Origin of the sequence: Streptomyces olivochromogenes (genome assembly GCF_021538895.1) — a bacterium.
In the GTDB taxonomy this organism is placed as follows: domain Bacteria; phylum Actinomycetota; class Actinomycetes; order Streptomycetales; family Streptomycetaceae; genus Streptomyces; species Streptomyces olivochromogenes_A.
In genome coordinates this window covers 114,134-169,286 of sequence record NZ_JADDRL010000005.1, presented here as the reverse complement: position 1 = coordinate 169,286, position 55,153 = coordinate 114,134, and the positions used below count along the sequence as shown (strand labels likewise).

Genomic DNA, 55,153 nt, shown 5'->3' with positions numbered 1-55,153 from the left:
TGGTGGGGCCGGCGCCCGTGGTGGGCCCGGCGCGGTCGGCGCCGGGCGTCGCGACTGTGGCATCGGTGCGGGGTGCGCCGGTATGGGGTGCGCCGGTGCGGGGCGATGGCGTGGACGAGCCGCCCGTTGACGACGCCGGTGATGCGGACGGGACGCCCGGCATCGACGCCGGTGTCGCGGACGGGCCGTCGCTGTCGGGCTGGCGGGAGCGCGCCGGGCTCGCCCTGCGGGAGCGGATGCCGCTGTGGTTGCAGGAGAGGTGCGGGCTGGAGCGGCGGGGCGTGGTCGCGCTCGCGGTACTGCTCGTCGTCGCCGCGGTGTTCGCCGTGCAGCACTTCTGGGCCGGCCGCACGCAGTCGGTGAGCGCGCCCCAGGTGGTGAAGGCGGAGGCTCCGCTGCGGACCGGCGAGGAGGCGGGGGCGGTCGAGGGCACGGGCGAGACCGCGGCGAACGCACAGGCCGGGCGGGCCGGTTCCGGAGGGTCCGGCGTGGGTGGGCCGGGTGCCGCCGGGACGGAGATCGTGGTGGACGTCAGCGGCAAGGTCCGCGACCCCGGGATCCACCGCCTGCCCGCCGGTTCACGGGTCGAGGACGCGCTACGGGCGGCGGGCGGGGTGCGGCCCGGCACGGGCACCGAGGGCCTCAACCGCGCCCGCTTCCTCACGGACGGCGAACAGATCGTCGTCGGCGGACCGGCATCGGCCGCGGGAGCAGGCCCGGGCAGCGGGACCGGCACCGCCGCGGCCGGCTCCACGGTGGGCGCCGGAGGCCCCTCGGCCCCGATCTCCCTCAACACGGCGACCCCGGACCAGCTCGACACCCTCCCCGGCGTCGGCCCCGTGCTCGCCCAGCACATCGTCGACTACCGCACCCGGCACGGCGGCTTCCGCTCGGTCGACGAACTGCGCCAGGTCAACGGCATCGGCGCCCGCCGCTTCGCCGACCTGCGGAACCTGGTGCGGCCATGAGCCACGAGTCCGACGACGACCCGGGTACGCGCACCAGTCGCCGATCGCCCGCGCATACGGCTCACTCGCCTCCCGCGCGTATCGCCCGCCGCCCGCCCTCGCGCACCGCTTCCCGCTCCGCCGTGCACGCCGCCTCCGGGAACCGGCTCGGGGCCGCCCATCCCCGCCAGGAGGGACCCACGGACCTGCGCCTGGTCCCGCCCGCGCTGGCGACCTGGGCGACGGCGGCGCTGACCCTGGACGCGTCGCCGACCTGGATCGCCGGCATCGCGGCCACCTGCCTGATCACCTCCGGCATCCTGCTGACCGCATGGCGACGTCAAGCACGCAGCGACGCCCCGACCGTCCGACCCCATGCCCCGCCCACCCGCTTCCCCCTCCCACACGCCGCGACGGCCGCCCTGCTCCTCTGTGTCGCCGCGGCCGCCGTCTCCGCAGGACTGCACGGGGCGGACCTGCGTCGGGGACCCGTGCCCGAGCTGGCCCGGCGGTATGCCGACGTGACCGCCGAGATCGAGCTCGGCTCGGATCCGTGGCTCAGCCGGCCACGGGTCATGGGCGATCACGCCGCCCCGGTCGCCGTCCTGATCCATGCCGAGGTACGGCGGGTCGAGGAGGCGGACGGCACGGCCGCGGCGACGCGGTCACCGGTGCTGATGGTCGTCGACGGGGACGTCCCGGCGCCGGAAGTGGAAGGACACGCGAGGCTCCCCGGTGCCCAGCAGTCGGCACGCTCGGCGTGGCTCGGGCTGTTGCCCACCACCCGGCTGAGGGTCAGCGCGCGGCTCGCGCCCGTGATGGCGGGGGCGGACCGGACCGCGGCGGTGCTGCGGGTGACCGCCGACGAGGTGCCGCGGGTCGTGGGGCAGCCGAGTGGACCCCAGCGGCTGGCCGGGCGGCTGCGGGCCGGACTGCGCACGGCGACCGACGGGCTCCCGGCGGACGCGCGGGCGCTGCTGCCCGGGCTGGTCGTCGGGGACACCTCGCGGATCACGCCGGAGCTGGACGAGGCCTTCAAGGAGACGGACCTGGCGCACACGCTCGCCGTCTCCGGCAGCAACCTCACCGTCCTGCTGGCCCTGCTGATCGGCCCGCCCGGCCTGGCCCAGCGCGTCGAACGCCGCGGCCTCGCCCCCCGCCTGGGCATCTCCCTGCGGGCCACCGCCCTGCTCGCGGGGGCGCTCACGCTCGGCTTCGTCATCGTCTGCCGACCGGACCCGAGCGTGCTGCGGGCCGCGGCCTGCGGAGCCGTGGCGCTGCTCGCCCTGGCGACCGGACGCCGCAGATCGCTGATCCCGGCACTGGCGACGGCCGTCCTGCTGCTGGTGCTGTACGACCCGTGGCTGGCCCGCAGTTACGGGTTCCTGCTCTCGGTGCTGGCCACCGGCGCGCTGCTCGTGCTGGCGCCGGGATGGAGCGCGGCGCTGCGGCGGCGCTCAGTGCCCGAGCGGGCGGCCGAGGCACTGGCGGCCGCCGCCGCGGCGCAGGCCGTGTGCGCGCCGGTCGTGGCGGTGCTCTCGGCGCGGGTGAGCCTGGTGGCGGTGCCCTGCAACCTGCTCGCCGAGCTGGCGGTCGCCCCGGCCACGGTGCTGGGATTCGCGGCGCTGGCGACGGCGCCGGTGGCGATGCCCGTGTCCAAGGCCCTGGCCTGGTGCGCGGGTTGGCCGGCCGGCTGGATCGCCGGGGTGGCCCGGAGCGGGGCCGCGCTGCCCGGCGGGAGAGTGGACTGGCCCGGCAGCTGGACGGGGGCGCTGCTGCTCGCGGCGGTCACCGTGGTCCTGGTGTTCGTCGGGCGAAGGTTGGGGCGGCACCCGTGGTGGTGTGCCGCCTGCGGGGCGCTGCTGGCGCTCGCGGTCCTGCGGCCGGCGCCGCTGACCCGGGTGCTCACCGGCTGGCCGCCGCCGGGCTGGCGGTTCGCGATGTGCGACGTGGGACAGGGCGACGCGACGGTGCTCGCGGCGGGCGAGGGCAGTGGGGTCGTCGTGGACGCCGGACCCGATCCGGCGCTGGTCGACCACTGTCTGCGGGAGCTCGGCATCACACGGATCCCGCTCGTCGTCCTCACCCACTTCCACGCCGACCACGTCGCGGGACTGCCCGGTGTGCTGCGCGGGCGCTCGGTGGCCGCCATCGAGACGACGGACTTCGAGGAGCCCGGCGAGCAGGCCGAGTTCGTGAGGAAGGAGGCGGCCGCACGGCACATCCCGCTCACCCACGCCGTCGCCGGTGAGGAGCGGCGCACCGGACCGCTGTCCTGGCGGGTGCTGTGGCCCCCGCCGAGCCCGACGGCGCCCGCACCGGACGGCCCCAACGACGCGAGCGTCGCGCTGCTCGTGCGCTCCGCCGGGCTGCGGCTGCTGCTCCTCGGGGACCTGGAACCCCCGTCCCAGCAGGCGCTGTTGAGATCACCCGCGGCGGCCGGGCTGGGCCGGGTGGACGTGCTCAAGGTCGCCCACCACGGCTCGGCCTACCAGGACCCGGACCTGATACGCCTGGTCGCTCCGCGGGTGGCGCTCATCTCCTGCGGCGCGGACAACCCGTACGGCCACCCGGCACCCGCGACCGTGGCCGCGCTGCGGGCCGAAGGGGCGGTGGTGCTGCGCACCGACCGGGACGGGGCGCTCGCGGTCGCCGGGTCGGGAGGGGTGCGCGCAGAGGTGCGGGTGGCGCGAGACTGAAGGCATGAATTCCGCACAGGTTGACGCCTATCTCCACCGTCTGGGGGTCGCGCATCCGGCGTGGCCCACCGTAGAGGTCCTGCGCGAGTTGCATCTGCGGCATCTGCGGACCGTGCCCTTCGAGAATCTGTCGATCCACCTGGGAGAGGAGATCGTGCTGGAGGAGAAGCGCCTGCTGGACAAGGTGGTGGTCGGCCGGCGGGGCGGGTTCTGCTACGAACTGAACGGCGCCTTCGGGGCGTTGCTCGCCGCGCTGGGCTTCGACGTCGACCTGCTCGCGGGGCGGGTGTACGGGGACGAGGGGCGGCTCGGGATCCCGTACGACCATCTCGCGCTGCGGGTGCGGACGGTGGACGGGGGCGAGTGGCTCGCCGACGTCGGGTTCGGTGCGCACAGTCACTATCCGCTGGCCTTCGAGGAGCGCGGGGAGCAGCGGGATCCCGGCGGGACGTTCCGCATCGTCGAGTCCGGACCGGACGCGGCCGGGGCGCTCGGCGGGGGCGGCTCGGCCGGGGCCGGGGACCTGGACGTCCTGCGCGACGGCAAGCGCGAGTACCGCCTGGAGACGCGGCCGCGGGTGCTCGGCGACTTCACGGCCGGGGCCTGGTGGCACAGCACCTCGTCGGCCTCGCACTTCACGCGGTCGCTGGTGTGCTCCCGGGTGACGGAGGACGGAGGGCGGATCACGTTGAGCGGGCGGGCGTTGACCGTGACGGCGCCCGACGGGACGAAGGAGGTGCGTGAGCTGGAGACGGACGAGGAGGTGCTCGGGGTGTACCGGGAGCGGTTCGGGGTGGAGCTGGGCCGCGTGCCGACGGTGCGCGGCCGGAACGGCGCCGACTGAGCAGACCGAGCCGACTGAATCGCCCCCGCGCCCACCGCTTCGGGACCCCCGGCGGGGGTGCCGGAGAATGGCCCCGTGAGCGATGTGAGACATGTGCTGGTGCTGCCCGACCGCGATGCCGCGGAAGAGGCGGCGGCGGCGCTCGGGGAGCGGTTCGGGGTCGCCGAGGAGCCGCGGCTCGTGCGCGACGCCCTGGCCGGTGAGGACGACGCCGAGGACGCGCAGTGGCTGGTCGTCCTGCGTGACGTGGAGGGCCGGCTTGACCCGGAGGAACTGGACTCGTTCGCGGGGGGAGTGGGACGGGTGGCGTGAGGAGCCGTAGTGCTCCACCGCGGACGGGTGGTGCTCCACCGCGAACCCCGGACGCCCCACCACGGACCCGTTGTCAGTGCCCCGTGCGATGCTTGTCGCGATGGCCAGGAAGACTGCGAATGACGACCCTCTCGCCCCGGTGACGCTCGCCGTGGGCCAGGAGGACCTCCTGCTCGACCGTGCCGTGCGGGAGGTGGTGGCCGCCGCCAGGGCCGCCGACGCCGACACGGACGTACGTGACCTGACTCCGGACCAGTTGCAGCCCGGCACGCTCGCCGAGCTCACCAGTCCGTCGCTCTTCGCGGAGCGCAAGGTCGTGGTCGTACGCAACGCACAGGATCTGTCGGCCGACACGATCAAGGACGTGAAGGGGTATCTCGGGGCGCCCGCCGAGGAGATCACCCTGGTGCTGCTGCACGCGGGTGGGGCCAAGGGCAAGGGGCTGCTCGACGCCGCGCGCAAGGCGGGCGCGCGGGAGGTGGCCTGCCCGAAGATGACCAAGCCGGCGGATCGGCTCGCCTTCGTGCGCGGCGAGTTCCGCACCGCCGGGCGGTCGGCCACCCCCGAGGCCTGCCAGGCCCTGGTGGACGCCATCGGGAGCGATCTGCGGGAGCTGGCGTCGGCCGTGACCCAGCTCGTCGCCGACGTGGAGGGGACGATCGACGAGGCCGTCGTCGGGCGGTACTACACCGGGCGCGCCGAGGCCTCCAGCTTCACGGTCGCCGACCGCGCGGTCGAGGGGCGTACGGCGGAGGCGCTGGAGGCGCTGCGGTGGTCGCTGGCCACCGGGGTCGCGCCGGTGATGATCACCAGCGCGCTGGCGCAGGGCGTCCGGGCGATCGGGAAGCTGTCGTCCGCGCGCGGCGGCCGCCCGGCCGATCTGGCCCGGGAGCTCGGCATGCCGCCGTGGAAGATCGACCGGGTGCGCCAGCAGATGCGGGGGTGGACGCCGGACGGTGTCGCCGTGGCCCTGCGCGCCGTGGCCGAGGCCGACGCGGGCGTGAAGGGCGGCGGCGACGACCCCGAGTACGCCCTGGAGAAGGCCGTGGTGACGATCGCCCGGGCAGCCAGATCCCGGGGCCGGATGTAGCCCGCGCCGCCGGACCTCATGGATGCCCGTCCCCGGGGCCTTCGCACATGCCGAAGACCCCGGCACCGGCCCTGGGGAAGGGCGTGGTGCCGGGGTCTTCGGTTCAGCTTTCGGATCCGCGCCCGCGTGGCGAACGCAGGCCGCGCGCGGACCCTGGGGTGCCGGACGGGAGCGGATGAGAGAGGGCCCGCTCGATTCCCTCCGGCGTCAAATCAAGTGTCAGCCCTTGAGGGACGCGACCTTGGTGGCAAGCGCCGACTTCTTGTTGGCGGCCTGGTTCTTGTGGATGACGCCCTTCGAGACGGCCTTGTCGAGCTGACGCGCGGCAGCGCGCTGGTACTCGGTGGCCTTCTCGGCGTCACCCGCGGCAGCGGCCTCGCGGGCCTTGCGGATCGCCGTCTTCAGAGAGGACTTGACGGCCTTGTTGCGCAGCCGGGCCTTCTCGTTGGTCTTGATCCGCTTGATCTGGGACTTGATGTTCGCCACGAATGAGCCTTTTCAGGTTCTGGCACGGGGCCGCGCGGGTCCCGTACCGGTGATTTCTTAAGAGGAGTGCCTCGCGCTGAGAGGGCATGAGGCACAGCCACCCAGGTTACCAGGGGCTCGTCCGGTGGCCCAAACCGGTCCCCGGTCCCCACCCGTGGGACCATGGAGGCAACGTATCGATCCGACCCGAGGCATAAGGCGCCTCAAGAGACAGGACCCTGCGTGCCCGCGACCCCTAACAATGTGCCCGAGCCGAGCCGTACCGCCCCGGCCCTGATCCGCAATTTCTGCATCATCGCGCACATCGACCACGGCAAGTCCACGCTCGCCGACCGGATGCTCCAACTGACCGGCGTGGTCGAGCAGCGGCAGATGCGTGCTCAGTACCTCGACCGTATGGACATCGAGCGCGAGCGCGGCATCACGATCAAGTCCCAGGCGGTGCGTCTGCCCTGGGCCCCGACCGAGGGCCCCGACCAGGGCACGACCCACATCCTCAACATGATCGACACCCCGGGGCACGTCGACTTCACGTACGAGGTCTCGCGGTCGCTCGCCGCCTGCGAGGGGACCATCCTCCTGGTCGACGCCGCCCAGGGCATCGAGGCGCAGACCCTCGCCAACCTCTACCTGGCGATGGAGAACGACCTCACGATCATCCCCGTACTGAACAAGATCGACCTGCCGGCCGCGCAGCCCGAGAAGTTCGCCGAGGAGCTGGCCAACCTGGTCGGCTGCGACCCGGCGGACGTCCTCAAGGTCTCCGCCAAGACCGGCCTCGGCGTCGACGCGCTGCTGAACAAGGCCGTCAAGGAGATCCCGCCGCCGGTCGGTGTCGCCGACGCGCCCGCCCGCGCGATGATCTTCGACTCCGTGTACGACTCGTACCGCGGTGTGGTGACGTACGTCCGTGTCATCGACGGCCAGCTCAACAAGCGTGAGCGCATCCGGATGATGTCCACCGGCGCCACCCACGAGCTCCTGGAGATCGGCACCAACTCGCCGGAGATGCTGCCCGCCGACGGCCTCGGCGTCGGCGAGGTCGGCTACCTGATCACCGGTGTGAAGGACGTCCGCCAGTCCAAGGTCGGTGACACCGTCACCAGCCAGGCCAAGGGCGCCACCGAGGCGCTCGGCGGCTACAAGGACCCGAAGCCCATGGTCTTCTCGGGTCTGTATCCGCTGGACGGCTCCGACTACCCGGAGCTGCGCGAGGCCCTCGACAAGCTGCAGCTCAACGACGCCGCGCTGGTCTACGAGCCGGAGACCTCCGCGGCCCTCGGCTTCGGCTTCCGCGTCGGCTTCCTCGGCCTGCTGCACCTCGACGTGATCCGGGAGCGCCTGGAGCGCGAGTTCGGGCTCGACCTGATCGCCACCGCCCCCAACGTGGTCTACCGCGTGAACATGGAGGACGGCAGCGAGCACATCGTCACCAACCCGAGTGAATTCCCCGAAGGCAAGATCGGCGAGGTGTACGAGCCGGTCGTGCGGGCCACGATCCTGGCGCCGACCGAGTTCATCGGCTCGATCATGGAGCTGTGCCAGACCAGGCGCGGCACCCTCCTCGGCATGGACTACCTCTCCGAGGACCGGGTCGAGATCCGCTACACCCTCCCGCTCGCCGAGATCGTCTTCGACTTCTTCGACCAGCTGAAGTCGAAGACGCGTGGTTACGCGTCGCTGGACTACGAGCCCACCGGTGAGCAGACCTCCAGCCTGGTCAAGGTCGACATCCTGCTGCACGGCGACAAGGTGGACGCCTTCTCGGCGATCACCCACAAGGACGCCGCGTACGCGTACGGGGTGCGGCTCGTCGCCAAGCTGCGCGAGCTCATCCCGCGGCAGGCCTTCGAGGTGCCCATCCAGGCCGCCATCGGCTCGCGGGTGATCGCCCGCGAGACCATCCGCGCCATCCGCAAGGACGTCCTCGCCAAGTGCTACGGCGGTGACATCTCCCGTAAGCGGAAGCTGCTGGAGAAGCAGAAGGAAGGCAAGAAGCGGATGAAGATGGTGGGTTCGGTGGAGGTTCCGCAGGAGGCCTTCATCGCGGTCCTGTCCAGCGATGAGAGCGCGGGGTCCGGCAAGGGCAAGAAGTAACCAGGCATTACCCCGAGTAAGCGCGGGGTGGACCGGCAAACCGGGTGCAACGGGGGCTCGTCGTGCGAAAGTGCGGCGGGCCCCTACGCGTGCGTAGCGTCGCTCTCTGTAGGAAGTGACAGGCCGCCGCCCCTTACGAACCGGCCGGTCGGGCTCTACCCTGATCTCTGCTCGATAGTTACTCGCGAGTTAAACAACAGATTCGCACCACCACCGTGAGTGAACCCAGTCGCACTGAGCCAGCCGCATCGTCGCGGGCGCCGGAGGATGTCGTGACCGACACACAGACCCTGATCGAGAATCGTCCGCCGTCCGTGGCGACCTTGTTCCTGGACCGCGTCGCGGCCACGCCGGACGCCGAGGCCTACCGCTACCCGGTGCCGCCGGCCTCCGGCCAGGGCCCGGACGAGTGGAAGTCCCTGAGCTGGGGCCAGGCGGCCGAGCGGGTCTACGCGATCGCGGCGGGACTCATCGAGCTGGGCGTGCAGCCCGAGCAGCGCGTCGCGCTCGCCTCCTCGACCCGGGTCGAGTGGATCCTCGCGGACCTCGGCATCCTGTGCGCGGGCGCGGCCACGACCACTGTCTACCCGCAGACCAACGCCGACGAGTCGGCGTTCATCCTCTCCGACTCCGAGAGCCGGGTGCTGATCGCCGAGGACGCGGCCCAGCTCGCCAAGGCGGTCGAGAAGCGCGCCGAGCTGCCCGAGCTGACCCATGTGGTCGTCATCGACCCGGCCGGCGTCGAGACCGGCGACTGGGTGCTCACCCTCGCCGAGCTGGAGCAGCGCGGCGCCGCGTACCTGGAGAAGAACCCCGAGCTGATCAAGGACCGGGTCGGGGCGATCACCAAGGACCAGCTCGCCACCCTCATCTACACCTCCGGCACCACCGGCCGGCCCAAGGGCGTCCGCCTCCCGCAGGACAACTGGTCGTACATGGCCAAGGCCATCGCCGCGACCGGCCTGGTCGGCGCGGACGACGTGCAGTACCTCTGGCTGCCGCTGGCCCACGTCTTCGGCAAGGTGCTCACCTCCGGCCAGATCGAGGTCGGGCACGTCACCGCGGTCGACGGCCGCGTCGACAAGATCATCGAGAATCTGCCGGTGGTGCAGCCGACCTACATGGCGGCCGTCCCGCGCATCTTCGAGAAGGTCTACAACGGCGTCGCCGCCAAGGCCCGGGCCGGCGGAGGGGCCAAGTTCAAGATCTTCCAGTGGGCTTCCGAGGTCGCCCGCGAGTACGCCAAGGTCAGCCAGGACAGCTTCCGCCGCACCGGCACGGCCACCGTGCCCTTCGGCCTCGGCGCCAAGCACAAGGTCGCCGACGCCCTCGTCTACTCCAAGCTGCGCGAGGCCTTCGGCGGCCGGCTGCGCGCCTGTGTCTCCGGCTCCGCGGCCCTCGCGCCGGAGATCGGCTTCTTCTTCGCCGGCGCCGGCGTGCACATCCTGGAGGGCTACGGCCTCACCGAGTCCTCCGCGGCCTCCTTCGTCAACCCGGGCGAGGCCTACCGCACCGGCACGGTCGGCAAGCCGGTGCCCGGCTGCGAGGTGCGCATCGCGGAGGACGGCGAGATCCTGCTGCGCGGCCCCGGCATCATGCAGGGCTACCACGGGCTGCCCGAGAAGACCGCCGAGGTCCTGGAGGCCGACGGCTGGTTCCACACCGGCGACATCGGCGAGCTGTCCCCCGACGGCTACCTGCGCATCACCGACCGCAAGAAGGACCTGATCAAGACCTCCGGCGGCAAGTACATCGCGCCGGCCGAGGTCGAGGGCCAGTTCAAGGCCGTGTGCCCGTACGTCTCCAACATCCTGGTGCACGGCGCCGACCGGAACTTCTGCACCGCCCTCATCGCCCTCGACGAGATCGCCATCCTCGACTGGGCCAAGGAGAACGGCCTGGCGGACAAGTCGTACGCCGAGGTCGTCGCCGCCCCCGCCACGGTCGAGCTGATCGGCGGCTACGTCCAGCAGCTCAACGAGGGCCTCCAGCGCTGGCAGACCATCAAGAAGTTCCGCCTCCTCCCGCGCGACCTCGACGTCGAACACGGCGAGATCACCCCCAGCCTGAAGCTGAAGCGCCCGGTGGTGGAACGCGAGTACAAGCACCTGATCGACGAGATGTACGCGGGCACCCGCGAGGCGTAACCCCCACGGGACACCCCGCACGGGCCCCCGCCCACCGACGGCCCCGGAAGGCCACGAGCGCCTTCCGGGGCCGTCGTATGTCCACGCTGTGGATGCACATACCGAAATGAACTGAAGAGCCACGAGTGTCAGACGTCCCCCATAGGATGCACACAATCTCTTCATATGCGCTGCGCAAGTTCAGCTTCGGTTCCGCCAGTTCCGCGAGGTGCTCGTGCCCTTCACCGCTGCGACGCCCGACGATGTCGTCCGTCACATGTTCCGTTACCTCTCGGAGGTGGGCGAGAGCCGCACCAGGCCGGTACGCACGCACGACGATGCCAGGCACCAGATGTGGTTCGCCGACCTGCCCGACCGGTTCAGCACGTTCCTCACCGAAGTGGTGCCCGGGGACACCCCGTTGTGGCTGCGCGCCGACCGCCCGGTCCGCCACGACCCGCCGGCTCCGCCCCTGCCCCTCGCCCACTGGCTGGACCCCGGGCAGATACGAGACTCCACGCCCGAGACCGCACCCGCACTGCTCCCCCGGGCCGATCTTCCCGCCGACGAAGTCACGGCAGGCGGCAGTTCGCACACCGGACACGTCACGGTCGACCTTGGGGACTCCCCACAACGGGACGCGGTGCACGGCCAGTACCGCGCCTGGTCGCGCGAATGGGAGAAGTGGGCGAGCCACGACCGGGTCCACAAGCCGGTCGTCCGGGCCTACGACAGGCTCTACCGGCTGTGTGTGGACGCGTCCGAACTGGGCGAGAGCTTCGAACTGGTCGTCGGATTCGGCTATCTGACGTGGTCGGCAGGTGACGAGCCGATCCGCCGTCACCTCGTCACCTGCCGGGCCGTCATCGCCATCGATCCGGACACCGGGGCGATCACCGTCGGGCCGGACCCCGAGCACGGCAGCCCCGTGCTGGAGGAGTCCATGCTCGACGCCGGGCAGAAGGCGCGTGCCGACATCCGCGCCCTGGTGCGCCAGGAGTTGGAGGCGGCCGGCGACACCACCGACCCGACGCTTGCCGACCAACTGCACAGGGCGCTGACCACCTGGACCATCGCCGCCCACGAGGCCGGCCGCTACGACCCCGCACCGTCCCGGCGCCGTGCGGCCCCGGACCCCGCCGTGCCCGTGGTCGGCTTCGCGCCGGTCCTGCTCCTCAGGGAACGCACCCGTCGCAGCATGCTCGAAGCACTGCGCGGTGTCGCCCTGAGCATCGAGCAGGGGGCCGAACCGACCTCTCTGCTGCGCGCGATCGCAGGCGCGGGCGGCGACCGGCCGCTGGGGGACCCCGACCTCGACCCCGCCACCGGCCTCGACGGCGGGCGGAGCCCGGGGCAGACCCCGGAGCTGTACTTCGCGCTGCCGTCCAACGACGAACAGCGCACCATCGCCGAGCGGTTGCGCGACCGGGATCTCGTGGTGGTGCAGGGACCGCCCGGCACCGGCAAGACCCACACGATCGCCAACCTGGTCACCGACCTCCTCGCGCACGGCAACCGGGTGCTGATCACCAGTCACACGGCCCGCGCCCTGAAGGTCCTGAAGGACAAACTCCCCGCCACCGTCCGCGAACTGTGCGTCAGCCGGACCGACGACGGAACCGGACAGCAGGAGCTGGAACAGTCGGTCAAGGCCATCCTCGACCGGCAGGGCGACTACTCCGCGCGTGACTACCGCCGGCGCATCCAGGAGCACGAAGAGCGTCTGAGATCGGCCCGTTCCGACCAGGCCCTCGCCCTGAAGGCCCTGCGCGCGCTGCGCGAACAGGAGACCTACCATCACGCGGCCGAGATCGGCGACTACGAGGGCACTCTGACCCGGGTCGCCCAACGGCTGGCCGAGGAACGGCCGCGGTTCGAGTGGATCGGCCCCGTCCCCTCCGACACGCCCACGCTCGACGCGGACGCCCTCACCGGCCTGCGCCGGGCCGCGCTCGCCTTCACCGACCGGCACCGGGCCCTCGCCGCGACGGTCACGGCTGCGCTCCCCGAGGCGAGCCGTCTGCCCACGGGCCCCGAATTCGCCGAGGCGGTCGGGACGATCAAGGCCGCCGAGAGTGACCTGACCCTGCTCAGGCAGGACGGCTCCGTATCACGTCTCGACGACGCGGTGTCCGCCCTCGGTGTCGAGCAACAGGATCGACTGGCCGCCGTACTGGACCACTTCACCGCCGCCACCGCGGCGGCCGCCGCCCTGTCGGCCGGCTGGGCGGCGGACCTGCGCGCCGAGGTGCTCGCCGGGCAGGACGTCGGCGCACGCAGCCGCCGCGAGCGCACCGAGGCCGCCCTGACCGCGATCGACGAGGCGGCGAGGGCCCTCGGGGCCACCCTGGTCAGCGGACTGGAGTCGTACGACGTGCCGACGGCGCTCGGCCTGGCCACCGCTCTGCGGGACGGTCTCGCGTCCGGTGAGAAGCTGCGTGGCGCACTCGGCCTGAAGACCAGACTGCGCAAGGCGGTCGGGGACTTCCCCGAGGCGGTACGGGTCGACGGCCGGGCCGTGGAGACCGAGGCCGCGGCGGCCGCCGTGGTGCATCGCGTCACCCTGGAGCGGCACCTCCAGGACATCGAGCGGGAGTGGGGCGAGGGCGCCGAGTCCTGGCAGGCCACCAGCCGCCGCATCGCTGGGCTGCGCCAGGACAGTGCCACGCTCACCACCCTGAACAACCTCGCCGACCTGCGCCGGGAAGTCGTCGGCGTGGCCGCTGCCGCCCCCGGGCTGGCGGGGGTCGGCTGGGGCGACGGCGACCAGGCGAGCACCGTACGGAGCGTTCTGCGGGCCCGAGCCGCGCGCCGGGCCGCCGACCCCGCCCGCACCCTGATCGAGGACGCCGTGGGCGTGCTGCGCGCCGAGGCGCACCGGCGGGGCGCCTCGGCGGCCGTGGAGCGAGCGCGTGCCGCGGCCGAGGCCCGCGACACCGCCGCGTACGACGCCGCGGTCGGCGAGGTGGACGATCTGCGGGAGGCGCTCGCGCGCAAGAAGGCATGCGACGACGCCTACCGGCCGGTCGCCGCCGAACTCCCCGACGTCGCCGACGCGTTGGAGTCGACACCCCAGGACTCCGGCTGGGACGGCCGGCTGCCCGAACTGCCGGCCGCCTGGGCGTGGTCGGTCTGGCACGCCCGGATGAAGGAGCTGACCGACCCCGGGGCGGAGACGCGACAGCTGAGGCTGCTCGCCGAGGCCGACGCGGAGATCCGCATCAGCCTGGAGCGGCTGGCGGCCGACAAGGCCTGGTTCGGCTGTCTGTCCCGGCTCACGGACGACCAGGCCGTGGCTCTCACCTCGTACCAGCAGAACGTCCGCAGGCTCGGCAAGGGCACCGGGAAGTACGCGGCCCGATACCGTCGGCAGGCGCGTGAGAGCCTGCAGGCCAGCCAGGAGGCGGTACCCGCCTGGATCATGCCGCTGCACCAGGTCACCGAGACCGTGCCGATGGACCGGGCCGGACGCTTCGACGTCGTGATCATCGACGAGGCGAGCCAGTCCGGACCCGAGGCGCTGCTGCTCGCCTGGCTCGGCGCGAAGGTGATCGTGGTCGGCGACGATCAGCAGGTCAGCCCGGCCCAGGTGGGCGTGGACCACGACGAGCAGTTCGCCCTGCAACGAAAGCTGCTCGCCGAGCTGCCCGCCGCCCGACGCAACCTGTTCACACCGACCGCCAGCCTCTTCGACATCGCCTCCGGTCTCGCCGGCGGCCGCGGCAGGCTGATGCTCCAGGAACACTTCCGGTGCATGCCGGAGATCATCGGCTTCTCCAACGAGCTGTGCTACGGCGGTCGGCTGCAGCCCCTGCGGCAGTACGGCGCCGACCGGCTTCCCCCGCTGCGATCGGTCCACGTGGCCGACGGCTACATCGAGGGCAGCGGGCAGAAGCAGGTCAACCGGCCCGAGGCGGAGCGCCTCGTCGACGAGGTCGTCCGCTGCGTCGGGGACCCCGCGTACGCCGGACGCACCATGGGCGTGATCACCCTGCTCGGCGCGGGCCAGAAGTTCCTCATCGAGGATCTGCTGGCCGACCGCATTCCGCTCGACGAGCGGCAGCGGCGGCGGCTGCGCGTGGGCAATGCGGAGGAGTTTCAGGGCGACGAGCGCGACGTCGTCTTCATCGGCCTCGTCACCTCCCTCACCGGCCCGGACGGACCGCGCCGCATCGGCTCCTACAACAGCTCGCTGTACCGGCAGCACATCAACGTGGCCGCGTCCCGTGCCCGCGACCAGGTGTGGCTCTTCCACAGCGTGACCCTCACGGAGCTGGGCGAGAGCGATCTGCGGCGTGCCTATCTGGACTGGTTCTCCCGGCCCGCCGAGGAGCAGGACGGCGCCGGGCTCGGCGAGGTGCGGCCGGACGTGCCGCACGAGGCCTTCGACAGCCTCTTCGAGCAGCGGGTCTATCTCGCGCTGCGCGGCAGGGGCTACCGGGTGCGGCCGCAGTATCCGGCCGGTCGCTACCGCATCGACCTGGTCGTCGAAGGCGGCACGAAGCGGCTCGCCGTGGAGTGCGACGGCGACGCGTTCCACACGGAGGAGAACGCGGACGCGGACGCGGCGCGCCAGCGCGAACTGGAGCGGGTGGGCTGGACGTTCGTCCGGATCCGGGGCAGCCGCTTCTTCCTCGACCCGGAACGCGCACTCGAACCCCTGTGGGCGGAACTGGAGCGCCTCGGCATCGAAACGGCGTCACAGCTGTCGACGCGCGGCGTCGCGTCGGGCGCGCCGCAGGCCACCGACCCGAGTACCCCGGGCACACCGCCTCCGGCCGACGCCCCCACCTCGCGGACGGCGCCTCCGGTAAAGCCCCGTGCTCCGCGTCCGGCACCTCAGGCGGACACCAGCGTCCCGCCCGCAGCCCCTCCGGTGGACATGCCTGTCCCGCGTACGGCAGTCACGACGCACATCGGCGCTCTCGGATCGCGGCCCGAGGCGGACGGAGTCCGATCGCCCGGAAGGCGGGAGGGACGGCAGGGGCCCACGGTCGTGGCCGGTTCGCCGGCGCCGTTCGTGTCCGTGACACGGCTGCACCGTGACGAGGTCAACGCGGCTCAGCACGCATTCAGCATGCGCGGAACGGTGCCGGGTCGGGCGCGGTTCCTCAAGGGGGCGGGCGTCCCCGGATTCCCGGGCGTGGACGCCGTGGACGTGCTGCGTGAGGGACGGGTCGTCGTGCGGGTCGGGCATGCGGAGGTGCAGGCGATGATCCGGTCCGCGATCGGACGCGTCGACGTTCCGGTACTGGGCGACGACGGCCAGGTGGGCCTGGCTCGGCACCACACGCCCGTATCCTCCGGACCCGACGGCCTGACGACGGAGTTGCTGCGGCTGCAGACGGTGACGGACCGGATCCCGTTGAAGACGCTCCCCGCCCTCCCGAAGCAGCCCGTCCGGACCTCCGAACCGGTCGCCACCGGCGCGACGGGCACCCCCCGGCCCAGCGGCCCCGCATCCGCCGCCCGTCTGCGCGTCGACCGCATCAGCCTCGCCGCCCATCGACGGCTCCAGCGTGAGCTCCAGCGCGTACAGGACGCCCTGGACCAGCCGCTGCCCGAGGTCGTGGCCGTCGACTCGTCCTCGCGCAAGGCGCAGCTCGCCGACCAGGACAAGAGGCGTGCGGCACTGATGGAGCGCAGAAGCTACCTGCGCGACCTGTTCGACCAGGTCATCCCCGACGCCTCCCTGTCGGGCGGGTCGATGGTCGTGCCGGGGTGTCTCGTCGGGGTCGAGGACCCGGATGAATCCGGGATCACGACGTACGAGATCGCGATGCTCCCCGGCGACGAGGCGGAGCGCCTGAGCCCCGACTCCGCGCTCGGCAAGGCGCTGATGTGGCGGGAGGCCGGAGACGAGGTGAGCTGGCGGACCGAGCGGGGCACCACCTTGCGGGTGATCGTCAGGTACATCGAGGACTGAGCCCCGTCCGGCGGGCGGTCGGCGGGGTGCTACCGCCCCACCCCCCGCCGCCGCACCGACTCCACCAGTTGTTGGAGTTCCTGTAGTTGGCGGCGGGCCTCCGGGAGGTCCGGGGTGTCGGGGGTCAGGGTTTTTTCCAGGGTGGCCAGGCGGGTGGTTATCTGGTCGGTGTGGGACTGTTCCTGGGCCAGGACGCGTTCCAGTTGGTGGTTCTTGCGGTGCAGGTCCAGGAAGACGGTGACCTTGGCGCGCAGGACCCAGGGGTCGAACGGCTTGGTCAGGTAGTCGGCGGCGCCCGTGGCGTAGCCGCGGAACGCGTAGCCCGAGTCCTCCGCGCCGGTCAGGAAGATGATCGGGACGTCCTTGGTCTGGTCGAGGCGCTTGATGTTGGCGGCCGTCTCGAAGCCGTCCATGCCCGGCATGCGGATGTCGAGGAGGACCACGGCGAAGCGCCGCCGGAGCAGGGCCTTCATCGCCTCCTCGCCCGAACGGGCCCGCACGAGCGGCTCGTTGAGCGAGGCCAGGACGGCCTCCAGCGCGATCAGGTTGTCCTCCATGTCGTCGACCAGGAGGATGCCGGCGCACTCGTCGGTCGGTGCCTCAGGGCTCATGGTGACGATGCCTCACTCGGTCTCTGCCTCTTCGGCCGGTTCCGCGACCGTGGCGCTCTCGGGATCCAGCAGCCCGCACACCACGGTCAGCAGCCGGTCGACGTCCACCGGTTTGGGTACGTAGTCGTTCGCGCCGCGCGCGATGGACTTGTCCCGGTCGCCGGGCATCGCCTTCGCGGTGAGCGCGACGATCGGCAGCCCGGTCCAGCGCGGGGTGCGGCGGATGGCGGAGATGGTCTCGTAGCCGTCCATCTCCGGCATCATGATGTCCATCAGAACCAGTTCGACGTCCGGGTTGCGTTCGAGGGTCTCGATGCCCTCCCGGCCGTTCTCCGCGTAGAGCACGGGCATGCCGACGCGGCCCAGGACATGGGTGAGCGCGAAGACGTTGCGGATGTCGTCGTCGACGATCAGCACCCGCCGCCCGGGCAGCACCTGGCCCGCGCGGCCCGACTGCCACGCCTCCAGCTTCGTGGGCACGGGCCAGGCCTCTTCCGGTTCGTGGGCCGACGGGAAGGGCTCGGTGGCCGGCTGTTCGGGGATCGCGAAGGTCGTACGGTCCGCCGGCACCGGTCCGGTCGCCGCGTGGCCGGGGCTGGCCACCGGGACGTACAGCGTGAAGGTGGAGCCCTTGCCGGGCTCGCTCTCCGCGACGATCCGGCCGCCCAGCAGGCCCGCGATCTCCCGGCTGATGGACAGGCCGAGGCCGGTGCCGCCGTACTTGCGGTTGGTCGTGCCGTCGGCCTGCTGGAACGCCTCGAAGATGACCGGGAGTTTGTCGGCGGCGATCCCGATGCCCGTGTCGGACACCGCGAACGCGACCACCTCGTCGCTGTCGCGGACGTAGTGGTGCTCGGGGTCCTTCAGCCGGCTCACCCGCAGTTCCACCCGGCCGGTCGCGGTGAACTTGGTCGCGTTGGAGAGGAGGTTGCGCAGGATCTGCTGGAGGCGCTGCTCGTCCGAGTACATCTCGCGCGGGACGTCCTCGCCGACCGTCACCTCGAAGAAGAGCCCCCGGTCCAGGGTGAGCGGGCGGAAGGTCGCGTGGACGTAGTCCAGCAGTTTGATCAGCGGCAGCCGCTTGGGGCGTACGTCCATCCGGCCCGCCTCGATCTTCGACAGGTCCAGGATGTCGTTGATCAGCTGGAGCAGATCGGATCCCGACCGGTGGATCGTCGTCGCGAACTGCACCTCCTGCTCGGACAGCCGGCCGTCCGGGTTGTCGGAGAGCAGCCTGGCCAGGATGAGCAGCGAGTTCAGCGGCGTCCGCAGCTCGTGCGACATGTTCGCCAGGAACTCCGACTTGTACTGCGACGAGGTCGCCAGCAGCGCCGCCTTCTCCTCCAGTTCGGCGTTGGAGTGCTGCAACTCGGCCTGCTGCTTCTGGAGTTCGTCCGAGCGCTCCTGGAGCTGCATCGCCAGCCGCTGGGACTCGCCGAGCAGCGACTCGGTACGGGAGTTGGCGATGATCGTGTTGATGGCGACGCCGATGGTGTTCACGAACTGGTCGAAGAACGCGAGGTGCACATCGGAGAAGCGGGAGAAGGAGGCCAGCTCGATCACACCGAGGAGCGTGTCCTCGAAGAGGATCGGGATGATGACGATGGTCGTGGGGGCGGCCTCCCCGAGCCCACTGTTGATCTTGATGTAGTCCGGCGGCGCCTCCTCCACCAGGATCCGCTTCTTCTCCCGGGCCGCCTGGCGGACCAGCCCGTGCACCGGCAGCCCGCCCGTCTCCACGGTCGCGCCCTGCGCCGCGCCGTAGCCCGCGATGAAGGCCAGCCCCTTCGCCGGGACCGTGGTGGGCAGCGAGGAGCCGTCCTCGTCCTGCTCGGCCAGGAAGAACGCGCCGTACTGGGCGTTCACCAGCGGGGTCAGTTCGCGCAGGATCAGGTCGGCGACCTCCATGAGGTCCCGGTGGCCCTGCATCAGCGCCGCCAGGCGGGCCAGGTTGGACTCCAGCCAGTCCTTCGCCCGGGTGGTCTCGCGCAGGTTGGACACCATCAGGTTGATGTTGTCCTTCAGCTCGGCGACCTCGCCGCGAGCCTCCACCGTGATGGAGCGGGACATGTCGCCCTGGGCCACCGAGGAGGCCACCTCGGCGATGGCGCGGACCTGGGTGGTCAGGTTCAGGGCGAGTTCGTTCACGTTCGTCGTCAGGCGCTTCCAGGTGCCGTACACGCCCTCCACCCGTGCCTGGCCGCCCAGTTGGCCCTCGGTGCCGACCTCGCGGGCCACCCGGGTCACCTCGTCGGCGAAGGAGGACAGCGTGTCCACCATCGTGTTGATGGTGGTCTTCAGCTCCAGGATCTCGCCGCGCGCGTCCACGTCGATCTTCTTCGACAGGTCGCCCTGCGCCACCGCCGTCGCCACTTGGGCGATGTTCCGCACCTGCGAAGTGAGGTTGTCCGCCATGTAGTTGACGTTGTCGGTCAGGTCCCGCCAGACCCCGGAGACCCCCTGAACCTGGGCCCGGCCGCCCAGCCGCCCGTCGGTGCCGACCTCGCGGGCCACCCGGGTCACCTCGTCGGCGAAGGCGCGCAGCTGCTCCACCATCGTGTTGACGGTGTCCTTGAGCTCCAGGATCTCGCCGCGGGCGTCGACCGTGATCTTCTTCGACAGGTCCCCGTTCGCCACGGCGGTCGTCACCTGCGCGATGTTGCGGACCTGGGAGGTCAGGTTCAACGCCATGAAGTTCACGTTGTCGGTGAGGTCCATCCACACCCCCGACACGCCCCGCACCTGCGCCTGACCGCCCAGGTTGCCCTCGGTGCCGACCTCGCGGGCCACCCGGGTGACCTCGTCGGCGAAGGCGGAGAGCTGGTCGACCATGGTGTTGATGGTCGACTTCAGTTCCAGGATCTCGCCCTTCGCCTCCACCGTGATCTTCTTGCCGAGGTCGCCCTGGGCGACGGCGGTCGACACCAGGGCGATGTTCCGCACCTGTGAAGTCAGGTTGTCCGCCATGAAGTTGACGTTGTCGGTGAGGTCTTTCCACACGCCGCTGACGCCCCGCACCTGGGCACGTCCGCCGAGGTTGCCCTCGGTGCCGACCTCGCGGGCCACCCGGGTGACCTCGTCGGCGAAGGCGGAGAGCTGGTCGACCATGGTGTTGACGGTCGACTTCAGCTCCAGGATCTCGCCCCGCGCGTCGACCGTGATCTTCTGACTGAGGTCGCCGTTGGCCACCGCGGTCGTCACCTGGGCGATGTTGCGGACCTGTGAAGTCAGGTTCGACGCCATGAAGTTGACGTTGTCGGTGAGGTCCTTCCAGACGCCCGACACGCCCCGCACCTGGGCGCGACCGCCCAGCTGCCCCTCGGTGCCGACCTCGCGGGCCACCCGGGTGACCTCATCGGCGAAGGCGGACAGCTGGTCCACCATCGTGTTGACGGTGAGCTTCAGCTCCAGCAGCTCACCGGTCGCCTCGACGGTGACCGTGCGCGTCAGGTCGCCGCGGGCCACCGCCGTGGTCACCAGGGCGATGTCGCGGACCTGCGCGGTCAGCCGGGCGGCCATCGTGTTGACCGCCTCGGTCACATCCCGCCAACTGCCCGACAGCCGCTGCACCTTGGCCCGCCCGCCGAGCCGCCCCTCGGTGCCGACCTCCCGGGCCACCCGGGTGACCTCACCGGTGAACAGGGACAACTGGTCGACCATCTTGTTCACGGCCCGGCCCAGCCGCCGCAGATCACCGCGCAACTGGCGGCTGCCGTCGTGCAGATCGACGCGTTGGGTCAGGTCGCCGCCGGCCACCGCGTCCAGCACGCGCGTGGCGTTGGCGGCCGGGGCCACCAGCGCGTCCAGTATCTGGTTGACGTCGCCGACCCGGGACGTCCAGGCGCCCTGCCCCGGGCTGGCCGACAGCCGCTCGTCGAGCCGGCCGTGCCGCACCAGGTCCCGCTTCACGCGCTGCACTTCCGTGTTGAAGTGCGTGCTGCGGTCGATGATCTGGTTGAAGAGCGCGGCGAGTTCGGCGACGATGCCGTGCCCCGACTCCGGCACCTTGGTGAAGTCGCCGTCCCGGGCCGCGGTCATCGCGGCGAGCAGAGGGCGCAGTTCGGATGCTCGTACTTGTTCAAGATTCTGTCCGACTTCGAGCACACGTGTTGCACTGTTCTCACTCATGGCGGCCCACTTCGGTAACTCGGTGCTTATGGGCGCAGCCAGTCTGTCACTCTGTCCGCATCGATCGAGGCGTATTCGTGCGAACTGCTCGGGGAGCTGGCAATGGGGGCGATACCCACGCAACGGGAGACCATTTCCCGGGGCCGTGATGCGCCCGCGCAGTGCGGCGCGGGGGAGCGTACTGAGGTGCGCGCGACCCTGCACGGAAGCCCCCTCGCGCCGGGATCCGCCCGCGCGCTGGTCCGCGAGGCGTTCACCGGGTGGACGGACCTCGGCCGCGCGTACTCCCCCCGGCTCGCCGACGACACCATGGTCGCCGTCAGCGAACTCGTCACCAACGCGGTCGTGCACGCGGGCACCGACATCGAGCTGACCTGCCGGCTGGAGGAGGACACCGGGGCGGTCGTCGTCGAGGTCGCCGACCACCACCCCTCACGGGCACCCCGCGACCACGGCGCCGACGCGGCGCACGAGACCGCGGAGTACGGCCGCGGCCTGCGCCTCGTCGCCACCCTCGCCGAGTCCTGGGGCGTCACCTACCGCAGCGGCGCCAAGACCGTGTGGGCGCGCCTGACCGCCGACAGGGGCACGAACGGCGTCGCGCCGGGCGCGGACTCGCTGCGGGTCGCCGAACTCCTCGCCCCCGATCCGCAGCGCGCCGAGCGCGACCGGGACTGGCTGGGCCGGGGCGCGCTCTCCTTCCTCGCCGAGGCCTCCGACCTGCTCGCCGGACAGCTCGACGAGAGCCTGGTCGCCGCGCTCACCGGCCAGCTGATCGTGCCGCGGCTCGCCGACTGGTGCGCGGTGTGGCTGGAGGACGAGTCGACCGGGCGCTGGGGCGCACCCCGCTGGAGCGGAGCCGGAGCCGGGGGCAGCGCCGGGTGGGGCGACGGTGCCGGAGCGGTCGGGCCACGGCTGGCCCGGGTCTGGCACGCCAGCGAGAACCGCATCGAGGAACTGCGCCGGACCCTGGAGAAGGACCCGCCCCGGCCCCTGGACGGCGGGTTACGGTCCGGACCCGAGCCCTACCCCTGGCCCGGCGAGGCGCTCGGCCCGCAGGGCAGCGCCGGCACGGCACTCGCGTACCGGCTGATCGCGGGCGGCCGCCCGCTGGGCACGCTGGTCATCGGGCGGTGCGGGCTGCTGCGCTTCCCCGACGAGATCACCGGGCTCGTCGAGGACCTCGGCCGCCGGGTGGCCCTGGCCATCGGCGCGGCCCGCCAGTACGCGCGCCAGGCCACCATCAGCGCCGTCCTGCAGCGCGGGCTGCTGCCCGGCGCGGTCGCCGAGATCCCGGGGCTGAGCAGCGCGCTCGTCTACGAGCCCTGCGACAAGGGCGGCCCGAGCGGCGACTTCTACGACCTCTTCCCGGCGGGCGACGGCCGCTGGTGCTTCGCCGTCGGCGACGTGCAGGGCAAGGGCCCCGAGGCCGCCGTGGTGATCGGCCTGGCCCGGCCCTGGCTGCGGCTGCTGGCCCGCGAGGGCTACCGGGTCGCCGACGTCCTCGACCGCCTCAACCAGCTCCTCCTCGACGACGCCACGGAGGCCGCGGACGCGGCGGCCCGCGCGCTGGTGGCCGCAGGCGGCCGTCCCGTGGCCCCCGGCGACGGCCCGCAGACCCGTTTCCTCTCCCTCCTCTACGGCGAGCTGGCCCCCTTCGACGGCGGCGTCCGTTGCACCCTCGCCTCCGCCGGACACCCGCTCCCGCTGCTCCTCGGGCCCGACGGCGAGGTCAGCACGGCCGCGCAGCCGCAGACGCTCCTCGGCGTCGTCGAGGACGCCACGTACACCAGCGAGACGATCGAGCTGCGGCCCGGCGACAGCCTGCTGTGCGTCACCGACGGTGTCACCGAGCGCCGCGACGGCATCCGCCAGTTCGACGACGGCGACGGGCTCGCGCAGGCGCTCGCCGGCTGCGTGGGACTGAGCGCCGAGCTGATCGCGGAACGGATCCGGCGGCTGGTGCACGAGTTCGGCGGCGGCGCGCCGGAGGACGACCTGGCCCTGCTGGTGCTCCAGGCGGAGCAGCTGTCGCCGGCGAGCTAGCTCCGGGCGAGGCGCTCCAGCCGAAGTCACGGGCACGCGCGCGTGGCCCGGGAGAACAGGCACGCGCGCGTGGGGCCAGGAAAACGGGCACCTGCGCCGGTGCTGGACAATGGAGGACATGCCCTCCGCACTTCCCGACGGCGAGCCCGTCCCCGCCGACGGCGCGCTGCCCGTATCCGCGCTCGCCGGGGCCGCCGACCGGCCCCTCGGCTTCTACCTGCACGTGCCGTACTGCGCGACCCGCTGCGGCTACTGCGACTTCAACACCTACACCGCCACCGAGCTGCGCGGCACGGGCGGCGTCCTCGCCTCCCGCGACAACTACGCGGACACGCTGATCGACGAGATCCGCCTGGCGCGCAAGGTGCTGGGCGACGACCCGCGCGAGGTTCGCACGGTGTTCGTCGGCGGTGGTACGCCCACGCTGCTGGCCGCCGGCGATCTCGTACGGATGCTGGGGGCGATCCGCGACGAGTTCGGCCTCGCGGCGGACGCGGAGGTCACGACGGAGGCGAACCCGGAGTCGGTGGACCCGGCGTACCTCACGACGTTGCGGGAGGGCGGCTTCAACCGGATCTCCTTCGGCATGCAGAGCGCGAAGCAGCACGTGCTGAAGATCCTCGACCGCACGCACACTCCCGGACGCCCCGAGGCGTGCGTGGCGGAGGCCCGTGCGGTGGGCTTCGAGCACGTGAACCTGGACCTGATCTACGGCACGCCGGGGGAGTCCGACGACGACTGGCGGGCCTCCCTGGACGCGGCGCTCGGCGCGGGCCCGGACCACGTCTCGGCGTACGCCCTGATCGTCGAGGAGGGCACGCAGCTGGCCCGCCGGATCCGCCGGGGCGAGGTCCCGATGACGGACGACGACGTCCACGCGGACCGGTACCTGATCGCCGAGGAGGCCCTCTCGGCGGCGGGCTTCGACTGGTACGAGGTCTCCAACTGGGCCACCTCGAAAGCGGGCCGCTGCCTGCACAACGAGCTGTACTGGCGGGGCGCGGACTGGTGGGGCGCGGGGCCGGGCGCCCACAGCCACGTCGGCGGCGTCCGCTGGTGGAACGTGAAGCACCCCGGGGCGTACGCGGCGGCGCTGGCGTCCGGGCGGACCCCGGGCGCGGGCCGCGAGCTCCTGTCGGACGAGGACCGCCGGGTGGAGCGCATCCTGCTGGAACTGCGGCTGCGCGAGGGCGCACCGCTGGAGCTGCTGCGCGAGGAGGGCCTCGCGGCGTCCCGCCGCGCCCTGTCGGACGGCCTCCTCCAGGAGCGACCGTACGAGGAGGGACGCGCCGTTCTGACGCTGCGGGGGCGGCTGCTGGCGGACGCCGTGGTGCGGGACCTGGTGGATTGATCACTCCAGCGAGTGAATCGGTGCGGAGGTCCGGTTCGGTCCCTGCTCCGATTCATAGGGTGCCGCCGTGAACCACAGCCAGATGATCAAGTTCCTGGAGGAGTTCGAGCCGCCCGAGGGCGTCAGGGTCGAGCTCCTGCGGGGGGAGATCGTGATGTCGCGCAGTCCGGATCTGGTGCACAACCGGATCGTCATGTTCCTGGCGAACCAGATTCGGCGCGAGCCCTGGTCCCGGCTCCAGACCCAGTGCGTCGACATGCTCGACGCGGTCAGCGCGCCCGTACCCGACCTGGTGGTGTTCGAACGTGGCACCGCGCCTGATCGCGGATGGCTGATTCCCGCGAGGGTCACCACGGTCCTGGTCGAGGTCGTCTCCCCGACCAGCGTCGAGCGAGACTACGGCGTCAAGCGCTCGATCTACGCCGCAGCGCAGGTACCCGCCTACTTGATCATCGACCCTTTCATGGCGCAGTGCGTACTTCTCACCGAGCCGACAGGCAGCCGCGACGACGCGGACTACCGGTGTCGGCGGATCACCAGGTTCGGCGACCGCACACCCTTGGAGCCCCTGGGGATCGAGGTCGAGACCAGCGAGTTCGGCATCTACGAGAACATCAGGCCGCACCGCTACCCGTGACGAAGTCGATCAGTTCCTCCACCCGCCCCAGCAGCTCCGGCTCCAGGTCCTTGTAGGAGCTGACCCGCGCCAGGATCGCCTGCCACGCCGCCCCCGTGTTCTCCGGCCAGCCCAGGGCCCGGCACACGCCCGTCTTCCAGTCCTGGCCGTGCGGGACCCGCGGCCAACCCGGAATCCCCAGGGATGCCGGCTTCACCGCCTCCCAGATGTCGATGTACGGGTGGCCGACCACCAGCGCGTGTTCGCTGGTCACCGACTGGGCGATGCGCCATTCCTTCGTGCCCGGCACCAAGTGGTCCACGAGCACGCCCAGCCGTGCGTCCGGGCCCGGCGCGAAGGAGGACACGATCGACGGCAGGTCGTCGACGCCCTCCAGGTACTCCACCACCACGCCCTCGATGCGCAGGTCGTCGCCCCACACCTTCTCGACCAGCTCGGCGTCGTGCCGGCCCTCGACGTAGATGCGCCCGGCGCGGGCGACCCGCGCGCGTGCGCCGGGGACGGCGACCGAACCGGAAGCGGTGCGCGTGGGACGTACCGGAGCCGACGACGGCCGTACCAGCGTCACCACGCGGCCCTCCAGCAGGAAGCCCCGCGGCTCCAGCGGGAACACCCGGTGCTTGCCGAAGCGGTCCTCCAGGGTGACCGTGCCCGCCTCGCAGCGGATCACCGCGCCGCAGAATCCGGTCCCGGGCTCCTCCACCACCAGGCCGGGGTCCGCCGGGACCTCGGGCACCGGCTTGGGCTTCTTCCAGGGCGGGGTCAGGTCCGGCGAGTACGGACGAAGGCGCGGGCCCGAGGGGCCCTCTTTGGAAGGGCGGTGGCGGGAGACGGGTGGGCGCATTCGGATGACGATAGGAGAAAGCGCCGGGCGCCGATCACGACACGCCGAAACGCGCCGCCAGCTCGTCGCGCTGCCGCCGCACGAACGCCGCGCCCACCACCGCTCCGTGACCGGGCACGTACAACGCGTCCTCGCCGCCCAGCGAGAGAAGGCGGTCCAGCGCGTCCGGCCACCGGGACGGCACGGCGTCGGGCCCCGCCTGCGGCTCGCCGGACTCCTCGACCAGGTCGCCGCAGAACACCACCTCCGGGTCGCCCGGCACCAGCACCACGAGATCGTGGGCCGTGTGCCCCGGGCCGACGTTCGCCAGCAGGGCCTGACGGCCGCCGCCGAGGTCGAGCGTCCACTCGCCGCTGACATGGTGGCGGGGTGCGGCCAGCGCCTCCAGGGCCTCGTCCGCGAGCCGGGCGTCCAGGCCGTTGCCGACCGCGTCCCGGCGCAGCTCCTCGCGCTCGTGGGCGAACACCGAGTCGATCCCCACCGCCCCGAAAACCTCGGCCCCCGCGAACGCCGCCGCCCCGAAGACATGGTCGAAGTGGGGATGCGTGAGCGCGAGATGGGTCACACGGCGGCCGGCCAGCTTCTGCGCCTGCGCACGCAACCGTGCGCCCTCCACAAGGCTCGACCCGGCGTCCACCACCAGTGCCGTGCCCTCCCCGAGGATCAGGCCCGCCGTGCAGTCCCAGCCCGGCAACCGGCACCGGCCGACCCCACCGGCCACCCGCTCCCACCCCAGCTCTTCCCAAGTCACCGTCATACGGCGACGCTAGCGGTGACCACCCCGCCGGGCACGACGGCACCGCTCCGGCCTTGCCCGGGGCGTACCCCACCGCCGTACACTGGGCGGGGAATGCTGGCACTCGCACGCGCAGAGTGCCAGGCAAGGCGCCAAGGGGACAATTTGCTGGAGGTGTGCGCGGATGCTGAGTGAACGCAGGCTTCAGGTGTTGCGCGCCATCGTCCAGGATTATGTCGGCACCGAGGAGCCGGTCGGGTCGAAGGCGCTCACCGAGCGGCACAGCCTCGGCGTGTCCCCGGCGACCGTCCGCAACGACATGGCGGCCCTGGAGGACGAGGGGTACATCGCCCAGCCGCACACCAGCGCGGGGCGGATTCCCACCGACAAGGGCTACCGGCTGTTCGTCGACAAGCTCGCCGGCGTCAAGCCGATGAGCGCCCCCGAGCGGCGCGCGATCCAGAACTTCCTCGACGGGGCCGTCGACCTCGACGACGTCGTGGCGCGGACGGTGCGGCTGCTCGCGCAGCTCACCCGGCAGGTCGCCGTCGTGCAGTACCCCTCGCTGACCCGGTCCACCGTGCGGCACGTGGAACTGCTGTCGCTCGCGCCCGCCCGGGTGATGCTCGTACTGATCACGGACACCGGCCGGGTCGAGCAGCGGATGGTCGACTGCCCGGCGCCCTTCGGGGAGGCGTCCCTGGCGGATCTGCGGGCGCGGCTCAACAGCCGGGTCGCGGGCCGCCGCTTCACGGACGTGCCGCGGCTGGTCGAGGACCTGCCGGAGGCCTTCGAGATCGAGGACCGAGGCACGGTCACGACGGTGCTCTCCACCCTCCTGGAGACGCTCGTCGAAGAGAACGAGGAGCGGCTGATGATCGGCGGCACCGCCAATCTCACCCGCTTCGGCCATGACTTTCCCCTCACCATCCGGCCGGTGCTCGAAGCGCTCGAGGAGCAGGTCGTGCTCCTCAAGTTGCTGGGCGAGGCGAAGGATTCGGGCATGACCGTGCGCATCGGTCACGAGATCGCCCACGAGGGACTCAACTCCACGTCCGTGGTGTCGGTCGGCTACGGTTCGGGCGGCGAGGCAGTCGCCAAGCTCGGCGTGGTCGGACCGACCCGCATGGATTACCCGGGAACGATGGGAGCGGTACGCGCAGTGGCACGGTACGTCGGACAGATCCTGGCGGAGTCGTAAGTGGCCACGGACTACTACGCCGTTCTCGGCGTGCGCCGCGACGCGTCGCAGGATGAGATCAAGAAGGCGTTCCGTCGGCTCGCGCGCGAGCTGCACCCGGACGTCAATCCGGATCCGAAGACCCAGGAGCGGTTCAAGGAGATCAACGCCGCTTACGAGGTGCTGTCGGACCCGCAGAAGAAGCAGGTCTACGACCTCGGCGGCGACCCGCTCTCACAGGCCGGCGGCGCCGGCGCGGGCGGCTTCGGGGCCGGTGGCTTCGGCAACTTCTCCGACATCATGGACGCGTTCTTCGGCACGGCGTCGCAGCGCGGGCCGCGCTCGCGCACCCGCCGGGGCCAGGACGCCATGATCCGGATCGAGGTCGAGCTCGACGAGGCGGCCTTCGGCACCACGAAGGACATCCAGGTCGACACGGCGGTCGTCTGCAACACCTGCAACGGTGAGGGCGCGGCGCCGGGCACGTCCGCCCAGACGTGCGACATGTGCCGCGGCCGCGGTGAGGTGTCGCAGGTGACCCGGTCCTTCCTGGGCCAGGTCATGACCTCGCGTCCCTGCCCCCAGTGCCAGGGCTTCGGCACGGTCGTGCCGACGCCGTGTCCGGAGTGCGCCGGCGACGGCCGCGTCCGCTCGCGCCGCACCCTGACGGTGAAGATCCCGGCCGGTGTCGACAACGGCACGCGCATCCAGCTGGCCGGTGAGGGCGAGGTCGGCCCCGGCGGCGGTCCCGCCGGTGACCTGTACGTCGAGATCCACGAGCTGCCGCACAACATGTTCCAGCGGCGCGGCGACGACCTGCACTGCACGGTCACGATCCCGATGACGGCGGCGTCCCTCGGCACCAAGGTCCCGCTGGAGACCCTGGACGGGCTCGAAGAGGTCGACATCCGCCCGGGCACCCAGTCCGGCCAGTCGATCCCGCTGCACGGGCGGGGCGTCACGCACCTGCGCGGCGGCGGACGCGGCGACCTCATCGTCCACGTCGAGGTCCAGACCCCGAGCAAGCTCGACCCCGAGCAGGAACGCCTGCTCCGCGAGCTGGCCAAGCTGCGCGGCGAGGAGCGCCCGCAGGGCCAGTTCCAGCCGGGCCAGCAGGGTCTGTTCTCCCGACTGAAGGACGCCTTCAACGGCCGCTGACGCGGGCGAGTACGGCCGCCGGGGGTCCGGCGGCCGTCCACCGAGCCGACGGGCCCCGGGGCGCCCGGAGGCCCGGCTTGCCGGTGGCGTATGCCATCGGACGGCCGGATTCGGACTTGTTCGGGGGACGTGACAACATGCGGTCATGTCCTCCGCACTGACCGATCTCTTCCCCCAGCCGATCGTGCAGGCCCCCATGGCGGGCGGTGTCTCCGTGCCGCAGCTCGCCGCCGCCGTGTCCGAGGCGGGCGGTCTCGGGTTCCTCGCCGCCGGGTACAAGACCGCCGACGGGATGTACCAGGAGATCAAGCAGCTGCGGGGACTCACGAACCGCCCCTTCGGCGTGAACGTGTTCATGCCGCAGCCGGAGTACGCCGAGTCCGGCGCCGTGGAGCTCTACGCCAACCAGCTGGCCGGCGAGGCCGCCTGGTACGAGACCGAGCTCGGCGACCCGGACAGCGGCCGCGACGACGGCTACGACGCCAAGCTCGCGGTCCTGCTCGACAACCCGGTGCCGGTGGTCTCCTTCCACTTCGGCGTGCCGACCCGCGACGCGCTGGACTCCCTGCGCCGCGTCGGCACCCTCACCCTGGTCACCGCGACCACCGCCGAGGAGGCCCTCGCGGTGCAGCGGGCCGGCGCCGACGCGGTGATCGCGCAGGGCGTGGAGGCCGGCGGCCACCAGGGCACCCACCGGGACATCAAGGAGAACGACGGCTCCGGCACCGGACTGCTCTCCCTCATCGCCCAGATCCGCGAGACCGTGGACATCCCGGTCGTCGCCGCCGGCGGCATCATGCGCGGCAGCCAGATCGCCGCGGTCCTCGCGGCGGGCGCGAGCGCGGCCCAGCTCGGCACCGCGTTCCTCGCCACCCCCGAGTCCGGCGCGAACGTCCTGCACAAGCAGGCGCTGACCAACCCCCTGTTCGCCCGCACGGAGCTGACCCGCGCGTTCTCCGGCCGCCCGGCCCGCGGCCTGGTCAACCGCTTCCTGCGCGAGCACGGCCCGTACGCCCCCGCCGCCTACCCCGAGGTCCACCACCTGACCTCGCCGCTGCGCAAGGCCGCCGCCAAGGCCGGTGACGCGCAGGGCATGGCCCTGTGGGCGGGCCAGGGCCACCGGATGGCCCGCGAGCTGCCGGCCGGGCAGCTGGTGGAGATCCTGGCGTCCGAACTCGCCGAGGCCCGGACAGCGTTGTCGGCCTCTCCCGTGACCGGCGGTGATCCGCGATGACGGCGCCCGTCTTCGTCGTCGAGCACTTCCGCGCGGGCGGCGGCGGGCAGTACGTCCTCGACGGGCCCGAGGGGCGGCACGCGGTCTCCGTGAAGCGGCTCCAGCCCGGGGAGGAGGTCGTCCTCACCGACGGCGCCGGGCGTTACGCGGTGTGCGACGTGATCGGCACCGAGGGCAAGGACCGGCTGATCGTCCACATGAGCACGGTGGACGAGGAGCCGGAGGGGTCCCCGCGGATCACCGTCGTCCAGGCCCTGCCCAAGGGCGACCGCGGCGAGGTGGCCGTCGAGACCATGACCGAGGTCGGCGTCGACGCGATCGTGCCGTGGCAGGCCGCGCGCTGCATCACCCAGTGGAAGGGCGACCGCGGTCTGAAGGCGCTCGGCAAGTGGCGGGCCACCGCCCGCGAGGCCGGCAAGCAGTCCCGCCGGGTCCGCTTCCCCGAGATCGCGGACGCGGCGACGACCAAGCAGGTTGCCGCACTTCTCGCCAAAGCCGACTTCGCCGCCGTCCTCCACTCCGACTTCGAGTACGGCTCCGAGCCCCTCGCCACCGCCGAACTCCCCACCGATGGCGAGATCGTGTTGGTCGTCGGTCCTGAAGGCGGCGTCTGTCGCGAGGAGTTGGCGCTGTTTCACGATGCGGGTGCCAAGGCGTACGTCCTGGGGGCTACCGTGCTGCGTACATCGACCGCCGGGACCGCGGCGGCGGCCCTCCTCCTGGGCCGTACCGGACGCTGGTCCTGACCCCCTGGGGGAAGACACCGTGGAACTCGCACAGGTCCGGCTGCTCGTCACCGACTTCGCCGCCTGCTACCACTTCTACGCCGAAGTCCTCGGCCTCAAGCCCCAGTCCGGGGCGACCGAGGGTCCCTACGAGAAGTTCAGCCCGCACATAGGCTCCGCGGGAATCGCGCTGCAGGACCGCACGGTCATGGCCGAGGTCCTCGGCGAACTGGGCGACACGGCGACCGGCCACCGCTCCCTGGTGGTGCTGCGCGTGGACGACCTCGACACCTACTGCGCGGAGATCACCTCCCGCGGCGCCACCCTGATCCACGGCCCGGCCCCCATGAGCGAGCGCATGCTCGTCGCCCATCTCAAGGACCCCGAGGGCAACCTCGTGGAGCTCCAGGAGTGGCTGCTGCTGCGCACCTGACGGCGACGCGCCCCGGCCGGCCTCGCCGCACGTCCGGTCGAGCCACGGTCGGCCGGGGCCGCAGGGCCACTCAAGGGTGAAGTGGTCGAACAGGTGAGTGGCCATATGCCCCCTACCGCCCCGCCGGTCTCGGTGGCAGGCTGCCCTGCATGGGGGCATCGAGGTGGAATTCGCGTCGGCCCCGCGGGACGCGGGCGGCGGCAGTGGCAGGGCTCGTGGCGCTCGCCGTGGGCGGTGTCGTGGCGTGCCAGCCGGGTGATCTGAACACGGCGACGGTGGCGTACACCACCGACCTGACGGCGACTGCCGAGCTCAAACGGCAGCACGTCGACGTGAACTGGCTCAGCTGCACCGGCCATTACGGCAACAAGGGCCACTCGCCCGGGAAGACCGCCTCGCCGTCCGAGAGCACGGTCGTCTCGGTCGACTGCCAGGGCCAGACGAAGGACGGCCGCAAGATCACCGTCACCGGCAAGGTCACCAAGGCCGTCGACGGCGCGTGCGTACGCGGCGACCTGGTCGCCAAGGTCGGCGGCAAACAGTGGTTCCACGTCAAGGGCCTCGGCAACTGCAAGGCCAGGCCCGGACCGACGTACAAGCCACCGGTCACCTACCGGCCCTCGCACGGCCGGCAGCCCGGCCCCACCGTCACGGTCACCCGGACGATCTGGTGCAAGGGCGACCCGACCTGCTGGCCGGTGGAAGGCAAGTGATCCGAAACCGGGTTCACGGACTTCGTACGGTGCTTATGGTGAGCGGGTGACTGAGTCGACAGCGACGGGTTCGGCAGGATCCTCTGCGTATCTCGGGTATCTCCGGTTCCCGCACCCGCACGGCGACCTGGTCGCCTTCACCGCCGAGGACGACGTGTGGCTCGCGCCCCTCGACGGCGGCCGGGCCTGGCGGGTCAGCGCCGACAACGTGCCGGTGAGCCACCCGCGCATCTCGCCCGACGGCAGCACCCTCGCCTGGACCTCCACCCGCGACGGCGCACCCGAGGTGCACATCGCGCCGGTCGCCGGCGGCCCCGCCAAGCGGCTGACCCACTGGGGCAGTTGGAAGACCCGCGTGTGCGGCTGGACCCCGGACGGACAGGTCCTCGCGCTCAGCACCCAGGGCCAGCCCAGCCTGCGCCGCACCTGGCTGCGTGCCGTCCCGCTCGACGGCGGACCGGCCACCACCCTGCCGTACGGGCCGGTCGGCGACGTCGCCTTCGGGCCGCACACCGTCCTGCTCTCGGCGCCGATGGGCCGCGAGGCCGCCTGGTGGAAGCGCTACCGGGGCGGTACGGCGGGCAAGTTGTGGATCGACCGTTCCGCCGAAGGTGAAGAAGGCGCCGGCGAGTTCGTACGGCTGCACGAGGGGCTGGACGGGAACATCGAGTGCCCGCTGTGGGTGGGGACGGGGGTCCCTCCTGTTCGAGCGGAGCAGGGAACCTCGGAGAGGATCGCGTTCCTCTCCGACCACGAGGGCACCGGCGCGCTCTACTCCTCCCTCGCCGACGGCTCCGACCTGCGCCGGCACACACCACTCGACGGCTTCTACGCCCGGTACGCCGCCACCGACGGCAGCCGGGTCGTCTACTCCAGCGCCGGCGAACTGTGGCTCCTCGACGACCTGGAGGGCGCCGAGCCCAGGCGGCTCGACGTGCGGCTCGGCGGGCCGCGCGTGGACCTGCAGCCCTACCCGGTGGACGCCGCCCGCTGGTTCGGGGCCGCGTCCCCCGACCACGGCGCGCGCGGCAGCGCCGTCTCCGTGCGCGGCGCCGTCCACTGGGTCACCCACCGCTCCGGTCCCGCTCGCGCCCTGGCCGCGCGGCCCGGCGTACGTGCCCGGCTGCCGCGCACCTTCCGTACGGAGGGCGAGGACTGGGTGGCGTGGGTGACCGACGCCGAGGGCGACGACGCCCTGGAGTTCGCCCCCGCCACCGGACCGGCCCCAGGCGCGACCCCGCGCCGGCTCGCCGCGGGGCGGCTCGGCCGGGTCCTGGAACTGGCCATGGCCCCCGACGGCAGCCGGGCCGCCGTCGCCGCGCACGACGGGCGGCTGCTGCTCGTCGAGCGGGAGAGCGGCGAGGTCCGCGAGGTCGACCGCAGCGAGGACGGCGAGGTGTCCGGGCTGGCCTTCTCGCCCGACTCGGCCTGGCTCGCCTGGTCGCACCCCGGCCCGCGCCCCCTCTCCCAGATCCGGCTCGCCCACACCACCGACCTGTCGGTGACCGAGGCGACCCCGCTGCGCTTCCAGGACTACGCGCCCGCGTTCACCCTCGACGGCAAGCACCTCGTCTTCCTGTCGACCCGCTCCTTCGACCCGGTCTACGACGAGCACGTCTTCGACCTGGCCTTCGTGGTCGGCGACCGGCCGCACCTGATCACGCTGGCGGCGACCACGCCGTCCCCGTTCGGCCCGCAGCGGCACGGCCGCCCCTTCGAGGCCCCGGACAAGGACGAGACCCCGGACAGCGAGGGCACCCCCACCACCCGCGTCGACCTCGAAGGGCTCGCCGACCGCATCGTCCCCTTCCCGGTCGAGGCCGCCCGCTACTCCAACCTGCGCGCGGCCAAGGACGGCGTGCTGTGGCTGCGCCACCCGGTGCAGGGGGTCCTCGGCGCCTCCCGGGCCACCCCCGAGGACCCCGACCCCAAGACGGAGCTGGAGCGCTACGACCTCGCCCAGCGGCGGGTCGAGCACCTCGCCGCCGACGCCGACCACTTCGAGGTCAGCGGCGACGGCAAACGCGTCCTGCTGTGGACCGACGGCCGGCTCCGGGTGGTCCCCAGCGACCGGCGGGCCGGCCACGAGGACGACGGCGACACCTGTGTCACCGTCGACCTCGCCCGGGTCCGGCAGACCGTCGACCCGGCCGCCGAGTGGCGGCAGATGTACGACGAGGCCGGGCGCATCATGCGCGACCACTTCTGGCGGCCCGACCTGAGCGGGGTCGACTGGGGCGGCGTCCTCGACCGCTACCGTCCGCTGCTCGCGCGCATCGCCACCCACGACGACCTCGTCGACCTGCTGTGGGAGGTGCAGGGCGAACTCGGCACCTCGCACGCCTACGTCCAGCCGTCGGGCGGCTCTGGCGGCCTGCGCCAGGGTCTGCTCGGCGCCGACATCTCCCGGCACCCGGACGGCAGTTGGCGCGTCGACCGCATCCTGCCCTCGGAGACCTCCGACCCGCAGGCCCGCGCCCCGCTGGCCGCGCCCGGAGTCGCCGTGCGCGCCGGGGACGCGATCGTCGCCGTAGGCGGCCACCCCGTCGACCCGGTGACCGGCCCCGGACCGCTGCTCGTCGGTACGGCGGGACAGCCGGTCGAGCTCACCATCTCGCCGTCGGGCGGCGGCGATCCGCGGCACGCGGTCGTGGTCCCCATCGCCGACGAGGAGCCGCTGCGCTACCACGACTGGGTCGCCGGCCGGCGTGCCTACGTCCACGAGCGCTCCGGGGGCCGCCTCGGCTATCTGCACGTGCCCGACATGCAGGCCCCCGGCTGGGCCCAGATCCACCGCGACCTGCGCGTCGAGGTGGCCCGCGAGGGACTGGTCGTCGACGTCCGGGAGAACCGCGGCGGCCACACCTCCCAGCTGGTCGTGGAGAAGCTGGCCCGGCGCATCGTCGGCTGGGTCCTGCCGCGCGGCATGCGGCCCTACAGCTACCCGCAGAACGCGCCCCGGGGCCCCGTCGTCGCCGTCGCCAACGAGTTCTCCGGCTCCGACGGCGACATCGTCAACGCGGCGATCAAGGCCCTCGGCATCGGCCCGGTGGTCGGCACCCGCACCTGGGGCGGCGTCATCGGCATCGACAGCCGTTACCACTTGGTCGACGGCACCCTGATCACCCAGCCCAAGTACGCGTTCTGGCTGGAGGGTTACGGCTGGGACGTGGAGAACCGCGGCGTGGACCCGGACGTGGAGGTGGTCCACCGCCCCCAGGACTGGGCAGCGAACAGGGACCCCCAACTGGACGAGGCGATCAGAATCGCACTGGAGTCACTGGAGGAGCGCCCACCAAAAACCCCGCCGGCTTTGCCAACTTAAGGGGCGCGGGGAACTGCGCGATCAACCCCCACGCACCCGCACCCAGCAACGATACGATGCCCCCCGGTACCAAGACCGCCCAACCCCCGGAGGGACCATGGCAGGGGAGCCGCAGGACGACTGTCTGTTCTGCAAGATCGTCACGGGTGAGGTTCCGGCGACGATCGTCCGTGAGACGGAGACGACCGTCGCCTTCCGGGACATCAACCCCCAGGCGCCCACCCACGTCCTGGTGATCCCCCGGGTGCACTACAAGGACGCGGCCGCACTCGCCGCCGCCGAACCGGCCGTCGCCGCCGACATACTGCGCGAGGCCAAGGCGGTCGCCGACGAGGACAAGCTGGAGAGCTACCGCATCGTCTTCAACACCGGCACCGGCGCAGGCCAGACCGTCTGGCACACCCACGCGCACATCCTCGGCGGCCGCGGCCTGCAGTGGCCCCCCGGATAAGTCGCCGTGTCCGTCCGTGAACTCGTGGTGCTCGGCACCGCCAGCCAGGTCCCGACCCGGCACCGCAACCACAACGGCTACCTGCTGAGGTGGGACGGCGAGGGCATCCTCTTCGACCCCGGCGAGGGCACACAGCGCCAGATGCTGCGCGCCGGGGTCGCCGCGCACGACCTGAACCGGATCTGCGTCACGCACTTCCACGGCGACCACTCCCTCGGCCTGGCCGGGGTGATCCAGCGGATCAACCTCGACCAGGTGCCGCACGAGGTCACCGCGCACTACCCGCGCTCCGGGCAGCGCTTCTTCGACCGGCTTCGGCATGCGACCGCCTACCGCGAGACGGTCGAGCTCACCCAGGCGCCGGTGGACGCCGATGGCGACCTGGCGGTGACCCCGTCGTACACCTTGCAGGCGCGCAAGCTGTCCCACCCGGTCGAGTCGTACGGCTACCGGCTCGTCGAGCCCGACGGGCGCCGCATGCTGCCCGAGCGGCTCGCCGCGTACGGGATCAAAGGGCCGGACGTCGGACGGATCCAGCGCGAGGGCGTCCTCGGGGACGTGCGCCTCGACGACGTCAGCGAGACGCGGCGCGGACAGCGCTTCGCGTTCGTGATGGACACGCGGCTGTGCGACGGGGTGTACGCGCTCGCCCAGGGCTGCGACCTGCTCGTCATCGAGTCCACCTTCCTCGACGAGGACCTGGAACTGGCCGTGGACCACGGACACCTGACGGCGGGCCAGGCGGCCGGCGTGGCCCGGGACGCGGGCGTGCGCCACCTCGTGCTCACCCACTTCAGCCAGCGCTACTCCGAGCCGGAGGAGTTCGAACGGCAGGCGCGCGCGGCCGGCTTCGAGGGGGAGCTGACCGTGGCGCACGATCTTCTGCGAGTGCCGGTTCCGAAGCGCGAATAAATCCCGTTTACGATGCTTTGATGCCTCTCCCCAAAGCAGAACTGCACCTCCACATCGAAGGCACCCTGGAACCCGAGCTGGCGTTCCGGCTCGCCGAGCGCCACGGCGTCCGGCTCCCGTACGCGGACACCGACGAGCTCCGCAAGGCGTACGACTTCGAGGACCTCCAGTCCTTCCTGAACCTGTACTACGAGCTCATGGCCGTGCTGCGCACCGAGGAGGACTTCGCCGACCTGGCCGACGCCTACCTGGCCCGGGCCGCCGCGCAGGGCGTGCGGCACGCGGAGATCTTCTTCGACCCGCAGGCGCACATCGCCCGGGGCGTGCCGATGGGCACGGTCGTCGACGGGCTGTGGCGGGCCCTCGGCCGCAGCGAGGAGAACCACGGTGTCTCCACCCGGCTGATCATGTGCTTCCTGCGGGACGAGTCCGCCGACTCGGCGCTGGAGACCCTGGAGGCGGCCCGGCCGTACCTCGACCGGATCACCGGCGTCGGTCTCGACTCGGCCGAGGTCGGCCATCCTCCGGCGAAGTTCCGTGAGGTGTACGAGGCCGCCGCCGCGCTCGGTCTGCGGCGCGTGGCGCACGCGGGCGAGGAGGGGCCGCCGGCCTACATCACCGAGGCCCTGGACCTGCTCGGCGTCGAGCGCGTGGACCACGGCCTGCGCTGCATGGAGGACCCGGCGCTGGTCGAGCGGCTGGTGCGGGAGCGGATCCCGCTGACCCTGTGCCCGCTCTCCAACGTCCGGCTGCGCGCCGTCGACGTGCTGGCCGAGCACCCGCTGCGCGCCATGGTCGAGGCCGGGCTGCTGTGCACGGTCAACTCCGACGACCCGGCGTACTTCGGCGGCTATGTCGCCGAGAACTACCACGCCGTGCGCGACGCCCTCGGGCTGACCAAGGAGCAGATGCGCGAGCTGGCCCGCAACTCCTTCCTCGCCTCCTTCCTGGAGGACGACGAGGAGCGGCGGGCCCGCTACCTGGCCGAGGTCGAGGCGTACGAGTTCTCGTAGGCCGTGTCGTAGGCGTGCCGGTCGGGTACGGCCCGCGCCTCCAGCGGGATCTCCACGACCGGGTGCGGCCGCCGTCCCGCGCGCAGGGCGACGGCGGTCAACGGCACCGAGATCGCCAGCAGGCCCGCGGCGAGGACCGCGCCCATGACCGGGAAGCCCGCCCGCGCGGACAGCACGCTCCCGGTCAGTGGGCCGGCCGCCGTGCCCAGTGACGCGGCGGAGCCGACCAGCACCGCCCAGCGGCCGCGCGGGTCCAGGGAGGCGGCGAGGCCGATCACGTACGACAGCACGATCGGGTAGAGCAGGTTCCAGGCGATCTCGCCCAGGGCGAAGCCCCTCAGGTCGGTGGCGCGGGCGCTGACCGCGATACAGACCGCGATGAGCGCCGTACCCGCGCCGATGGGCAGCGCCCGGCCGATGCGCGGCCCGAGGGCGCCCGCCCCGAAGGTCCCGAGCAGTCCGGCGCCGAGCGCGACCGCGAAGATCGCGCCGACGGCCGCCTCGGTGAGGTGTGCCTGGACGAGTCCGATGCGGCCGCTGACGCCCCACAGGGCGTTCTGGGCCAGGGACCAGCAGGGCATCGCGGCGGCGAGGACGAGGCCCAGGCGCCGGTGGGGGAGTCCGTTCGCCGTGGGCCGGTCCGCGGGGGTGCGGACGGGGGCGGTACGGGCGGACAGGCGGCCGGTGAGCGGCCAGACGGCGAGCGCGGTGAGCGCGAGCGCGGCCAGGGGCTGTCCGTGGCCCGCGCCGAGGTGCGGGATCGTCAGATAGATGGCGCCCGCGAGCGCGGAGACGCCGAGCAGGCCGAGGGTGGAGGCGCGGTGCGGGTCGGGCCGGCCGGCGATGCCGGTGGCGGCGACCGCGGTGACCGTGCCCGAGCCGAACCCGCCGAGGATCGCGCCCACGACGACGGCCGGTACGAGGCTGGTGAGGGCGGCGCCGCCGTAGCCGAGGACGGCCAGTGCGAGACCGGCGCGAGCGAGCGCGCGGGCCCCGACACGGTCCACCTTCGACGCCAGCAGGAAGCCCGCCGCGGCCGAACTCAGCAGCAGCGCGCTGCCGATGGCGCCCGCCTGGGTGGCGGAGAGGGGGAGTCCCGCGTCGAGTCTGCCGACGGTGGTGGGGAGCAGGTAGGGGGCGAGGTACCCGGCCGTGAAAAGGGCGAGGAGGGGCCAGGGAGTGGTGCGGGGGGCGGACACGGGCGTTCCCGGGGCATGCGAAAGGAGCGGCTCAGAAAGGGGAGAGGGGCGACGACCGTCGATGGACAGGAACGCGCGAGCAAGTTGTATCAAGCAGGTGGTTTACGGAAGAAGGGGAAGAGGTGTGATCTGGAACACCTTTTGTTTGGGGTGGGAGAGGCCGGGTCTCCAGTCGCGCCTTCGTCGGTGCGCCGTTGACGCCGGCCGTTCCCCTACCTAACCTCTGTTCTCATACATGGATGACGTCTACATGGGGAGATGGCGCCGGTGGCCGGTGACACGCGGACGGAGACCGTGGTGCGCGGACTGCGGGAGGGGATGGCGCGCGGCGTGCTCTCCTTCCCGCTGACCGCCTTCCACGACGACGGCACCCTCGACCCCGACGGCTCGCGCGCCCATGTCGCCGACCGGCTCGCCACCGCCCCCGGCGCCGTCTTCCCGGCCTGCGGCACCGGAGAGTTCTTCTCGCTGGACGAGGACGAGTACCGGCGGGTCGTCGGGATCGCCGTCGAGGAGGCGGCCGGCCGGGTGCCCGTGGTGGCCGGCACCGGATACGGCTGGGCGCAGGCCGCCCGGTTCGCCCGGATCGCCGAGGAGGCCGGCGCCGACGCCCTGCTCGTCCTGCCGCACTACCTGGTCGCCGCCCCGCAAGGCGGCCTGGTCGTCCAGCTGGAGCAGCTGGCCGCCCGCACCCGGCTGCCGCTCGTCGCCTACCAGCGCGGCCAAGTGGCCTACGGCGTGGAGGCGTTCCGGCGGATCACCGAGATCCCCGGGGTCGTCGGCCTCAAGGACGGCCACAGCGACCTCGACCGCCTCCAGCGGCTCACCCTCGCCGCACCCGAGGACTTCCTCTTCTTCAACGGCGCCGCCACCGCCGAGATCCAGGCCCGCGCCTACGCCGCCGTCGGCGTCCCCGCCTACTCCTCGGCCGTCCACGCCTTCGCCCCCGAGATCGCGGACGCCTTCTTCGCAGCCCTGCGGGACGGCGACCACGGCACGGCCGACACGCTGCTGCGCGAGTTCTACGTGCCCTTCGTCGAACTCCGCGACCGCGCCCCCGGATACGCGGTGTCCCTGGTGAAGGCGGCGGCCCGGCTGCGCGGCTGCCGGGTCGGCCCCGTCCGCGCCCCGCTCACCGACCCGTCCGCCGCCGACCTCGCCGACCTCAAGACCCTGCTCGCCGCCGGACTCGACCTCGTAGGAGCCGCCCTGTGACCCGCGACCTGACCATCGCCGAGGTACGGCTGACGCCCATCCTGGTCGCCGACCCGCCGCTGCTGAACACGCAGGGCGTGCACCAGCCGTACACCCCCCGGCTGATCGTCGAGGTGGTGACGGCCGACGGGATCACCGGCCTCGGCGAGACGTACGGCGACACCAAGTACCTGGAATTGGCCCGCCCGCTCGCCGACCGGCTGATCGGCCGCCGGGTCACGGATGTGAACAGCTTGTTCACCCTTGACCTCGCCGTGGACGAGTCCCGGGTCGAGGACGCCGTCGACGTCGGCGGACTGCGCGGGGTGCAGACCGCCGACAAACTGCGGCTGTCCGTCCTGTCCGCCGTCGAGGTCGCCTGCCTGGACGCCCAGGGCAAGGCGCTCGGCCTGCCCGTGCACGCGCTGCTCGGCGGCAAGGTGCGCGACGCGGTCGAGTACAGCGCCTACCTCTTCTACAGGTGGGCGGCCCACCCCGAGGGCGTGCGGGCCGAGGCGGACGACTGGGGCGCCGCCCTCGACCCGGCCGGAGTGGTCGCCCAGGCACGCCGCTTCAAGGAGCTCTACGGCTTCGCCTCCTTCAAGCTCAAGGGCGGTGTCTTCCCGCCCGACGAGGAGATCGCCGCCGTACGCGCCCTGGCGGAGGCGTTCCCCGGCCACCCCCTGCGTCTGGACCCCAACGGCGCCTGGTCCGTGGCGACCTCGCTGAAGGTGGCGAAGGAGCTGGCGGACGTCCTCGAATACCTGGAGGACCCGGCGCTCGGCACCCCGGCGATGGCCGAGGTGTCCGCGGGCACCGACGTCCCGCTCGCCACCAACATGTGCGTGACGACGTTCGCGGAGATCAAGGAGGCGTTCGCCCGCGACGCCGTTCAGGTGGTTCTCTCCGACCACCACTACTGGGGCGGGCTGCGCAACACCCAGCACCTGGCCGCTCTCTGCGCCACCTTCGGCGTCGGGATCTCCATGCACTCCAACACCCACCTGGGGATCAGCCTGGCCGCGATGACCCACGTCGCCTCGACCGTCCCGGGCCTGCGGCACGCCTGCGACTCCCACTACCCCTGGCAGTCGGAGGACGTCCTGACCGAGCGGCTTGCCTGCCGCGGCGGGCGGATCGCCGTGTCCGACGCACCAGGGCTGGGCGTCGAGCTGGACCGCGAGAAGCTGGCCGCGCTGCACCGCCGTTGGGCCGAGGACGACGGAACCCTGCGCGACCGGGACGACGCCGCCGCGATGCGGGTGGCCGAGCCCGGCTGGGTCACGCCGGCCGTGCCCCGCTGGTAGGAGGCCACTGCCACGACCGCCGCCGCTCCCCGCGATCTGGTGCACACTGGCCAGATCCGCACCACCGCAGGGAGCGCACCGTGACCGCGTCCAACGCGTTTGCCGGAGAGGAACCGGAGTACCGGGAATTCACTGTCGGGGCCCCGCACTGCCCGGCCCATGTCGACCCCCTCGCCGCCCTGCGCGTGCCCGACGACCCGCCCTGGGACGTCTACCTCACGGGAACCGTCTTCCTGGACATCATCTTCACCGGGCTCGACTCGGCCCCCGTGCGTGGAACGGAGTCCTGGGCCCGGGGGATGGGCTCCAGCCCCGGCGGGGTCGCCAACATGGCCACGGCACTGGCCCGCCTCGGCCTGAAGACGTCCCTCGCCGCAGCCTTCGGCGACGACCACTACGGCGAGTACTGCTGGGACGCGCTCGCCCGGGGCGAGGGCATCGACCTCGCCCTGTCGCGCACGGTCCCGGGCTGGCACTCCCCGGTCACCGTCTCCATGGCCTACGAGGGCGAGCGCACGATGGTCTCGCACGGCCACGAGCCGCCCCCGGAGGAGCCCGCGCCGGACTGCCCGCCCCGCGCGCGTGCCGCCGTCGCCTCCCTCACGCCCGGCAGCAGCGCCCCCTGGGTCGCCCAGGCCGCGCGCAAGGGCACCCGCGTCTTCGCCGACGTGGGCTGGGACGAGACCGGCGCCTGGGACCTGGCCGGGCTGCCCGACCTGAAGCACTGCGAGGCCTTCCTGCCCAACGCCGAGGAGGCCAAGCGCTACACCGGCGCCGGCTGCCCCCGCGAGGCGGCCCACGCCCTGACCGCACACGTACCGGTGGCGGTGGTGACGCTCGGCTCCGAGGGCGCGTACGCGGTGGACCGCCGCACCGGGGAGGCCGCCGAGGTGCCCGCGATCGCCGTGGAGGCCCTCGACCCGACCGGTGCAGGCGACGTCTTCGTCGCCGGCTTCGTCACCGGCACCCTGGCCGGCTGGCCGCTCGCCGACCGCCTCGCCTTCGCGGGCCTGACGGCGGCCCTGTCCGTCCAGGAGTTCGGGGGGTCGCTGTCGGCGCCCGGCTGGTCGGAGATCGGCGCCTGGTGGCGCAAGGTGCGCTCGGTGCCGGGGCAGGATCCGGCGGCACTGGAGCGGTACGCGTTCCTGGCCGGCCTCGTGCCACCGGAGGAGCAGGTGCGGCCGTGGCCGCTGCGTCGGGCGGTCCCGACGATCGGGTTCCGGCGCTCGGCGTGAGGGCCGGTCCGAGGCTCGTCACGGGTCTGTTCCAGGGCATGGAAAAGGCCTACGGCGTTGTCAGTCCCCCGTCGTACCCTTGGAATCGCGAGGCCGCCCTCAGCTACGCGGCCGTGACGAGGAGGAACCGCAGGCCTTAAGCGCCGGCCCATGACTCAGACACCCACAGCTCAGACCCCCGCGCAGGGGCAGGCGAGAGCACAGTTCACGGTCCCCGCCCAGCATCCGATGGTCACCGTGCTGGGATCCGGCGACTCCCTCCTGCGCGTGATCGAGAAGGCCTTCCCCGGGGCCGACATACATGTCCGGGGCAATGAGATCAGCGCGGTCGGCGATGCCGGTGAAGTCGCCCTCATCCAGCGCCTGTTCGACGAGATGATGCTGGTGCTCCGCACCGGGCAGCCGATGACGGAGGACGCAGTGGAACGCTCGATCGCGATGCTGCGGGCGAGCGAGAACGGGGAGGGCCCGGCGGAGACCCCGGCCGAGGTCCTGACGCAGAACATCCTGTCCTCGCGCGGCCGCACGATCCGCCCCAAGACGCTCAACCAGAAGCGGTACGTCGACGCGATCGACAAGCACACGATCGTCTTCGGCATCGGCCCCGCCGGTACCGGCAAGACCTACCTCGCCATGGCCAAGGCGGTGCAGGCCCTGCAGTCCAAGCAGGTCAACCGCATCATCCTGACCCGCCCCGCGGTCGAGGCCGGCGAGCGGCTGGGCTTCCTGCCCGGCACGCTCTACGAGAAGATCGACCCCTACCTGCGCCCGCTGTACGACGCGCTGCACGACATGCTCGACCCGGACTCGATCCCGCGTCTGATGGCGGCCGGGACGATCGAGGTCGCGCCGCTCGCCTACATGCGCGGACGCACCCTCAACGACGCCTTCATCATCCTGGACGAGGCCCAGAACACGAGCCCCGAGCAGATGAAGATGTTCCTCACCCGTCTCGGCTTCGACTCGAAGATCGTGATCACCGGTGACGTGACGCAGGTCGACCTGCCGAACGGCACCAAGAGCGGTCTGCGGCAGGTGCAGGACATCCTGGAGGGCCTGGAGGACGTCCACTTCTCCCGGCTGTCCTCCCACGATGTCGTACGGCACAAGCTGGTGGGCCGTATCGTCGACGCGTACGAGTTGTACGACAGCAAGCACGGCACCGAGAACGGCACCCACAAGGGCGGCCGGGGCAGGTCCGGGCACAAGGGGAAGTAGAGACACGGCAGCACCATGTCGATCGACGTCAACAACGAGTCCGGAACCGAGGTCGATGAGCAGGCGATCCTCGACATCGCCCGCTACGCGCTCGCGCGGATGCGCATCCACCCGCTCTCCGAGCTCTCGGTGATCGTCGTGGACGCCGACGCCATGGAGCAGTTGCACATCCAGTGGATGGACCTGCCCGGCCCGACCGATGTCATGTCCTTCCCGATGGACGAGCTGCGGCCGCCGTCCAAGGACGAGGAGGAGCCCCCGCAGGGCCTCCTCGGCGACATCGTGCTCTGCCCGGAGGTCGCCGCCAAGCAGGGCGCCGAGGCACCCACGCAGCACTCCATGGACGAGGAGCTCCACCTGCTCACCGTCCATGGCGTGCTGCACCTGCTCGGCTACGACCACGAGGAGCCGGACGAGAAGGCCGAGATGTTCGGCCTCCAGGCGGCCATCGTGGACGGCTGGCGTGCGGAGAAGGGCCTGACCGGCCCCTCCCCGGCGCCCACGGTCTCGTAAGCGGGTCGTATGAGTCCGCAGATCGTCCTCGGCGCGATCGCGCTGGTCGTCGTCGCCTGGCTGGCCGCCTGCGCGGAGGCCGGCATCGCGCGCGTCTCCAGCTTCCGCGCCGAGGAGGCGGTGAAGTCCGGGCGGCGCGGCAGCGCCCGGCTCGCCCAGGTCGCCGGCGACCCGACCCGCTATCTCAACGTGGCGCTGCTGGTCCGCGTCACCTGCGAGATGGCGGCCGCGGCGCTGGTGACCTACGCCTGCCTCCAGGAGATCGCCGTGACCTGGCAGGCCCTGCTCGCCGCGATCGGCGTCATGGTCCTCGTGTCGTACGTCGCCGTCGGCGTCTCCCCGCGCACCATCGGCCGCCAGCACCCGCTGAACACGGCGACGGCCGCCGCCTACGTGCTGCTGCCGCTGGCCCGGATCATGGGCCCGATCCCGTCGCTGCTGATCCTCATCGGCAACGCGCTCACCCCGGGCAAGGGCTTCCGCCGCGGCCCCTTCGCCTCCGAGGCGGAGCTGCGCGCACTGGTCGACCTGGCCGAGAAGGAGTCGCTGATCGAGGACGAGGAGCGCCGCATGGTGCACTCGGTCTTCGAGCTCGGCGACACCCTGGTGCGTGAGGTCATGGTCCCGCGCACCGACCTGGTCGTCATCGAGCGGTACAAGACCATCCGCCAGGCCCTCACCCTCGCCCTGCGCTCCGGCTTCTCGCGCATCCCGGTCACCGGCGAGAGCGAGGACGACATCGTCGGGATCGTGTATCTGAAGGACCTGGTCCGCAAGACCCACATCAGCCGCGACGCCGAGAACGACCTGGTGTCCACGGCCATGCGGCCCGCCTTCTTCGTGCCCGACACCAAGAACGCCGGCGATCTGCTGCGCGAGATGCAGAAGGAACGCAACCACGTCGCCGTCGTGATCGACGAGTACGGCGGCACCGCCGGCATCGTCACCATCGAGGACATCCTGGAAGAGATCGTCGGCGAGATCACCGACGAGTACGACCGCGAACTCCCGCCCGTCGAGGAGCTCGGCGACGACTGCTACCGGGTCACCGCCCGCCTCGACATCACCGACCTCGGCGAGCTGTACGGCCTGGAGGAGTACGACGACGAGGACGTGGAGACCGTCGGCGGACTGCTCGCCAAGGCACTGGGCCGCGTGCCCATCGCCGGCGCCTCCGCCGAGGTCGAGCTGCCCGACGGTCGCAGGCTGCGGCTGACGGCGGAGGCCGCCGCCGGCCGCCGGAACAAGATCGTGACCGTGCTGGTGGAGCCGGTGGGCCCGGTGGAGTCCGCCGAGGAGGCGGATCCGCGGTGACCCCGGAGCAACTGCGTTCCTGCTGCCTGTCCTTCAACGCGGTGGTGGAGGACTTCCCGTTCCGCCCCGAGACGTCCGTCTTCAAGGTGCTGGGCAAGCTCTTCGCCCTGACCACCCTGGACGCCCGCCCGCTGACGGTGAACCTCAAGTGCGACCCGGAGGACGCGATCCGGCTGCGCACCGAGTACGAGGGTCTGATCGTCCCCGGCTACCACATGAACAAGCGGCACTGGAACACCGTCACGGTCGACGGCGAACTCCCGGACCGCCTGGTCCGGGAGCTCATCGAGGACTCGTACGACCTGGTCGTCGCCGGGCTACCGCGCGCCGACCGGCTCCGCCTCGACCGCCCCTGACCGGGAGCGCAGCCCGAGCCCGACGAACACCGCCGCGGCCAGCACGATCGCCGCGTCCAGGGCCAGCACGACGTGCACGCCGGACAGCAGGTCGCCGGAGGTGGTGGCGAGGACGCCGAGCAGCGGGATGCCGACCGTGATGCCGACCTGCTGCGTCGAGGTGACCAGACCGGTCGCCAGACCCTGCTCCTCGTCCGGGACGCCGGAGGTGACCGTCAGGCCGTACGAGATGATCGCGCCCAGGTGGCACATGCTGGCCAGCGAGACGGCGGCCGTGGCGAGCCACACCGACCAGGGGTGCGCGTTCAGGCCGAGCAGCGCGGCGACCAGGACGCCCTGACCGGCCAGCGAGCCGACCAGCGTGCGGCGGGCGCCGAAGCGGCCGATGACCTTGGGGGCCCAGAGGCCCGCGACCGCCGACAGCGCGCCCTGCACACCGAAGACCAGGCCCGTCCGGAAGGCCGACAGGCCGAGGGTCTCCTGGAGGTACAGGGTCAGGACGAAGACCACCGTCGACATCATCGAGAAGGTGACCAGACCGCCCAGGTTGCCCCAGGCCACCGTGCGGCGGCGCAGCATCGGGAGCGAGACCAGCGGGGACGGCGAGCGGGACTCGACGGCGACGAAGGCGGCGAGCAGCAGGACGCCCACGACCAGCGCGGCCGGCACGTCCGCGCGGCCGAAGCCCTGCTCGGCGGCGGTCGACAGGGCGTAGATCAGCGACAGCAGACCGCCGGTGACGGTGACCGCGCCGGGCACGTCCAGCCGCGGACGCTCCGGGGTGCGCGACTCGGGCAGCAGCCCCGGCGCCAGCGGGAGCACGACCAGCGCGCACACGGTCAGCAGCCCCATCGTGGAGCGCCAGCCCAGGTTGTCGGTGAGCAGACCGCCCGCGACCATGCCGACCGTGAAGCCCAGCGACAGCACCGTGCCCGAGACGCCCAGGGCGCGGTCACGGGCCGGTCCCTCCGGGAAGGTCGTGGTGAGCAGCGACATGCCCGTCGGCACGATCGCCGCCGCGCCCAGGCCCTGCAACGCCCGTCCGGCCAGGAAGGACGCCGGGTCCCAGGCGAACGTGGCGAGCAGCGAGGCCGCGCCGAACAGGGCCAGCCCGGACAGGAACAGCCGCCGGCGGCCGTACAGGTCGCCGACGCGGCCGAACAGGAGCAGGAAGCCGCCCGAGGGGAGCGCGAAGGAGGTGACCGCCCACTGGAGGGCGGACCGGCTCATGCCGAGGTCCGCGCCGAGGTCGGGCAGGGCCACGTTCAGGACGGAGAAGTCCAGGGCGACCATGAACTGGGCCGCGCACAGGACGAAGAGGACGAGCCGGTCGCGCGTCGACAGCCGGGGGGTGTCGAGCGGTTCGCGCAGGTCTCGATGGGGAGTTGTGGGTGAGGAGGTGGTGTCGATCGCCATGCCACGAGCTTGTGGCCGCCGGAACAATCGTGGGGAGTCGGAACTTATGGTGGTGGTGGCACCACCAGACAGTACGAGGGGGATCCGTACGTGCCCGAGGACGCGTTCAAGAGCGCCGCGCTGAAGAGTCATCGGCGGCGCGAGCTGCGGGAGTTCCTGATGAGCCGGCGGGCCCGGGTGAGCCCGGCCGAGGCGGGGCTGCCGGTCGGCGGCGTCCGGCGGCGCACGCCCGGACTGCGCCGCGAGGAGGTCGCCGTGCTCGCCGGGGTGGGCGCCTCCTGGTACCAGTGGCTGGAGCAGGGGCGGGACATCTCCGTCTCCCCGCAGGTCCTGGACGCCGTCGCGCGCGTGCTGCGGCTCAGCGACGCCGAGCGCCGGCACCTGTACGCGCTGGCCGGGCTGAACCCGCCGGCGCCCGAAGTCGCCGCGGAGAAGCGGGACATGTGCGACGGGCTGCGGCGGGTGATCGACACCTGGATGCCGTATCCGGCGCACATCATGGACCTGTACTACAACTGCGTGATGTACAACGACGCCGCGGCGATGGTGCTCGGCATGCGGCCCGACATCACGCAGAACTGCCTGGTCGACTTCTTCACCGACCCGTTGTACCGGTCCCGCAGCAAGAGCTGGGAGGGCAACGCCCGGACGGTCGTGGCGCAGTTCCGGGCGGCCTGTGCCGCGCGCCCCGACGACGAGGGGTTCCAGGCGGTGCTCGCCGAAGTGCGGGACGCCAGCGAGGAGTTCGGCGCGCTGTGGGAGCAGCGGGACATCGAGGACGCGGGCCAGATCCGCAAGGAGCTCGACCATCCCGTGGTCGGGCTGCTGGTCGTCGAGTCGACGCTGATGAAGGTGCCGGCCCGGCCCGACCTGGCGATCGTGCTGCACACCCCGCTGGACGAGGCGAACACCGCCGCGAAGCTGGAGTGGCTGGCCTCTCCGGAGGGCAGGCGCGGGGCGTTGTACCCCGTGGCGGGGTGAGCGGCGCCCGCCTTCGTATGCTCGCCTCATGACCGACAGCAACGCGCTTGACCCCGAGGACCGCAAGATCGTCACCCTGGCCCGTTCGGCCCGGGCCCGCAACGCCGTGCCCGAGGGCGCGGCCGTACGGGACGAGACCGGCCGGACGTATGTCGCTGGGACCGTCGCCCTCGACTCCCTGAAGCTCTCCGCCCTGCAGACGGCGGTGGCGATGGCGGTGGCGTCCGGGGCGAAGTCGCTGGAGGCGGCGGCCCTCGTCACGGAAGCGGAGGCCGCTTCCGCGACGGACCTGGCCGCCGTCCGGGACCTCGGCGGTGCCGGGACGCCGGTGCTGGTGGCGGGGCCGGACGGCACGGTGAGGACCACGGTCCAGGCCGGCTGACTCCCGTACCGGAGCGGGCCGTCCGACGCCGGACCGGAGTAGTCCGGAATTCATCCTTGCCGTCGCTTGCCTCTCGCGCATCAATGGGAGCGTAAGTTCCGACGGACCGTCAGGTCCGAGCCTCTCAGTGTGCCCGCACCCACCTGAGACAGGCGTCCCGTCCATCCCCACATGGCATTCCCGCACGGGAAGGGAGCCGGATTCCCCATGAGAGGCAAGCGCTTAGGAACCGGTGCGGCAGTGACGGTCGGGGCCCTCGCGGTCACCGGCCTCGCGTTCGCACCCACCGCGGTCGCCGTCACCCCCCAGTCGGCGACCATCACCGCGGACTGCGGTGTCTTCGGCGGCGGTGCGGCCACGCTCACCGCCACCCAGAGCGGCACCTCGGCCACCATCACCCTCACGTCCAGCGCGGTCACCGCACCGCTCGCCGTGTCGGCCGACTCGATCACGTCCAAGCTCACCCTGGTGAAGGCGAGCGGCGGCACCACCGTCTTCAGCGGGAAGAAGAACCCGGCCATGGCGGCCGGGAGCCCCGTCAGCGTCGGCCCGCTCAGCGGCACCGTGGCCTCCGGTGACAGCCTGGAGGCGCACGGCGGTTCGCTGCAGATGACCGTCTTCGGCATCACGATCACCTGCACGGCCACGGCGAACCAGTCGCCGGGTCCGTTCGTCTTCGACTGAGCGATCCGTTCCGGATGCCGCAGAAACTGATGAACCGTCAGCTTTCTGCGGCATCTCCATTGACTTCTCACGGGACCTGCACATCAATGGCCCCCTGTCGGCGCAGCCGAGCCGCTGCGCCCACATCCCTCAGGAGGGGGCCCATGGGTGAGACACCCCGAAGAGACCGTCGGTGGCGCTGGGCAGCACTGCTCGGCGCGACCGCGCTCGCGGTCACCGCGGGCGGCGCGTTGGCCTGCCCGGCCGGCGCCGCGGGCACGAACGTGGACTTCGGCACGCATTGCATTCCGCCGGCCGTCGCGGGCATTCCGCCGATCGACGGCACCACCACCGCGAGCGTCTCGGTGGACAACACCAGCCCCAAGGTCGGCGACACCGTCACCGTGACCTACACGGTGGTCACGCCCGCCGCCAGCAACCCCACCGACATCGCCCTGCCGGCCGACATCATGACCCCGACCGGCAAGGTCACCCTCGGCGGGGCGCAGACCGGTTCCGTCACGGTCGCCGGTCCGAAGAAGAACACCCCGGTGCCGGGCAAGGGCACCTTCCCGTCCTTCTCCATGACCGGGACGTTCACCGTCACCACGCCCGGCGCGATCACCCTCTCGCCCGGCGACTACAACATCCACACCAGCTACATCCTGGAGCTGGACACCCCCTGCACGGTCATCACACCGCCCGCCCCGGTGTCGGAGACCGTCACGGCGACCTCCGGCACGCCCACCAACACCCGGGCCATCTCGCTGAGTTCGGCCTCCGGGAACCCCGGTGCCGGCGTCACCGTCAGCGGCAGCAACTTCACGCCGGGCGCCACGGTCACCCTGGCCGGCCGCTCCGGTGACACCCTGACGGCGGACAAGGCGACCGCGACCGCGAACGCCCAGGGCTCCTTCAGCGGCACGATCACCGTCAACGACAAGACGACGACCGGGATCGTGGCGTACGAGGGCGGCTCATGGAACCCGGACAAGGGGGCCGGCCCGGCCGCCTACGTCGTGAACGACACCACGCCCGTGCCCGACGGCAGTCAGAAGCTGACCACCACCGTCAAGGCGGGGACGCTGTCCATGTCCCAGGCCGGGGACGCCGTCGCGCTGTCGGCGGTCGACTTCGGCAAGGGCGGCGCCTCCACGGGCACCCTGAAGACGGTGACGGTCAAGGACTTCCGCGGCGGGCCCGCAGGCTGGTCCCTGACCGGCAAGGTCACCGACTTCACCGGCCCCGGCGCCAAGATCGACGCCGGCAAGCTGAGCTGGACCCCCGCCTGCGTCACCAAGGCGGGCAGCCCGAGCACCTGCAAGGCCGGTTCCGCGGGAGCGGTGGGCGGTTCGGGAGCGACCCTGGCGTCGACCCCCGACTCCACGCTCACCGGCGGTGAGTTCACCGTGGACGCCGGACTGTCGCTGGACGTACCGGCGTTCACGCCTCCGGGCTCGTACTCCGGCGTCCTCACCCTGACGCTCACCTGATCCACCCTCGCTCGGTGGCCGGGCGCCCGACCGCACCGGGGCCGCACCCGCCCGACCCGCCGTCCCGACTCCGCCCGTGGGGGGTCCGCACCCATGCGCAAGCCGTACGTCCTCCTCCTGTGCCTCGTCAGCCTGTTCCTCGGGGTCCTCGGCGTCACAGCCCTGCCCGCACGAGCCGCCGACAACGGCAGCTGGTCCGTCTACCCCGTCTCCTCCCAGGTCGCGGCCCGGCCCTACTTCTACCTCTCCGCCGACCCCGGGCAGACGATCACCGACAAGGTGGTCGTCGCCAACAAGACCGCGAAGCCGCTGTCCTTCCGCCTCTACGCGGCCGACGCCTACAACACCGCGCGCGACGGAGGCTTCGCCGTGCGGACGGTCAAGGAGCGGATGCGGGGCGTCGGGGCGTGGGCGAAGCCCGCGAAGTCCAAGGTCACCGTGCCGGGCCACAGGACGGTCACCGTGCCCTTCACCCTGCACGTCCCGCGGGGCGCCGAACCGGGCGACCATCCGGGTGCGATCGTGGCGCTCGACGAGCGGGTCGACCCCGGCACCGGTTCCCTCGCGCTCGGGGTGCGGCGGGCCGTCGGCGCCCGGCTCTACCTCCGGGTGAGCGGGCCCACGCTGCCCGCGATCTCCGTCGAGAACGTGCACCTCAGCCACCACCAGCCGCTCGTCCCCGGCCTCGGCGACAGCACGGCCACGATCTCCTACACGCTGCACAACACGGGCAACGTCACCCTCGACCCGAAGGTGGAGCTCCGCGCGCGGGGCCTGTTCGGCCGTACGCTCCTGGCCCGCGAGCTGACCCGGATCCCCTCCGAGCTGCTGCCCGGGCAGCGGGTACGGCTCACCGAGCCCTGGCGGGGCTCGCCCCAGTTCGACTGGGGGGACGTGACGCTGACCGCGCGCGCCACCGGGACCCACGAGTCGGCGAGCGCCTCGTTCTTCGCGCTGCCGTGGCTGGTGGTGGCGCTGGCCTTCGCCGCCGGGGTGGTGGGCGGGGCGCTCCTCGTCAGAGCGCGTCGGGGCCGCGCTCGCCCGTCCGTACCCGTACGACCGTCTCGACGGGCACGGCCCACACCTTCCCGTCCCCGATCTTCCCCGTCTGCGCGGCCTTGACGATCGCGTCGATGACGTCCTCCGCGGCGGCATCCTCGACGACGACCTCGATCCGGACCTTGGGCACCAGGTCGACCCGGTACTCCGCGCCCCGGTACACCTCGGTGTGGCCGCGCTGGCGCCCGTACCCGCTGGCCTCGGTGACGGTCAGGCCGTGCACGCCGAGCTCCTGGAGGGCTGTCTTGACCTCGTCGAGCCGGTACGGCTTGACGATCGCGGTGATGAGCTTCATGCCTGGGTGTCGACCTTCTGGGCGGTGGGGACGAGGGAGTGGGCGACCGGGGCGCCGTGGCCCAGGACCCCGTGATCGTAGGCCGTCTCCGCGTGCACCGTAAGGTCCAGTCCGGTGTGCTCCTGCTCCTCGCCGGCGCGCAGGCCGAGGGTCTTGTCGAGCAGCTTGCCGATGCCGTACGTGACACCGAAGGCGTACGTCGCCACGGCCACGATCGCGACCAGCTGCTTGCCGAGCTGGGTGACGCCACCGCCGTAGAGGAGGCCCTCCGCGCCGCCGGTCATCGCCTTCTCGGCGAACAGGCCGATCAGAAGGGTGCCGATGATGCCGCCGACCAGGTGAACGCCGACGACGTCCAGGGAGTCGTCGTAGTTCAGCCGGAACTTCCAGCTCACGGCGTACGAGCAGACGACGCCGGCGGCGAGGCCGACGACCAGGGCGCCGAGCAGGGAGACGGAGCCGCAGGAGGGCGTGATGGCCACCAGACCGGCCACCGCGCCGGAGGCCGCGCCCAGGGTGGTGGGGTGCCCGTCGCGCTTCTGCTCGACGAAGAGCCAGCCGAGCAGACCGGTGCAGCCGGCGGCGAGGGTGTTGAGGAACGCGGCGGCCGCGAGGCCATTGGCGCCGAGGGCCGAGCCGGCGTTGAATCCGAACCAGCCGAACCAGAGCAGGCCCGCGCCCAGCATCACCATCGGCAGGTTGTGCGGGCGCATGGCGTCCTTCTTGAACCCCAGCCGCGGCCCGATGACCAGGCACAACGCCAGTCCGGAGGCGCCGGAGGCGATCTCCACGGGCAGGCCGCCGGCGAAGTCCAGGGCGCCGAGCCGGTCGAGGATCCAGCCACCCGGGCCCCAGACCCAGTGGGCGACCGGAACGTATACCAGCAGGGCCCACACGGGTACGAACACCAGCCACGCCCCGAATTTCACCCGGTCCGCGACCGCGCCGCTGATCAGCGCGGCCGTGATGATCGCGAAGGTGAGCTGGAAGGTGGCGAAGAGGAGGGTGGGGACGGTGCCCTGGACGCTGTCCGGGCCGAGGCCGCTCATCCCGGCGTGGTCGAGTCCGCCGATCAGGCCCGCCGCGCTGTCGCCCCCGAAGGCGAGGGAGTAGCCCACCGCCAGCCAGACCACCGTGACCAGGGCGATCGACACGAAGCTCATCATCAGCATGTTCAGGACGCTCTTCGTGCGGACCATGCCGCCGTAGAACAGGGCCAGGCCCGGGGTCATCAGCAGGACGAGGGCGGTGGCGGCGAGCATCCAGGCGGTGTCGCCAGTGTCTGCGTGAGCTGCGGCGAAGGTCACGGGCGTCTCCAACGGTGTGGGGGCTCGTCAGAGATTCCTGGGCGCGCGTTTCCGGTCGCGTACAGGTGTGTTTCCGTGACGTTTCGTTGCGTGCGGGTTACCGGAACCTCACGGTGCGGCGGGGCTTCGTGGATCAGGGAGAATGGGCGCCATGAGCGTTCGTACCCAGTCATCCGAGCAGTCGGCCGAGGCCGTCCACCGCGCCGGCTTCGCCTGCTTCGTGGGCCGTCCCAACGCGGGCAAGTCCACCCTCACGAACGCACTGGTCGGGCAGAAGGTGGCGATCACCGCGAACCAGCCGCAGACGACGCGGCACACGGTGCGCGGCATCGTGCACCGGCCCGACGCCCAGCTGATCCTGGTGGACACCCCCGGTCTGCACAAGCCGCGCACCCTGCTCGGCGAGCGCCTCAACGACGTGGTCCGCACCACGTGGGCCGAGGTCGACGTGATCGGCTTCTGCCTCCCGGCGAACGAGAAGATCGGCCCCGGTGACCGCTTCATCGCCAAGGAGCTGGCCGGGATCCGGAAGACCCCGAAGATCGCCATCGTCACCAAGACCGACCTGGTGGACTCCAAGGCCCTCGCCGAGCAGCTGATCGCGATCGACCAGCTCGGCAAGGAGCTCGGCTTCGAGTGGGCGGAGATCGTGCCGGTGTCCGCGGTCGGCGACAAGCAGGTGGGCCTGCTGGCCGACCTGCTCGTCCCGCTGCTGCCGGAGGGCCCGGCGCTCTACCCCGAGGGCGACCTCACGGACGAGCCCGAGCAGGTCATGATCGCGGAACTGATCCGCGAGGCGGCGCTGGAGGGCGTCCGCGACGAACTCCCGCACTCCATCGCGGTGGTCGTCGAGGAGATGCTCCCCCGCGAGGACCGCCCCGCCGACAAGCCCCTCCTCGACATCCACGCCAACCTCTACATCGAGCGCCCCAGCCAGAAGGGCATCATCATCGGCCCCAAGGGCAAGCGCCTGAAGGAGGTCGGCATCAAGTCCCGCAAGCACATCGAGGCCCTCCTCGGCACGCCCGTCTTCCTGGACCTCCACGTGAAGGTCGCCAAGGACTGGCAGCGGGACCCGAAGCAACTGCGGCGGCTCGGGTTCTAGTCCGGCCGCTCTGGGAACGGCCGGAGCCGGAGCTGGTGCGGCTGGCCGAGCACCGCCCCTCCGAGTTGTACGAAGCGGCGGAGCGGCTGTGC

43 protein-coding genes and 1 pseudogene (1 of these 44 only partly in view) are annotated in these 55,153 nt (G+C 72.1%); 35 read left to right on the top strand and 9 right to left on the bottom strand.

From position 1 onward, the window contains the following. From IPZ69_RS04320 to holA, 5 genes and pseudogenes are all read left to right on the top strand, one after another. A partial coding sequence (locus tag IPZ69_RS04320; protein WP_268834199.1) for a ComEA family DNA-binding protein occupies nucleotides 1–968 on the top strand: 968 nt, incomplete at its 5' end. Next, nucleotides 965–3,646 carry a ComEC/Rec2 family competence protein gene (locus tag IPZ69_RS04315; protein WP_268834198.1) on the top strand — a complete coding sequence of 894 codons (2,682 nt, stop codon included), beginning with the start codon at nucleotides 965–967 and terminating at the stop codon, nucleotides 3,644–3,646. The genes IPZ69_RS04320 and IPZ69_RS04315, both read left to right, overlap by 4 nt. Nucleotides 3,647–3,650: 4 nt before the next feature. Further along, the gene (locus tag IPZ69_RS04310; RefSeq protein WP_235452323.1) at nucleotides 3,651–4,490 is read left to right on the top strand and encodes an arylamine N-acetyltransferase family protein; all 840 of its coding nucleotides are present in this window, start codon (nucleotides 3,651–3,653) and stop codon (nucleotides 4,488–4,490) included. Nucleotides 4,491–4,565: 75 nt separating this feature from the next. Further along, nucleotides 4,566–4,812 (top strand): annotated as a pseudogene (locus tag IPZ69_RS04305) (hypothetical protein). Between the two features lie 90 nt (nucleotides 4,813–4,902). Further along, nucleotides 4,903–5,892, top strand: a complete 990-nt coding sequence (gene holA, locus IPZ69_RS04300) for a DNA polymerase III subunit delta (RefSeq protein WP_235452322.1) — start codon at nucleotides 4,903–4,905, stop codon at nucleotides 5,890–5,892. Between the two features lie 219 nt (nucleotides 5,893–6,111). Here the strand turns inward: holA and rpsT are convergent, their stop codons facing one another. After that, nucleotides 6,112–6,378: a 30S ribosomal protein S20 gene (gene rpsT, locus IPZ69_RS04295; RefSeq protein ID WP_235452320.1), complete on the bottom strand. Its 267-nt coding sequence runs from the start codon at nucleotides 6,376–6,378 to the stop codon at nucleotides 6,112–6,114. Between the two features lie 222 nt (nucleotides 6,379–6,600). On the opposite strand from rpsT, the gene lepA reads away from it, so the two are divergent. From lepA to IPZ69_RS04280, 3 genes are all read left to right on the top strand, one after another. Next, nucleotides 6,601–8,475 (top strand): translation elongation factor 4, encoded by a 1,875-nt coding sequence (gene lepA / locus IPZ69_RS04290; RefSeq protein WP_235452319.1) that lies wholly within the window; start codon nucleotides 6,601–6,603, stop codon nucleotides 8,473–8,475. A 272-nt stretch (nucleotides 8,476–8,747) separates the two neighbouring features. Next, on the top strand, nucleotides 8,748–10,622 hold the full coding sequence (locus IPZ69_RS04285; RefSeq protein ID WP_235452317.1) for an AMP-dependent synthetase/ligase: 1,875 nt from the start codon (nucleotides 8,748–8,750) through the stop codon (nucleotides 10,620–10,622). A gap of 256 nt (nucleotides 10,623–10,878) precedes the next feature. After that, the gene (locus tag IPZ69_RS04280; protein WP_235452315.1) at nucleotides 10,879–16,527 is read left to right on the top strand and encodes an AAA domain-containing protein; all 5,649 of its coding nucleotides are present in this window, start codon (nucleotides 10,879–10,881) and stop codon (nucleotides 16,525–16,527) included. 29 nt (nucleotides 16,528–16,556) lie between these two features. Here the strand turns inward: IPZ69_RS04280 and IPZ69_RS04275 are convergent, their stop codons facing one another. Further along, on the bottom strand, nucleotides 16,557–17,138 hold the full coding sequence (locus IPZ69_RS04275; RefSeq protein WP_235452314.1) for a response regulator: 582 nt from the start codon (nucleotides 17,136–17,138) through the stop codon (nucleotides 16,557–16,559). Nucleotides 17,139–17,150: 12 nt separating this feature from the next. After that, nucleotides 17,151–21,266 carry a HAMP domain-containing protein gene (locus IPZ69_RS04270; RefSeq protein ID WP_235452312.1) on the bottom strand — a complete coding sequence of 1,372 codons (4,116 nt, stop codon included), beginning with the start codon at nucleotides 21,264–21,266 and terminating at the stop codon, nucleotides 17,151–17,153. 102 nt (nucleotides 21,267–21,368) lie between these two features. On the opposite strand from IPZ69_RS04270, the gene IPZ69_RS04265 reads away from it, so the two are divergent. The 3 genes from IPZ69_RS04265 (at nucleotide 21,369) to IPZ69_RS04255 (ending at nucleotide 25,300) form a co-directional block, all read left to right on the top strand. Then, nucleotides 21,369–23,312, top strand: a complete 1,944-nt coding sequence (locus IPZ69_RS04265; RefSeq protein WP_235452310.1) for an ATP-binding SpoIIE family protein phosphatase — start codon at nucleotides 21,369–21,371, stop codon at nucleotides 23,310–23,312. 118 nt (nucleotides 23,313–23,430) lie between these two features. Continuing rightward, nucleotides 23,431–24,663, top strand: a complete 1,233-nt coding sequence (hemW, locus tag IPZ69_RS04260) for a radical SAM family heme chaperone HemW (RefSeq protein WP_235452309.1) — start codon at nucleotides 23,431–23,433, stop codon at nucleotides 24,661–24,663. A gap of 82 nt (nucleotides 24,664–24,745) precedes the next feature. Continuing rightward, nucleotides 24,746–25,300 (top strand): Uma2 family endonuclease, encoded by a 555-nt coding sequence (locus IPZ69_RS04255; protein WP_235452333.1) that lies wholly within the window; start codon nucleotides 24,746–24,748, stop codon nucleotides 25,298–25,300. On the opposite strand, the gene IPZ69_RS04250 is transcribed toward IPZ69_RS04255, so the two are convergent. Together IPZ69_RS04250 and IPZ69_RS04245 are read right to left on the bottom strand one after the other, a co-directional pair. Continuing rightward, nucleotides 25,278–26,144 carry a DUF3097 domain-containing protein gene (locus tag IPZ69_RS04250; protein WP_235452308.1) on the bottom strand — a complete coding sequence of 289 codons (867 nt, stop codon included), beginning with the start codon at nucleotides 26,142–26,144 and terminating at the stop codon, nucleotides 25,278–25,280. The genes IPZ69_RS04255 and IPZ69_RS04250 overlap by 23 nt on opposite strands. Before the next feature lie 34 nt (nucleotides 26,145–26,178). Continuing rightward, the gene (locus IPZ69_RS04245) at nucleotides 26,179–26,901 is read right to left on the bottom strand and encodes an MBL fold metallo-hydrolase (protein WP_235452307.1); all 723 of its coding nucleotides are present in this window, start codon (nucleotides 26,899–26,901) and stop codon (nucleotides 26,179–26,181) included. A 163-nt stretch (nucleotides 26,902–27,064) separates the two neighbouring features. On the opposite strand from IPZ69_RS04245, the gene hrcA reads away from it, so the two are divergent. From hrcA to IPZ69_RS04195, 10 genes are all read left to right on the top strand, one after another. Further along, nucleotides 27,065–28,081: a heat-inducible transcriptional repressor HrcA gene (hrcA, locus tag IPZ69_RS04240; protein WP_235452306.1), complete on the top strand. Its 1,017-nt coding sequence runs from the start codon at nucleotides 27,065–27,067 to the stop codon at nucleotides 28,079–28,081. Further along, a complete protein-coding gene (dnaJ, locus tag IPZ69_RS04235) occupies nucleotides 28,082–29,218 on the top strand; it encodes a molecular chaperone DnaJ (protein WP_235452305.1) in 1,137 nt (378 codons plus the stop codon). A 145-nt stretch (nucleotides 29,219–29,363) separates the two neighbouring features. Then, nucleotides 29,364–30,452, top strand: coding sequence for a nitronate monooxygenase (locus tag IPZ69_RS04230; RefSeq protein WP_235452304.1), 1,089 nt, complete (start codon nucleotides 29,364–29,366; stop codon nucleotides 30,450–30,452). Further along, the gene (locus IPZ69_RS04225; RefSeq protein ID WP_235452303.1) at nucleotides 30,449–31,198 is read left to right on the top strand and encodes a 16S rRNA (uracil(1498)-N(3))-methyltransferase; all 750 of its coding nucleotides are present in this window, start codon (nucleotides 30,449–30,451) and stop codon (nucleotides 31,196–31,198) included. Before IPZ69_RS04230 ends, IPZ69_RS04225 begins: the two co-directional genes overlap by 4 nt. A 19-nt stretch (nucleotides 31,199–31,217) precedes the next feature. Beyond that, nucleotides 31,218–31,610: a VOC family protein gene (locus IPZ69_RS04220; protein ID WP_235452302.1), complete on the top strand. Its 393-nt coding sequence runs from the start codon at nucleotides 31,218–31,220 to the stop codon at nucleotides 31,608–31,610. A gap of 203 nt (nucleotides 31,611–31,813) precedes the next feature. Then, nucleotides 31,814–32,323, top strand: coding sequence for a hypothetical protein (locus tag IPZ69_RS04215; protein WP_235452300.1), 510 nt, complete (start codon nucleotides 31,814–31,816; stop codon nucleotides 32,321–32,323). A gap of 127 nt (nucleotides 32,324–32,450) precedes the next feature. After that, on the top strand, nucleotides 32,451–35,648 hold the full coding sequence (locus IPZ69_RS04210) for a S41 family peptidase (RefSeq protein WP_235452332.1): 3,198 nt from the start codon (nucleotides 32,451–32,453) through the stop codon (nucleotides 35,646–35,648). A 97-nt stretch (nucleotides 35,649–35,745) separates the two neighbouring features. Beyond that, the gene (locus tag IPZ69_RS04205) at nucleotides 35,746–36,099 is read left to right on the top strand and encodes a histidine triad nucleotide-binding protein (protein ID WP_235452298.1); all 354 of its coding nucleotides are present in this window, start codon (nucleotides 35,746–35,748) and stop codon (nucleotides 36,097–36,099) included. 6 nt (nucleotides 36,100–36,105) lie between these two features. Continuing rightward, a complete protein-coding gene (locus IPZ69_RS04200) occupies nucleotides 36,106–37,011 on the top strand; it encodes a ribonuclease Z (RefSeq protein ID WP_235452297.1) in 906 nt (301 codons plus the stop codon). A gap of 20 nt (nucleotides 37,012–37,031) precedes the next feature. Beyond that, nucleotides 37,032–38,024, top strand: coding sequence for an adenosine deaminase (locus IPZ69_RS04195; protein WP_235452296.1), 993 nt, complete (start codon nucleotides 37,032–37,034; stop codon nucleotides 38,022–38,024). Here the strand turns inward: IPZ69_RS04195 and IPZ69_RS04190 are convergent. After that, on the bottom strand, nucleotides 37,988–39,223 hold the full coding sequence (locus IPZ69_RS04190; RefSeq protein ID WP_235452295.1) for an MFS transporter: 1,236 nt from the start codon (nucleotides 39,221–39,223) through the stop codon (nucleotides 37,988–37,990). The two genes, IPZ69_RS04195 and IPZ69_RS04190, sit on opposite strands and share 37 nt — an antisense overlap. A 258-nt stretch (nucleotides 39,224–39,481) precedes the next feature. On the opposite strand from IPZ69_RS04190, the gene IPZ69_RS04185 reads away from it, so the two are divergent. The 7 genes from IPZ69_RS04185 to IPZ69_RS04155 all read left to right on the top strand — a co-directional run bounded on the left by IPZ69_RS04185 (nucleotide 39,482) and on the right by IPZ69_RS04155 (nucleotide 46,360). Beyond that, nucleotides 39,482–40,438 (top strand): 5-dehydro-4-deoxyglucarate dehydratase, encoded by a 957-nt coding sequence (locus IPZ69_RS04185; protein ID WP_235452294.1) that lies wholly within the window; start codon nucleotides 39,482–39,484, stop codon nucleotides 40,436–40,438. Then, entirely contained in the window at nucleotides 40,435–41,724 is a 1,290-nt protein-coding gene (locus IPZ69_RS04180) for a glucarate dehydratase family protein (RefSeq protein WP_235452293.1), read from the top strand. The genes IPZ69_RS04185 and IPZ69_RS04180 overlap by 4 nt, the downstream gene beginning before the upstream one ends. 80 nt (nucleotides 41,725–41,804) lie before the next feature. Further along, nucleotides 41,805–42,959 carry a carbohydrate kinase family protein gene (locus IPZ69_RS04175; protein WP_374292742.1) on the top strand — a complete coding sequence of 385 codons (1,155 nt, stop codon included), beginning with the start codon at nucleotides 41,805–41,807 and terminating at the stop codon, nucleotides 42,957–42,959. Between the two features lie 150 nt (nucleotides 42,960–43,109). After that, nucleotides 43,110–44,177: a PhoH family protein gene (locus tag IPZ69_RS04170; protein ID WP_235452292.1), complete on the top strand. Its 1,068-nt coding sequence runs from the start codon at nucleotides 43,110–43,112 to the stop codon at nucleotides 44,175–44,177. Between the two features lie 15 nt (nucleotides 44,178–44,192). Continuing rightward, nucleotides 44,193–44,690: an rRNA maturation RNase YbeY gene (gene ybeY / locus IPZ69_RS04165; protein WP_235452291.1), complete on the top strand. Its 498-nt coding sequence runs from the start codon at nucleotides 44,193–44,195 to the stop codon at nucleotides 44,688–44,690. Between the two features lie 9 nt (nucleotides 44,691–44,699). Continuing rightward, nucleotides 44,700–46,004 carry a hemolysin family protein gene (locus IPZ69_RS04160; protein ID WP_235452290.1) on the top strand — a complete coding sequence of 435 codons (1,305 nt, stop codon included), beginning with the start codon at nucleotides 44,700–44,702 and terminating at the stop codon, nucleotides 46,002–46,004. After that, on the top strand, nucleotides 46,001–46,360 hold the full coding sequence (locus IPZ69_RS04155; protein WP_235452289.1) for an MmcQ/YjbR family DNA-binding protein: 360 nt from the start codon (nucleotides 46,001–46,003) through the stop codon (nucleotides 46,358–46,360). Before IPZ69_RS04160 ends, IPZ69_RS04155 begins: the two co-directional genes overlap by 4 nt. Here the strand turns inward: IPZ69_RS04155 and IPZ69_RS04150 are convergent. Beyond that, nucleotides 46,322–47,776 (bottom strand): MFS transporter, encoded by a 1,455-nt coding sequence (locus IPZ69_RS04150; RefSeq protein WP_235452287.1) that lies wholly within the window; start codon nucleotides 47,774–47,776, stop codon nucleotides 46,322–46,324. The two genes, IPZ69_RS04155 and IPZ69_RS04150, sit on opposite strands and share 39 nt — an antisense overlap. Nucleotides 47,777–47,935: 159 nt before the next feature. Between IPZ69_RS04150 and IPZ69_RS04145 the strand changes: the two genes are divergently transcribed. From IPZ69_RS04145 to IPZ69_RS04125, 5 genes are all read left to right on the top strand, one after another. After that, complete coding sequence (locus IPZ69_RS04145; RefSeq protein ID WP_235452330.1) at nucleotides 47,936–48,757, top strand: helix-turn-helix transcriptional regulator; 822 nt, start codon at nucleotides 47,936–47,938, stop codon at nucleotides 48,755–48,757. 28 nt (nucleotides 48,758–48,785) lie between these two features. Then, entirely contained in the window at nucleotides 48,786–49,139 is a 354-nt protein-coding gene (locus tag IPZ69_RS04140) for a cytidine deaminase (RefSeq protein ID WP_235452285.1), read from the top strand. Between the two features lie 207 nt (nucleotides 49,140–49,346). Further along, on the top strand, nucleotides 49,347–49,823 hold the full coding sequence (locus IPZ69_RS04135) for a hypothetical protein (protein ID WP_235452283.1): 477 nt from the start codon (nucleotides 49,347–49,349) through the stop codon (nucleotides 49,821–49,823). A 143-nt stretch (nucleotides 49,824–49,966) separates the two neighbouring features. Continuing rightward, nucleotides 49,967–51,295 (top strand): beta-xylosidase, encoded by a 1,329-nt coding sequence (locus IPZ69_RS04130; protein WP_235452282.1) that lies wholly within the window; start codon nucleotides 49,967–49,969, stop codon nucleotides 51,293–51,295. A 93-nt stretch (nucleotides 51,296–51,388) separates the two neighbouring features. After that, nucleotides 51,389–52,417 (top strand): WxL protein peptidoglycan domain-containing protein, encoded by a 1,029-nt coding sequence (locus IPZ69_RS04125; protein ID WP_235452280.1) that lies wholly within the window; start codon nucleotides 51,389–51,391, stop codon nucleotides 52,415–52,417. On the opposite strand, the gene IPZ69_RS04120 is transcribed toward IPZ69_RS04125, so the two are convergent. Both IPZ69_RS04120 and IPZ69_RS04115 read right to left on the bottom strand, forming a co-directional pair. Then, entirely contained in the window at nucleotides 52,311–52,649 is a 339-nt protein-coding gene (locus IPZ69_RS04120; RefSeq protein ID WP_235452279.1) for a P-II family nitrogen regulator, read from the bottom strand. The genes IPZ69_RS04125 and IPZ69_RS04120 overlap by 107 nt on opposite strands. Beyond that, entirely contained in the window at nucleotides 52,646–53,956 is a 1,311-nt protein-coding gene (locus IPZ69_RS04115) for an ammonium transporter (protein ID WP_308407423.1), read from the bottom strand. The genes IPZ69_RS04120 and IPZ69_RS04115 overlap by 4 nt, the downstream gene beginning before the upstream one ends. Nucleotides 53,957–54,098: 142 nt before the next feature. On the opposite strand from IPZ69_RS04115, the gene era reads away from it, so the two are divergent. Both era and IPZ69_RS04105 read left to right on the top strand, forming a co-directional pair. After that, entirely contained in the window at nucleotides 54,099–55,061 is a 963-nt protein-coding gene (gene era, locus IPZ69_RS04110) for a GTPase Era (RefSeq protein ID WP_235452277.1), read from the top strand. Nucleotides 55,062–55,096: 35 nt separating this feature from the next. Further along, on the top strand, nucleotides 55,097–55,153 hold the beginning of the coding sequence (locus IPZ69_RS04105) for a DUF6183 family protein (protein ID WP_235452275.1). 1,038 nt of this gene lie beyond the right edge of the window; only the first 57 of its 1,095 coding nucleotides appear in the window; it begins with the start codon at nucleotides 55,097–55,099; the stop codon falls past the right edge of the window.

Coding starts and splice junctions, on each gene's coding strand:
- hrcA (WP_235452306.1), top strand. CDS start 27,065: ATGCTGAGTGAACGCAGGCTTCAGGTGTTGCGCGCCATCGTCCAGGAT.
- IPZ69_RS04250 (WP_235452308.1), bottom strand. CDS start 26,144: ATGCGCCCACCCGTCTCCCGCCACCGCCCTTCCAAAGAGGGCCCCTCG.
- IPZ69_RS04270 (WP_235452312.1), bottom strand. CDS start 21,266: ATGAGTGAGAACAGTGCAACACGTGTGCTCGAAGTCGGACAGAATCTT.
- IPZ69_RS04185 (WP_235452294.1), top strand. CDS start 39,482: ATGGCGCCGGTGGCCGGTGACACGCGGACGGAGACCGTGGTGCGCGGA.
- IPZ69_RS04135 (WP_235452283.1), top strand. CDS start 49,347: ATGAGAGGCAAGCGCTTAGGAACCGGTGCGGCAGTGACGGTCGGGGCC.
- IPZ69_RS04170 (WP_235452292.1), top strand. CDS start 43,110: ATGACTCAGACACCCACAGCTCAGACCCCCGCGCAGGGGCAGGCGAGA.
- IPZ69_RS04280 (WP_235452315.1), top strand. CDS start 10,879: ATGTTCCGTTACCTCTCGGAGGTGGGCGAGAGCCGCACCAGGCCGGTA.
- IPZ69_RS04140 (WP_235452285.1), top strand. CDS start 48,786: ATGACCGACAGCAACGCGCTTGACCCCGAGGACCGCAAGATCGTCACC.
- era (WP_235452277.1), top strand. CDS start 54,099: ATGGGCGCCATGAGCGTTCGTACCCAGTCATCCGAGCAGTCGGCCGAG.
- IPZ69_RS04145 (WP_235452330.1), top strand. CDS start 47,936: ATGAGCCGGCGGGCCCGGGTGAGCCCGGCCGAGGCGGGGCTGCCGGTC.
- IPZ69_RS04230 (WP_235452304.1), top strand. CDS start 29,364: ATGTCCTCCGCACTGACCGATCTCTTCCCCCAGCCGATCGTGCAGGCC.
- IPZ69_RS04125 (WP_235452280.1), top strand. CDS start 51,389: ATGCGCAAGCCGTACGTCCTCCTCCTGTGCCTCGTCAGCCTGTTCCTC.
- hemW (WP_235452309.1), top strand. CDS start 23,431: ATGCCCTCCGCACTTCCCGACGGCGAGCCCGTCCCCGCCGACGGCGCG.
- IPZ69_RS04275 (WP_235452314.1), bottom strand. CDS start 17,138: ATGAGCCCTGAGGCACCGACCGACGAGTGCGCCGGCATCCTCCTGGTC.
- IPZ69_RS04160 (WP_235452290.1), top strand. CDS start 44,700: ATGAGTCCGCAGATCGTCCTCGGCGCGATCGCGCTGGTCGTCGTCGCC.
- IPZ69_RS04205 (WP_235452298.1), top strand. CDS start 35,746: ATGGCAGGGGAGCCGCAGGACGACTGTCTGTTCTGCAAGATCGTCACG.
- IPZ69_RS04265 (WP_235452310.1), top strand. CDS start 21,369: ATGGGGGCGATACCCACGCAACGGGAGACCATTTCCCGGGGCCGTGAT.
- IPZ69_RS04195 (WP_235452296.1), top strand. CDS start 37,032: ATGCCTCTCCCCAAAGCAGAACTGCACCTCCACATCGAAGGCACCCTG.
- IPZ69_RS04245 (WP_235452307.1), bottom strand. CDS start 26,901: ATGACGGTGACTTGGGAAGAGCTGGGGTGGGAGCGGGTGGCCGGTGGG.
- IPZ69_RS04225 (WP_235452303.1), top strand. CDS start 30,449: ATGACGGCGCCCGTCTTCGTCGTCGAGCACTTCCGCGCGGGCGGCGGC.
- ybeY (WP_235452291.1), top strand. CDS start 44,193: ATGTCGATCGACGTCAACAACGAGTCCGGAACCGAGGTCGATGAGCAG.
- IPZ69_RS04120 (WP_235452279.1), bottom strand. CDS start 52,649: ATGAAGCTCATCACCGCGATCGTCAAGCCGTACCGGCTCGACGAGGTC.
- holA (WP_235452322.1), top strand. CDS start 4,903: ATGGCCAGGAAGACTGCGAATGACGACCCTCTCGCCCCGGTGACGCTC.
- IPZ69_RS04150 (WP_235452287.1), bottom strand. CDS start 47,776: ATGGCGATCGACACCACCTCCTCACCCACAACTCCCCATCGAGACCTG.
- IPZ69_RS04310 (WP_235452323.1), top strand. CDS start 3,651: ATGAATTCCGCACAGGTTGACGCCTATCTCCACCGTCTGGGGGTCGCG.
- IPZ69_RS04130 (WP_235452282.1), top strand. CDS start 49,967: ATGGGTGAGACACCCCGAAGAGACCGTCGGTGGCGCTGGGCAGCACTG.
- IPZ69_RS04255 (WP_235452333.1), top strand. CDS start 24,746: ATGATCAAGTTCCTGGAGGAGTTCGAGCCGCCCGAGGGCGTCAGGGTC.
- IPZ69_RS04315 (WP_268834198.1), top strand. CDS start 965: ATGAGCCACGAGTCCGACGACGACCCGGGTACGCGCACCAGTCGCCGA.